Source organism: Janthinobacterium sp. GL_088 (genome assembly GCF_057837845.1).
This window is the reverse complement of record NZ_CM174453.1, coordinates 6,328,302-6,385,735: the sequence shown is the minus strand read 5'-3', so window position 1 is coordinate 6,385,735 and position 57,434 is coordinate 6,328,302. Positions and strand designations below refer to the sequence as shown.

47 protein-coding genes (1 of these 47 only partly in view) are annotated in these 57,434 nt (G+C 62.6%); 29 read left to right on the top strand and 18 right to left on the bottom strand.

The window, feature by feature from the left end:
- The 9 genes from astC to AC3IQ7_RS28560 form a co-directional block, all read left to right on the top strand.
- Positions 1-286, top strand: the final stretch of a protein-coding gene (astC, locus tag AC3IQ7_RS28600) for an acetylornithine/succinylornithine family transaminase (protein ID WP_099376230.1). Its footprint begins 956 nt before the window's first position; only the last 286 of its 1,242 coding nucleotides appear in the window; its start codon lies off the left edge, out of view; its stop codon occupies positions 284-286.
- A gap of 95 nt (positions 287-381) precedes the next feature.
- Positions 382-1,413, top strand: coding sequence for an arginine N-succinyltransferase (locus AC3IQ7_RS28595; protein WP_099376231.1), 1,032 nt, complete (start codon positions 382-384; stop codon positions 1,411-1,413).
- 13 nt (positions 1,414-1,426) lie between these two features.
- Positions 1,427-2,491, top strand: coding sequence for an arginine N-succinyltransferase (gene astA / locus AC3IQ7_RS28590; protein WP_099376232.1), 1,065 nt, complete (start codon positions 1,427-1,429; stop codon positions 2,489-2,491).
- Positions 2,484-3,980: a succinylglutamate-semialdehyde dehydrogenase gene (gene astD / locus AC3IQ7_RS28585; protein WP_489207995.1), complete on the top strand. Its 1,497-nt coding sequence runs from the start codon at positions 2,484-2,486 to the stop codon at positions 3,978-3,980. Before astA ends, astD begins: the two co-directional genes overlap by 8 nt.
- Before the next feature lie 20 nt (positions 3,981-4,000).
- Complete coding sequence (gene astB, locus AC3IQ7_RS28580) at positions 4,001-5,341, top strand: N-succinylarginine dihydrolase (protein WP_489207994.1); 1,341 nt, start codon at positions 4,001-4,003, stop codon at positions 5,339-5,341.
- 151 nt (positions 5,342-5,492) lie between these two features.
- On the top strand, positions 5,493-10,220 hold the full coding sequence (locus AC3IQ7_RS28575; protein ID WP_489207993.1) for an NAD-glutamate dehydrogenase domain-containing protein: 4,728 nt from the start codon (positions 5,493-5,495) through the stop codon (positions 10,218-10,220).
- A complete protein-coding gene (locus AC3IQ7_RS28570) occupies positions 10,220-11,245 on the top strand; it encodes a succinylglutamate desuccinylase (RefSeq protein WP_489207992.1) in 1,026 nt (341 codons plus the stop codon). Before AC3IQ7_RS28575 ends, AC3IQ7_RS28570 begins: the two co-directional genes overlap by 1 nt.
- 147 nt (positions 11,246-11,392) lie before the next feature.
- On the top strand, positions 11,393-12,355 hold the full coding sequence (locus AC3IQ7_RS28565; protein WP_233515963.1) for a DUF2167 domain-containing protein: 963 nt from the start codon (positions 11,393-11,395) through the stop codon (positions 12,353-12,355).
- A 68-nt stretch (positions 12,356-12,423) separates the two neighbouring features.
- A complete protein-coding gene (locus tag AC3IQ7_RS28560; protein ID WP_070254768.1) occupies positions 12,424-12,933 on the top strand; it encodes a DUF1993 domain-containing protein in 510 nt (169 codons plus the stop codon).
- On the opposite strand, the gene AC3IQ7_RS28555 is transcribed toward AC3IQ7_RS28560, so the two are convergent.
- Positions 12,930-13,490 carry a glycine zipper 2TM domain-containing protein gene (locus tag AC3IQ7_RS28555; protein WP_489207991.1) on the bottom strand — a complete coding sequence of 187 codons (561 nt, stop codon included), beginning with the start codon at positions 13,488-13,490 and terminating at the stop codon, positions 12,930-12,932. The two genes, AC3IQ7_RS28560 and AC3IQ7_RS28555, sit on opposite strands and share 4 nt — an antisense overlap.
- Before the next feature lie 163 nt (positions 13,491-13,653).
- On the opposite strand from AC3IQ7_RS28555, the gene AC3IQ7_RS28550 reads away from it, so the two are divergent.
- From AC3IQ7_RS28550 to AC3IQ7_RS28525, 6 genes are all read left to right on the top strand, one after another.
- Positions 13,654-14,766: an NADH:flavin oxidoreductase/NADH oxidase gene (locus AC3IQ7_RS28550; protein ID WP_489207990.1), complete on the top strand. Its 1,113-nt coding sequence runs from the start codon at positions 13,654-13,656 to the stop codon at positions 14,764-14,766.
- Positions 14,767-14,917: 151 nt separating this feature from the next.
- Positions 14,918-16,501: an ATP-binding cassette domain-containing protein gene (locus AC3IQ7_RS28545; protein ID WP_489207989.1), complete on the top strand. Its 1,584-nt coding sequence runs from the start codon at positions 14,918-14,920 to the stop codon at positions 16,499-16,501.
- A gap of 254 nt (positions 16,502-16,755) precedes the next feature.
- A complete protein-coding gene (locus AC3IQ7_RS28540) occupies positions 16,756-17,214 on the top strand; it encodes a RidA family protein (protein ID WP_034745569.1) in 459 nt (152 codons plus the stop codon).
- A 130-nt stretch (positions 17,215-17,344) separates the two neighbouring features.
- Positions 17,345-18,775, top strand: coding sequence for an amino acid permease (locus tag AC3IQ7_RS28535; RefSeq protein ID WP_099376242.1), 1,431 nt, complete (start codon positions 17,345-17,347; stop codon positions 18,773-18,775).
- A gap of 413 nt (positions 18,776-19,188) precedes the next feature.
- Positions 19,189-20,661, top strand: coding sequence for an amino acid permease (locus AC3IQ7_RS28530; protein ID WP_081922617.1), 1,473 nt, complete (start codon positions 19,189-19,191; stop codon positions 20,659-20,661).
- Between the two features lie 67 nt (positions 20,662-20,728).
- Positions 20,729-22,678, top strand: a complete 1,950-nt coding sequence (locus AC3IQ7_RS28525) for a S9 family peptidase (RefSeq protein ID WP_489207988.1) — start codon at positions 20,729-20,731, stop codon at positions 22,676-22,678.
- Positions 22,679-22,689: 11 nt separating this feature from the next.
- Here the strand turns inward: AC3IQ7_RS28525 and AC3IQ7_RS28520 are convergent, their stop codons facing one another.
- Both AC3IQ7_RS28520 and AC3IQ7_RS28515 read right to left on the bottom strand, forming a co-directional pair.
- Entirely contained in the window at positions 22,690-24,840 is a 2,151-nt protein-coding gene (locus tag AC3IQ7_RS28520) for an FUSC family protein (protein WP_489207987.1), read from the bottom strand.
- A 90-nt stretch (positions 24,841-24,930) separates the two neighbouring features.
- Entirely contained in the window at positions 24,931-26,619 is a 1,689-nt protein-coding gene (locus AC3IQ7_RS28515) for a M14 family zinc carboxypeptidase (RefSeq protein ID WP_489207986.1), read from the bottom strand.
- A gap of 149 nt (positions 26,620-26,768) precedes the next feature.
- On the opposite strand from AC3IQ7_RS28515, the gene AC3IQ7_RS28510 reads away from it, so the two are divergent.
- Positions 26,769-27,350, top strand: a complete 582-nt coding sequence (locus AC3IQ7_RS28510; protein WP_489207985.1) for a hypothetical protein — start codon at positions 26,769-26,771, stop codon at positions 27,348-27,350.
- Positions 27,351-27,418: 68 nt separating this feature from the next.
- Here AC3IQ7_RS28510 and AC3IQ7_RS28505 read toward each other — a convergent pair whose 3' ends face one another.
- The 6 genes from AC3IQ7_RS28505 to purB all read right to left on the bottom strand — a co-directional run bounded on the left by AC3IQ7_RS28505 (position 27,419) and on the right by purB (position 33,725).
- Positions 27,419-29,572: a S46 family peptidase gene (locus AC3IQ7_RS28505; protein ID WP_489207984.1), complete on the bottom strand. Its 2,154-nt coding sequence runs from the start codon at positions 29,570-29,572 to the stop codon at positions 27,419-27,421.
- 307 nt (positions 29,573-29,879) lie between these two features.
- The gene (locus tag AC3IQ7_RS28500; RefSeq protein WP_071075198.1) at positions 29,880-30,149 is read right to left on the bottom strand and encodes a GlsB/YeaQ/YmgE family stress response membrane protein; all 270 of its coding nucleotides are present in this window, start codon (positions 30,147-30,149) and stop codon (positions 29,880-29,882) included.
- A 173-nt stretch (positions 30,150-30,322) separates the two neighbouring features.
- On the bottom strand, positions 30,323-30,898 hold the full coding sequence (locus tag AC3IQ7_RS28495) for a YceI family protein (RefSeq protein WP_099376248.1): 576 nt from the start codon (positions 30,896-30,898) through the stop codon (positions 30,323-30,325).
- 139 nt (positions 30,899-31,037) lie between these two features.
- Positions 31,038-31,592: a YceI family protein gene (locus AC3IQ7_RS28490; RefSeq protein ID WP_034778891.1), complete on the bottom strand. Its 555-nt coding sequence runs from the start codon at positions 31,590-31,592 to the stop codon at positions 31,038-31,040.
- A gap of 43 nt (positions 31,593-31,635) precedes the next feature.
- On the bottom strand, positions 31,636-32,160 hold the full coding sequence (locus AC3IQ7_RS28485) for a cytochrome b (protein WP_322425874.1): 525 nt from the start codon (positions 32,158-32,160) through the stop codon (positions 31,636-31,638).
- A gap of 185 nt (positions 32,161-32,345) precedes the next feature.
- A complete protein-coding gene (gene purB, locus AC3IQ7_RS28480; RefSeq protein WP_099376249.1) occupies positions 32,346-33,725 on the bottom strand; it encodes an adenylosuccinate lyase in 1,380 nt (459 codons plus the stop codon).
- Between the two features lie 277 nt (positions 33,726-34,002).
- Here purB and AC3IQ7_RS28475 point away from each other — a divergent pair, with 277 nt between their 5' ends.
- The 5 genes from AC3IQ7_RS28475 to AC3IQ7_RS28455 all read left to right on the top strand — a co-directional run bounded on the left by AC3IQ7_RS28475 (position 34,003) and on the right by AC3IQ7_RS28455 (position 41,462).
- Positions 34,003-34,617 carry a glutathione S-transferase N-terminal domain-containing protein gene (locus AC3IQ7_RS28475; protein WP_070290828.1) on the top strand — a complete coding sequence of 205 codons (615 nt, stop codon included), beginning with the start codon at positions 34,003-34,005 and terminating at the stop codon, positions 34,615-34,617.
- Between the two features lie 7 nt (positions 34,618-34,624).
- Entirely contained in the window at positions 34,625-35,653 is a 1,029-nt protein-coding gene (locus AC3IQ7_RS28470) for a LacI family DNA-binding transcriptional regulator (RefSeq protein WP_233515965.1), read from the top strand.
- Positions 35,654-35,965: 312 nt separating this feature from the next.
- The gene (locus AC3IQ7_RS28465; RefSeq protein ID WP_489207982.1) at positions 35,966-38,260 is read left to right on the top strand and encodes a TonB-dependent receptor; all 2,295 of its coding nucleotides are present in this window, start codon (positions 35,966-35,968) and stop codon (positions 38,258-38,260) included.
- A 14-nt stretch (positions 38,261-38,274) separates the two neighbouring features.
- A complete protein-coding gene (locus AC3IQ7_RS28460; protein WP_489207981.1) occupies positions 38,275-40,137 on the top strand; it encodes an alpha-amylase family glycosyl hydrolase in 1,863 nt (620 codons plus the stop codon).
- Positions 40,134-41,462 (top strand): MFS transporter, encoded by a 1,329-nt coding sequence (locus AC3IQ7_RS28455; RefSeq protein WP_489207980.1) that lies wholly within the window; start codon positions 40,134-40,136, stop codon positions 41,460-41,462. The genes AC3IQ7_RS28460 and AC3IQ7_RS28455 overlap by 4 nt, the downstream gene beginning before the upstream one ends.
- Positions 41,463-41,643: 181 nt before the next feature.
- On the opposite strand, the gene bfr is transcribed toward AC3IQ7_RS28455, so the two are convergent.
- A complete protein-coding gene (gene bfr, locus AC3IQ7_RS28450; protein WP_034745609.1) occupies positions 41,644-42,120 on the bottom strand; it encodes a bacterioferritin in 477 nt (158 codons plus the stop codon).
- A 421-nt stretch (positions 42,121-42,541) separates the two neighbouring features.
- Here bfr and AC3IQ7_RS28445 point away from each other — a divergent pair, with 421 nt between their 5' ends.
- A complete protein-coding gene (locus AC3IQ7_RS28445) occupies positions 42,542-43,222 on the top strand; it encodes a Fe2+-dependent dioxygenase (RefSeq protein WP_489207979.1) in 681 nt (226 codons plus the stop codon).
- 219 nt (positions 43,223-43,441) lie between these two features.
- Here AC3IQ7_RS28445 and AC3IQ7_RS28440 read toward each other — a convergent pair whose 3' ends face one another.
- Together AC3IQ7_RS28440 and AC3IQ7_RS28435 are read right to left on the bottom strand one after the other, a co-directional pair.
- Positions 43,442-44,143 (bottom strand): energy transducer TonB, encoded by a 702-nt coding sequence (locus tag AC3IQ7_RS28440; RefSeq protein WP_077409313.1) that lies wholly within the window; start codon positions 44,141-44,143, stop codon positions 43,442-43,444.
- A gap of 17 nt (positions 44,144-44,160) precedes the next feature.
- Positions 44,161-44,376, bottom strand: a complete 216-nt coding sequence (locus AC3IQ7_RS28435) for a (2Fe-2S)-binding protein (RefSeq protein WP_034745611.1) — start codon at positions 44,374-44,376, stop codon at positions 44,161-44,163.
- Positions 44,377-44,788: 412 nt separating this feature from the next.
- On the opposite strand from AC3IQ7_RS28435, the gene AC3IQ7_RS28430 reads away from it, so the two are divergent.
- From AC3IQ7_RS28430 to AC3IQ7_RS28415, 4 genes are all read left to right on the top strand, one after another.
- Positions 44,789-45,073: a FeoA family protein gene (locus AC3IQ7_RS28430; protein WP_077408814.1), complete on the top strand. Its 285-nt coding sequence runs from the start codon at positions 44,789-44,791 to the stop codon at positions 45,071-45,073.
- 2 nt (positions 45,074-45,075) lie between these two features.
- Positions 45,076-46,977, top strand: a complete 1,902-nt coding sequence (feoB, locus tag AC3IQ7_RS28425; RefSeq protein ID WP_099376662.1) for a ferrous iron transporter B — start codon at positions 45,076-45,078, stop codon at positions 46,975-46,977.
- A gap of 9 nt (positions 46,978-46,986) precedes the next feature.
- Positions 46,987-47,262 carry a DUF6587 family protein gene (locus AC3IQ7_RS28420; protein WP_489207978.1) on the top strand — a complete coding sequence of 92 codons (276 nt, stop codon included), beginning with the start codon at positions 46,987-46,989 and terminating at the stop codon, positions 47,260-47,262.
- 71 nt (positions 47,263-47,333) lie between these two features.
- Complete coding sequence (locus AC3IQ7_RS28415) at positions 47,334-47,495, top strand: hypothetical protein (RefSeq protein ID WP_322425881.1); 162 nt, start codon at positions 47,334-47,336, stop codon at positions 47,493-47,495.
- 49 nt (positions 47,496-47,544) lie between these two features.
- Here the strand turns inward: AC3IQ7_RS28415 and nagZ are convergent, their stop codons facing one another.
- From nagZ to AC3IQ7_RS28395, 4 genes are all read right to left on the bottom strand, one after another.
- The gene (gene nagZ / locus AC3IQ7_RS28410; RefSeq protein ID WP_489207977.1) at positions 47,545-49,086 is read right to left on the bottom strand and encodes a beta-N-acetylhexosaminidase; all 1,542 of its coding nucleotides are present in this window, start codon (positions 49,084-49,086) and stop codon (positions 47,545-47,547) included.
- A gap of 170 nt (positions 49,087-49,256) precedes the next feature.
- Positions 49,257-50,867: an FMN-binding glutamate synthase family protein gene (locus AC3IQ7_RS28405; protein WP_489207976.1), complete on the bottom strand. Its 1,611-nt coding sequence runs from the start codon at positions 50,865-50,867 to the stop codon at positions 49,257-49,259.
- 223 nt (positions 50,868-51,090) lie between these two features.
- Entirely contained in the window at positions 51,091-52,104 is a 1,014-nt protein-coding gene (locus AC3IQ7_RS28400; RefSeq protein ID WP_489207975.1) for a M48 family metallopeptidase, read from the bottom strand.
- Position 52,105: 1 nt separating this feature from the next.
- Positions 52,106-53,158 (bottom strand): YjgN family protein, encoded by a 1,053-nt coding sequence (locus tag AC3IQ7_RS28395; protein ID WP_233515967.1) that lies wholly within the window; start codon positions 53,156-53,158, stop codon positions 52,106-52,108.
- Between the two features lie 163 nt (positions 53,159-53,321).
- Between AC3IQ7_RS28395 and AC3IQ7_RS28390 the strand changes: the two genes are divergently transcribed.
- The 3 genes from AC3IQ7_RS28390 (at position 53,322) to AC3IQ7_RS28380 (ending at position 55,432) form a co-directional block, all read left to right on the top strand.
- Positions 53,322-53,993, top strand: a complete 672-nt coding sequence (locus AC3IQ7_RS28390; RefSeq protein ID WP_489207974.1) for a glutathione S-transferase — start codon at positions 53,322-53,324, stop codon at positions 53,991-53,993.
- Positions 53,994-54,209: 216 nt separating this feature from the next.
- On the top strand, positions 54,210-54,983 hold the full coding sequence (locus AC3IQ7_RS28385) for a 5'-3' exonuclease (RefSeq protein WP_489207973.1): 774 nt from the start codon (positions 54,210-54,212) through the stop codon (positions 54,981-54,983).
- A 41-nt stretch (positions 54,984-55,024) separates the two neighbouring features.
- Positions 55,025-55,432: a response regulator gene (locus tag AC3IQ7_RS28380; protein WP_152250886.1), complete on the top strand. Its 408-nt coding sequence runs from the start codon at positions 55,025-55,027 to the stop codon at positions 55,430-55,432.
- 150 nt (positions 55,433-55,582) lie between these two features.
- Here AC3IQ7_RS28380 and mnmA read toward each other — a convergent pair whose 3' ends face one another.
- Together mnmA and AC3IQ7_RS28370 are read right to left on the bottom strand one after the other, a co-directional pair.
- Positions 55,583-56,698, bottom strand: a complete 1,116-nt coding sequence (gene mnmA / locus AC3IQ7_RS28375) for a tRNA 2-thiouridine(34) synthase MnmA (protein WP_322425887.1) — start codon at positions 56,696-56,698, stop codon at positions 55,583-55,585.
- Between the two features lie 41 nt (positions 56,699-56,739).
- Positions 56,740-57,219, bottom strand: coding sequence for an NUDIX hydrolase (locus tag AC3IQ7_RS28370; protein WP_034745637.1), 480 nt, complete (start codon positions 57,217-57,219; stop codon positions 56,740-56,742).
- Between the last annotated feature and the right edge of the window lie 215 nt (positions 57,220-57,434).

Sequence of the window (57,434 nt, the reverse complement as noted above, 5' to 3'; positions counted from 1 at the left end):
AGCGAGCGTCAACACCATCGCCATGCTGCAAAGCTTGATCACGGATTACCCGCAAGTGTTCTCCATCGTGCGCGGCAGCGGTTTGCTGCTGGGCCTGGTAGTCAGCGATGCCTGGAAAGGCCGCGCGAAAGACATCCAGAAGGCGGCCGAAGCGCAAGGCTTGATGGTGCTGATCGCCGGCATGGACGTGGTGCGCCTGGCGCCGGCCCTGATCGTCTCGGACGAGCAGATCGCCGAAGCAGGCCGTCTGTTGCGCGTGGCCATCGACGGCATGCTGAAAGCCTGAGGCTAGCCGCACTCCCTGTTTGATCACCGGCCCGCCGCTTTGCTGCGGGCCGGCTTGGTTCTACCCCCAGCATCGTCAGCATTGAAGGAGTACCCATGTATGTTGTCCGTCCGGTAGAAATTGCGGATATCGCAGCCCTCGAAGCGCTGGCCGCGGTAACCATGCCGGGTGTCCATACCCTGCCGAAGACGCGCGAAAAAATCGCCGCCTCCGTCGAGCGCTCCATCGCCTCGTTTGCCGCCCATGTCGACATCCCCAGCGAAGAGTCGTATCTCTTCGTGCTTGAATCCCTGCTCGACAAGAGCATTGCCGGCACGGCTGCCATCTTCGCCTCGGCCGGCTCGAACGGCACCTATTTTTCCTTTCGCAATGACGTCATCCAGCAAGTCTCGCGTGACCTGAACATCAGCCACAGCGTGCATGCGCTGACCCTGTGCTCGGAGTTGACGGCATACTCGCAGCTGTCCGGTTTCTATGTGCGCAACATGGAGCAGGCGGGCCTGGAAGCGGCCCTGTTGTCGCGCGCGCGGCTGCTGTTCGCCGTACTGGCGCCTCACCGCTTCGGCGACCGCTTCTTCGTGCCGCTGGCCGGCATCACGGACGCCAACGGCCAGTCGCCGTTCTGGGATGCGCTGGGCCGCAAGTTCTTCCAGATGGATTTCCTCGATGCCGAAAAAGTCATCGGCGGCGCGCGCAACCGCACCCTGATCGTCGAACTGATGCCGCATTACCCCGTGTACGTGCCGCTGCTGCCCGGCGACGCGCAGGCGGCCATGGGCCAGATCCATCCGAGCGGCGAACTGGCATTCAATTTGCTGACGGAAGAAGGCTTTGAAGCCGACGATTACATCGACATCTTCGATGGCGGTCCGATCCTGCAGGCACACAAGCATGCGCTGCGCTCGTTTACGGGCTCGCTCACGCGCCGCGTCGTCGCAGGCGTCACGCCCAGCCGCACGGGCCTGAAAGTGCATTACGCGGTCGCATCGGGCGCGGAACGCAACTTCCGCGCCGTCACCTTTACCTGCGATGCGCTCGAAGCGCAGGACACCGTCGGCTTGCCGCCCGAGCTGCTTGAAGCGCTGGCCGTGGCCGAAGGCGACAGCGTCATTTGCGTGCGCATTTAACCGAGAGAACATTATGCTAGTAGTACGCGCCATCAACGCTTCTGACCTGGACGCCCTGTACGGCTTGGCCAGCCAGGTCGGCACCGGCATGACCACCCTCAAGCCGGACATGAAAATGCTGGGCGACCGCCTGGCCATCGCCTGCGCGTCGTTCGCCGAAACCATCCCGCCCGAAAAGCGCGACTACATGTTCGTCATGGAGGATACGGATACGGGCCGCCTGGCCGGCGTGTGCGCCATCAAGGGCGCCGTGGGCCTGGAAGAGCCGTTCTATAACTACCGCATCGGCACCCTGGTCCATTCCAGCCGCGAACTCGATGTGTTTACGCGCATGGAAACGCTGTACCTGTCGAACGATCTGACGGGCAGCACGGAACTGTGCTCGCTGTTTCTGCACCCTGATTACCGCAGCGGCAACAACGGCAAGCTGCTGTCGAAAAGCCGCTTCCTGTTCATCGCCCAGTTCCCGCACCTGTTCACGGAAAAGCTGATCGCCGAAATGCGCGGCTACCAGGCGCCGGACGGCAGCTCGCCGTTCTATGAAGGCCTGGGGCGCCACTTCTTCAAGATGGATTTCCACCACGTCGACGACTTGACGAGCCTGGGCAAGAAATCCTTCATCGCCGAACTGATGCCGCGCCAACCGATGTACGTGGCCTACCTGCCCGACGAGGCGCAGGAAGTCATTGGCAAGGTGCATCTGAGCACGGCGCCCGCGCGCCGCCTGCTGGAACAGGAAGGCTTGCACTTCGAAGGCTATGTCGATATTTTCGACGCCGGTCCCGTGCTGCAGGCGCGCGTGTCCGAGTTGCGCGCCATGCGCGACAGCATGCCGGCCGTGCTCGACGCCGCGACTGTGCCAGTGCCTGTGCCGGAAGTGTGCGGCGACACGGCCCTGGCCGAACCTTACCTGGTGTCGAACACCGACCTGAAAGATTTCCGCATGATCGTCACCGGCGCCAATCCGCACAGCGGCAAGATCGCGCTGGACGACGATGAACTGCATCTGCTGCGCTGCCATCACGGCGACACCGTGCGCACCTTGTCACTCAACCCGAGGAAGCATCCCCATGTCTAAATCGTCCAACCTTAATTCATCTACCGCAGCATCGAACTTCATCAACGGCGCCTGGCTGCCGGGCACGGGCCGCGAACTGCTCACCATCGACCCGTCGACCGGCAAGCAGACCTGGGCCAGCCTGGAAGCGACAGAGAATGAAGTCGAACAGGCTTGTCAGGCCGCCCGCGCCGCCTTTGAAGCGTGGGCAGAGACGCCCGTCGAAGAGCGTATCGCCATCTGCGTGCGTTTTCGCGAACTGCTGAAGGAACATGCGGAAGCGCTGGCGCTGCTGATCTCGGAAGAAGTGGGCAAGCCACTGTGGGAGTCGCGCACGGAAGTGGCCACCATGGCCAACAAGATCGATATCTCGGTGCAGTCGTACAACGCGCGCACGGGCATCACGCAAAGCAAGATCGCCGATGGCGACGCCGTGCTGCGCCACCGTCCGCATGGCGTGTTCGGCGTGTTCGGCCCGTATAACTTCCCTGGCCACCTGCCGAACGGCCATATCGTGCCGGCCCTGATCGCCGGTAACACCATCGTTTTCAAACCCAGCGAATATGCGCCGCGCACGGCCATCAAGACCGTGCAACTGTGGCAGCAGGCCGGCTTGCCGGATGGCGTCGTCAACCTCGTCAACGGCGGGCGCGACACAGGTGTCGCCCTGAGCGCCAATGCGCACCTCGACGGCGTTCTGTTTACGGGTTCCTGCCAGACGGGCATCAGCCTGCACCGCCAGTTCGGCGGCCAGCCGGGCAAGATGCTGGCGCTGGAAATGGGCGGCAACAACGCCCTCGTCGTGTGGGACGTGAAGGATGTCGACGCGGCCGTGCACCACGCGATCTTCTCCGCCTTTGTCTCCGCCGGCCAGCGCTGCACGTGCGCGCGCCGCCTGGTGGTGCAGGACAATGCTGCGGGGGCTGCCTTCGTTGCGCGACTGGTCGACGTGGCGGCGAAACTGGGCATCGGCGCGTCCGACGCGCAGCCGCAACCGTTCATGGGCCCTGTGGTCTCAAGCGCCGTAGCCGCGCGCCTGGTGCAGGCGCAGGCCGACATGGTCGCCAAGGGCGGCACCACTCTGCTGCAGATGCGCCAGCTCAATCCCGAGGCGGGCTTTGTCACGGCCGGTATCGTCGACGTGACCGCTGCCACCGGGATCCCTGACGAAGAATGGTTCGGTCCGTTGCTGCAAGTGATCCGCGTGGCCGATTTCAATACCGCCCTGAAGGTCGCCAACGCCACGGAATTCGGCCTGGCCGCGGCGCTGTTGTCCGATGATCCGGCCCTGTGGCAAACCTTCCAGGTACGCGCGCGCGCCGGCATCATTAACTGGAACCGTCCGACCACGGGCGCGGCCAGCACGGCGCCATTCGGTGGCATCGGCAAATCGGGCAATCACCGTCCGAGCGCGTATTACGCGGCTGACTATTGCGCCTACCCGGTCGCTTCGATCGAGAATGGCGTATTGGAACTGCCGGCCAAGCTGTCGCCCGGCCTGAATTTTTAAATTTTAAGGACATGCCCCTCATGCACAGCACGCGCGAATACAATTTTGACGGCCTGGTCGGACCATCGCATAACTATGCCGGACTGTCGTTCGGCAACGTGGCCTCGTTCAGCAATGTGAAAAGCGCCTCCAATCCGAAGCAGGCCGCCTTGCAGGGCCTGGCCAAGATGCGTGCCCTGGCCGCGCGCGGCTTTGCGCAAGCCTTGCTGCCGCCACAGGACCGGCCGAATTTCCGCCTGCTGCGCTCCATCGGTTTCACTGGCACGGATGCCGACGTGCTGGCGCGCGCCTACAAGGAATCCCCTGTGATTCTGGCCTGCGCGTATTCCGCCTCGCCCATGTGGACGGCGAACGCCGCCACGGTCAGCCCGTCGGCCGATACGCAGGATGGCCGTGTGCATTTCACGGCCGCCAACCTGAATAACAAGCTGCACCGCGCCTTCGAGCACGCGCAGTCGGCGCGCAGCCTGCGCGCCATTTTCAGCGACGACAAGCACTTCGCCGTGCACGAGGCGCTGCCGTCGACGCCCGCCTTTGGCGACGAGGGCGCGGCCAACCACACGCGTTTGGGTGCCAGCCACGGCGCGCCATCCGTTGAATTGTTCGTGTATGGTCGGGTGGAGTTCGACCCTTCCGCGCCATCGCCGAAGCGCTATCCGGCGCGCCAGACCCTGGAAGCGTCGCAAGCCGTGGCGCGCCTGCATGGCCTGGACGCGAAGCGCACCGTGTACGTGCAGCAGAATCCGGACGTGATCGACCAGGGCGTGTTCCATAACGACGTCATCGCCGTCGGCAATGGCAATGTGCTGTTCTACCATGAGCAGGCGTTTGCCGATGAAGAAGCGAGCCTGTCGCAGCTGCGCCGCGCCGTCGCCGCCACGGGCGCGCAACTGGACGCGCTGCGCGTGGACACGGGCCAGGTGCCGATCCAGGATGCGGTGACCAGCTATCTGTTCAACAGCCAGTTGCTGACGAAAGAGGGCGGCAAGATGGCGCTGGTGATCCCGCAGGAGTGCCAGGAAAACCGCGCCGTGTCGCGCTACCTGGAAGGCCTGGTGGCCAGCGGTTGTCCCATCGATGAACTGATTCATTTCGATCTGCGCCAGAGCATGCGCAACGGCGGCGGGCCTGCCTGCCTGCGTTTGCGCGTGGCGTTGACGGAAACCGAGGCACGCGCCATGCATCAGGGCGTGATCATGACGGAAACGCTGTACCATCGGCTGGTGCAGTGGGTGGAAAAACACTACCGCGACCATCTGGAGCCGGGCGACCTGGCCGATCCGCAGCTGGCGCTGGAAGTGCATGCGGCGCTTGAAGAATTGACGATCATCCTCAACTTACCGGGATTGTACGACTTGTAGGCGATAGAAAAACACACAGAAAATCCGAGACAACTATCCGTAGCACAGACAGAATTGGACGGGCGACCCCCGTCTCTTGACACCGCTGCCGCCCAGCCACAAGCCCGAACGACAGCGTTGGACATTCACATTACCGTAATGGAGATGCAAGATGAATCACACGCCACAAGATTTGCGTACACAAACGCTGGAGTTGATTAACGCGGCTGGCAATGCAGGCAAGGCGGCAGCGCCTGTCGTGCAGCTGGTGCAGGCATGGCTCGATTCGCTCGACGCCGAAGACCTGGCCGACATCGCGCCCGACAGCCTGGCACCCGTGCTGGTGGACGGCTTCACGCAAGCGGCCAAGCGCACCGGCAACGGCTGCCAGATTGCCACCCTGCGTTATGCGGATGGCCGTGGCGGCATGGCGAGCGCCTTGCTGATCCTGAACGAAGACATGCCTTACCTGGTCGACTCCATCGTCATGACCATGCGCCGCCAGCACCTGGCCGTGCGCGGCGTGATGAACACCGTGCTGCCCGTGCGCCGTGCCGCTGACGGTAGCGTCGAAGCGGTGCGCCAGCCGGGCGACCCGCTCGAATCGTATGTGCTGGTGCTGCTCGACGAAGAGCTGGCGCCGGAAGCCCTGGCCGCGCTGGTCACTGCCATCGACATGGTGGCGCGTGACGCCGCCATCGTGCGCCGCGATGCCGCCGCCATGAGCGAGCGCCTGGCCACCGTGGCCACGGCCGCAGCGCAGCATGGCGAAGAAGGCGCGGAAGTGGCCGCCTTCCTGGAATGGGTCCGCAGCGGCGGCTTTGAAGTCTTCGGCTACGCCTATTACCGCGTCAAGCCGGGCGTGCGCGAACTCGAACGCGACATTCCCAGCCGCGTCGGCGTGCTGCAGGATACGGCGCATCCGGTCTACGGCACCTGCCTGGCGAATATCCCGGGCGACTTCGACACCCTGGCCAAGCGCGACTCGGCGCTGTCCATCGTCAAGGCCGACGTGGCGGGTACTTTGCACCGCGACCAGCAGCTGGACTTCATCGGCGTGCGCGACATGGATGCGCAAGGCGCGATCCTGGGCGAGCATTGCTTCGTCGGCCTGTTCACCCGCGCCGGCAATTCCACCCCGCTGGCCGCGCTGCCGTTTGCGCGCGGCCGCGTGGCCAAGGTACTGAGCCTGGCCGGCGTGCGCCAGCAAGGCTTCCGCGCCGAGAAATTCCGCGAAATCCTCGAATCGCTGCCGCGTACGGAAGCGCTGGAAGCGGACCTCGACTGGCTGGCGCAAGTGTGCGGTTCCGTCGTCTCGCTGTACAAGCAGCCGCGCACCAAGGTCTTTGCGCGTCGCGACGTGTATGCGCGCCACCTGAACGTGCTGGTCTACCTGCCGCGCGAGCGCTACAGCGCCAGCGTCGCATCGAGCCTGGCAAAAGCCCTGCAAGCCAGTTCCGGCGCCACGCATGTGAGCACGCAGACCCTGGTGGCAGACGGTCCCCTGGCGCGCGTCTACCTGATCGCCCACGCCGCGCGCTACCCGCTGGACCTGGAAACGGATATCGAACAGCCGCTGCTGAGCGTGCTCGATGGCTGGCATAACGGCTTTGCCGCCGTGGCCGACGCCGTGCCCGACGTGGCCCTGCGCACCAGCCTGCGCAAACTGTGCGCGACTTTGCCGCTCGATTACGTGGCCGCCACCGCGCCGGCCATCGCCTTCCGCGACCTCGACACCATCCTGCGCAACACCGATCCGGCGCACGTGGCCGTGCGCATCGAGACGGGTGCCGTTACCACCATCCGTTTGTACTCGGCCAACAAGGTGCCGCCGCTGTCGACCATCCTGCCGGCCCTGCACAATGCGGGCGTGGCCATCGACCGCGAACAGGCGTATTCGGTTTCGCTGTCCGACGGCACGCGCTATTTCGTCACCAGCCTGACGGTCGATGCCGCCAGCGCGGCGAAACTGGCGCAACCATCTGTTGTCGCCGTGGCGCAGGAATTGTTTGCTTCCCTGTTCAACGACACGGCCGAAGATGGTCGCCTGAATGGCCTGGTCATTGAAGGCGGCTTGTCGACGCGCGAAGTGCAGCTGGTGCGCGCCTATACCAGCTACTGGCGCCAGACGGGCAGCCGCTTCTCGGTACGCTATATCGCCGAAAGCCTGCGCAAACAACCGGCCCAGGTCAAAGCCCTGGTCGAAGCCTTCCTGCAGCGCTTCGATCCTTCGCTGTCCGACGCGCAGCATGCGGCAGCCCTGGAAAGCATCGCCGCCATCAAGGCCGGCCTGCCGTCCGTGAACCATGCCGATACCGAGGAAATCCTCGGCGCGCTGGCCGACCTGATGGCCGCCACCCTGCGCACCAGCTACTTCCAGAACAATCAAGCCGGCGACAAGATCATCTTCAAGTTCGACACCAGCAGCCTGGCGCTGGTGCCGGAACCGCGTCCTTACCGCGAGATTTTCGTCTTCTCGCGCCGCTTCGAAGGCGTGCATCTGCGCGGCGGCCCGGTCGCCCGTGGCGGCTTGCGCTGGTCGGACCGCATGGAAGACTACCGCACCGAAGTCCTGGGCTTGGTGAAAGCGCAGATGGTGAAAAACGCCGTCATCGTGCCGGCTGGCGCGAAGGGTGGTTTTGTCTGCAAGATGATGCCGAAGGATGCCGTGCGTGAAACCATCGCGGCAGAAGGCGAAGCCGTCTACCGCCTGTTCATTTCCAGCCTGCTGGAAGTGACGGACAACCGTTCGCTGGGCAATATCGTCCCGCCAGTCGACACCGTGTGCTTCGATGAGGCCGATCCTTACCTGGTGGTCGCTGCCGACAAGGGCACGGCCACGTTCTCGGACATCGCCAACGGCATCGCCGTGCAGCGCGGTTTCTGGCTCGGCGACGCGTTTGCCTCGGGCGGCTCGAACGGTTACGACCACAAGAAACTGGGCATCACCGCCAAGGGTGCGTTCGAAGCCGTGAAGCGCCACTTCTATGAAATGGACCACGACCTCAATACCACCCCGATCACGATGGTCGGCGTGGGCGACATGTCGGGCGACGTGTTCGGCAATGGCGTATTGCTGTCGCGCCAGCTGAAACTGGTGGCCGCATTCGACCACCGTCACATCTTCCTCGACCCGACACCGGACGTCGCCGTCTCGTTCGACGAGCGCGCGCGCCTGTTTGCCTTGCCGCGTTCCTCGTGGGACGACTACAACAAGGACTTGATCTCGGCAGGCGGCGGCGTGTATCCGCGCTCCGCACGCACCATCGAACTGTCGCCGCAGATCCGCGCCGCGCTCGATATCGCGGAAACTTCGCTGGCGCCGGAAGAACTGATGCATCGCATCCTGAAGTCGCCCGTGGACCTGTTCTACAACGGCGGTATCGGCACTTACATCAAGGCGTCGACGGAAACGCACGCACAGGTGAAGGACCGCGCGAATGACCATATCCGCGTCAGCGGCAATGAGCTGCGCGTGAAAGTCGTGGCCGAAGGGGGGAATCTGGGTGCGACGCAGGCCGGTCGTATCGAATTCGCGCTGGCGGGCGGACGCATATTCACCGATGCGATCGACAATTCGGCCGGCGTGGATTGCTCGGACCATGAAGTGAACGTAAAAATCTGGCTGGACGTGGAAGTCAATGCGGGCAAGCTGACGGAAGCCGAACGCAATCGCGAGCTGTATGCGATGACGGACGACGTCGAGCGCCTGGTCTTGCGCGACAACACGCAGCAGACGCATTTGCTGGTGCGCGAATTGCAGGCACAAAGCGAAAGCGCCGTGCAGGATGGCTATGCCGCGCTGATCGCCAGCCTGGAAGAAGAGGGCGCCCTGTCGCGCGAGCTGGAACAATTGCCGTCGGTGGCCGAACTGGCGCGTCGCAAGCTCGATAACCGTGGCCTGACCACGCCGGAACTGGCCGTGGTGATCGCCAACGTGAAGAACCGCTTCAAGCGCATCCTGTCCGCCTTGCCGTTGACGGGCGAAACATGGGCCGAGCCGGTGCTGAAACCGTACTTCCCGTCCTTGCTGGTGGAAACCCGTTCGGCGCTCGACCACCCGCTGGCCAACGCCATCCTGGCGACCGTGCTGGCCAATGAAGTGATCAATCGCTGCGGCCCGCTGATGATCCGCAACCTGGCGGCGGAACATGGCGTGGACGAATCGGCCGTGATCCTGGCCTGGGGCCAGGCATGGGTGGCGCTGAACCTGGCGCCCGTGTTCGACGCGCTCGATGCGGATGCCTTGACGATTCCACGCGAGGTGTCGATCAAGGTCGACGCGCAAACGCGCGTGCTGCAGCAAACCATGATCGCCGGTGTCCTGTCGGTGCCGGCCGAGCAATTGCGTGGCGCCGGCCTGGCCGAACTCACGCGCCTGTTTGGCGCGGAATCGAAGCGCGACCTGCTGAAAGCTGTCGGCATCAAGTCGGAAGCGGCGCTGGTGCCGGGTCTGACGCCCGCCTTCGTGCAGGCGTGGGATGCGGTCGATGCGCTGGAAGTCGTCGCCGGCTTCCTGTTCCCGGCCCTGTCCGTGCCGCGTCCTGCCTCGATGGACCTGGCCGCCTTCCTGCAAGTGGGTCTGGCCCTGCGCAGCCAGGCGGGCATCGGCACCCTGGAGCGTGGCCTGAAGCTGGCCGCGCAAGGCAAGTCGCAGGAACAGTTGCGCAACTATGCACAGCAAGCGCTGCGCCGCACGCAACAGCGTCTGCTGACGCAGGTGCTGGCGCGCGCCGAGCAAGGCAATGCGGGCCAGGCCGTCGATGCCGTGACGGGCGCGCTGGGCCTGTCGGCCTATGTGGCGGCGACGGAACTGGAGCAAGCCATGCTGGACGTGTGGACCTTGTCGGAAGCCGTGAATAAAATCACGGCGAAACCCACAGCGGAAGCGGCGGTGTAATGACGCAAGAAGCAACGCAAGCAATATCCCGGGTAGTACCGGGCGCTGGCGGCTTGCCGCCAGCCGTGCAGGCGCTGGCGCAGGCCGATTTCAGCGGCGTGGCGCAGTTGTTCGTCAACGCCGGTTTCACGGTGGCCTTGCCGGCGCCCGGCATGCTGCAAGTCGTCAAGCCGGGAGAGGCGCGCGCCAGCGTGGCCGTCTCGGTGGGCGTGCATGGCGACGAAACGGGACCGATCGAAGTGCTGGCGCATCTGCTCGACGCGCTGTCGCGCGATGCGTCGAAGCTGGCCGTCGACCTGCTCGTTTGCGTGGGCAATGTCGATGCGATCCGGGCCGGCAAGCGTTTCATCGACGCCGACCTGAATCGCATGTTCCGCCCCGTGCGGGGGAGCCTGGCGCAAGCGGCGGAAAGCGCACGCGCCGATGAAATGATCGTTGCAACAAAAGCGTTCTTTGCAGCGGCGGGTCCCGTGCGCTGGCACCTGGATTTGCACACGGCCATCCGGCCCTCCGTGTATCCCACGTTTGCCATCGTGCCGGACCTGGTGGCTGACGACGCCAAGGCGCAGCTGATCGATTGGCTGGGCCAGGCGGCCATCGGCGCCATCATCATGAACCCGCAGTCGGCCGGCACCTACAGCTATTATTCGGCCGAGCATTTCGGCGCGGCCGCCAGCACGGTGGAGCTGGGCCGCGTGGGCACCCTGGGGCAGAACGATTTGTCCCTGTTCGACGACGTGTCGCGGGCGCTGGACGGCTTGCTGCGCGGCTTGCCTGGGCAGCCCGTCAAGGCGCAACCGCACGTGTTCAAGGTGGCGCAGGAAATCATCAAGCACAGCGATGAGTTCCGCATGGCTTTTGATCGCAGCACGCAGAATTTCACGTCCCTGCCGCAGCACGCCGTGATCGCCAGCGATGGCGACCATGTCTACACGGTGCAGCACGCGGAAGAGCTGGTGGTGTTTCCGAACCCGGACGTGCGCGTGGGCTTGCGTGCGGGCTTGATGGTGGTGCGTACCTCCTGATCGCCCAGCCGTCACACAGCATCAGGCGCCAGCCGGGGAAACCCGCCTGGCGCTTTTTTCATGAAAAAGATGCCGCACAGAAATAATTATCCATTAAGCAATCAATTGATTTAAAATATTTACCCTTTGCAATTTTTTGGACCGATCATGTTGAAACGCCTGCTGACAGCCCTGCTGTGCCTGACCCTCTCCGGCCTGACGGCTGCCGCCCCTGCCGAAGACAAGGCCGCCGCACCGGAAATGACGGCCGAGCAATTCCTCGCCCAGTTGCACCTGCAGCGCGGCAAGATCACTTTGCCCGGTGGCATCGCCACCCTGGATTTGCCCGCCAACTTCCGTTATTTGTCGCCGACGGACGCCGAGCGCGTGCTGGTCGATGCCTGGGGCAACCCACCGGGGATGGAATCGCTGGGCATGATCGTGCCCGCCAAGACCAGCGTGCTTGAGCGCGACAGCTGGGGTGTCATCGTCACGTATGAAAAGGAAGGGCATATCAAGGATGACGATGCGGACAGCATCAAGTACGACGAATTGCTCAAGGATATGCAGGCGTCCGTGCTGGAAAACAATGCGGAGCGCAAGAAGCAGGGCTATCCCGGCATCCATTTGATGGGCTGGGCGGAAAAACCCAGCTATGCCAAGGATACGCACAAGCTGTACTGGGCCAAGGACCTGATGGTCGATGGCGGCGAGCACTCGCTGAACTACAACGTGCGCGTGCTGGGCCGCGAAGGCGTGCTGAACCTGAACGCGATCGCCAGCATGCAGCAGATCGAGGCGATCAAGAAAGAGATGCAGCAAGTAACGGCGTTCACGGAATTTACCGAGGGTAACCGCTACACGGATTTCGACAGCAAGACGGACAAGGTGGCCGAATATGGCCTGGCGGCGCTGGTGGCCGGTGGCGTGGCCAGCAAGCTGGGCCTGTTTGGCAAATTGCTGGCGCTGCTGTTGGCCTTCAAGAAAGTGCTGCTCCTGGCCGTGGTGGGCGGCGGCGCGGCCATCGTCAAGTTTTTCAGCGGCAAGCGCAAGGAAAAGCAGGCGCCGCAGGCCGCACCGCCTGAACAGCCCTCCCATGCGCCCGATGGCAAGGTGAATCTGGACAAGTAAGCCTGTGTGCGCACCCGCAGGCGGCGCCTCGGGTACACTGGCTCATCGTTCACTATCAGGAGTCCGCCATGTCCGTGTCCATGTATCAGGCAACCATTCCCGTCTTCATCCGCGGCTTGCGGGTCGTTTCCGCCCTGCTGGAAAAAGCGCAAGCCCATGTGGAAGAAGATGGCATCGTGCCCGAGATTTTACTGGGCGCGCAGCTGGCGCCCGACATGCTGGATTTGACGGCGCAGGTGCAGCGTGCCAGCGATACGTCGAAGATGTCGGTCGAGCGCCTGAGCGGCGTGCCGGCGCCGAAATTCGAGGATAACGAAGCGTCGTTCGAGCAGCTGCAAGAGCGCATCGCCAACACCATCGCCTACATCGACAGCGTGAATGCGGGCCAGATGGCGGGCAGCGCGCAGAAAGAAGTCGTGCTGAACTGGACTGACGAGGGGACGACATTCTCGGGCGACAATTACCTGCTCAGCTTTGCCTTGCCGAACTTCTATTTCCACGTCTCCATGGTCCACGCCATCCTGAGAAACAATGGCGTGGCCGTGGGCAAGCTCGATTATCTTGGTCCTTACGATTAACGTTGCGGTTGCTGCTGGACCTGGTTCTGCACCGCATTACCCAGCATGCCGCCGCCGATGACGCCGGCCACCGTCGCCAGTGCCTTGCCGCGGCCGCCACCGACCTGATTGCCGATCAAGCCGCCGATGACGGCACCTGTGCCGATGCCCACGTAGTTGGGTTGTGCCGGTGCCGGGGCAGGCACTGGCTGCTGGCGCACGGGTTCGCGGTAGGCGGTGTCGCGGTAGCCATCATTGCTGTCATTGTAGGCAGGGCGCGATTGCGCCACTTGCGTGTGGTGCACGACGCGCTTGTGCACGACGGGCGCCGGGGCTGGTGCCGGGGCCGCTTGCGCGACGACAGGCGCGGCCACCGGTGCAGTCACGGGAGCGGCCAGGGCAGCGGCGCCGGCCGGCGTCATGGCGGCTACGTCGGCCGGCACGGTTGGCACGTTTGCCCGCGAATTGGGCAGGATGCCGGCGATGGACGCTGCGCCCACCAGGCACAGGACCGTCACGGAAATGGCGGCGCCTGCCATCAAAGGGTGGATGCGGCTGGCGGTAGTCGTCGTGTTCATGTGCTCTCCTGGGTGGCAAGGTATTGCCGTGTTGTTGATGTGTCCAGATTAACGGTGTGCTGCCCACAAGGCTAGATGGTGCGCTGTATCAAACGTAAGCAGGTGTAAGCCGCGTTTTCCAAAGCACAGTAGAATCGGTGCTTCCCCTTTTCCGGAGTCCGCCATGAGCCAGCTATTCACGCCATATGCCCTTGGCCCCTTGCAGGTGGCCAACCGGATCGCCATCGCGCCCATGTGCCAGTATTCGGCCGACAACGGCAACGCCACCGACTGGCACATGATCCACCTGGGTCACCTGGCCCTGTCCGGCGCGGGCTTGCTGATGACGGAAGCGACGGCCGTCTCGCCCGAGGGACGCATCTCGGCCGATGACCTGGGCCTGTGGTCGGACGAGAATCAAGCTGCGCTGGCCAAGGTGATGCAGGCGATCCGCCGCCACTCTCCGATTCCCTTGGTGGTGCAGCTGGGCCATGCGGGACGCAAGGCGTCGAGCCGCGCGCCCTGGCAGGGCGGCGCCTGCGTGCACCTGGCCGACGGTGGCTGGCAAACGGTGGCGCCATCGGCCATCGCCCATGCGCCTGGCGAAACCGTGCCGATCGCCCTCGATGAAATGGGTTTGCTGCAGATCAAGGGCGCCTTTGTGGCGGCTGCGCAGCGCGTGCATGCGCTCGGTATCGAGGGCATCGAATTGCACGCGGCGCACGGTTATCTGCTGCACCAGTTCCTGTCGCCCCTGTCCAATCACCGCACGGATACGTATGGCGGCAGCCTGGAAAACCGCATGCGTTTCCCGCTGGAAGTCTATGAAGCCGTGCGCGCGGCCGTGCCAGCCAGCGTGGCCGTGGGTGTGCGCATTTCCGCCACCGACTGGGTCGAAGGTGGCTGGGAAATCGAACAAAGCGTGCGTTTCGCGCAGGAACTCAAGCAGCTGGGCGCCGACTTCATCCACGTTTCCAGTGGCGGAATTTCTCCGCAGCAGCAAATCCCTGTGGGCCCAGGCTACCAGGTGGCGTTTGCCGAACGCATCAAGCGCGACAGCGGCTTGCCCACCATCAGCGTGGGCTTGATCACGGAGGCGCAGCAGGCGGAAGACATCATCGTCAATGGCCAGTCCGACATGGTGGCGCTGGCGCGCGCCATCCTGTTCGATCCGCGCTGGCCCTGGCATGCGGCGGCCGAGCTGGGCGCGCAAGTGCAGGCGCCACCGCAGTACTGGCGCTCGCAGCCGCGCGAATACAAGAACCTGTTCGGCGACACGACCCTGGGGCAGCGTTAAGGCTTACTCTGCTACACTGACGCTTCTTTCCCCATTTCTCCAGGACGCTTCGACATGCGCCATTGATACTGCCGTGCTGTGCACGGCCTCGCCCATCCCGCCACAGCGCCTTGCGCCGCGCGGGTTCGCCAGCCTTGCTCAAGGAGTATCCATGCCCGCATTCCTGCAACTCGACCGTCTTTCCTTTGTGCTGCCCGATGGCCGGGTATTATTTTCCGATTTGCAATTTAGCTTTGCCCCGCAACGTATCGGCCTCGTCGGCGATAACGGCGTGGGCAAGAGCGTGTTGGCGCGCCTGCTGGCGGGCCAGGCGCAGCCGTCTTCTGGCGCCGTACGCTGCGACGGCGCCGTGCATTACGTGGCGCAGGAACTCGATCCGCAGCACTATCCCACCGTGGCGGCCCTCGCTGGCGTGACCAGCTTGCTGGCCGCGCTGGCGCGCATCGCCGAAGGCAGCATCGATGAAGCCGATTACGCTCTCGTGGGAGATCGCTGGGATGCCCACGCCCGTCTGCGCCAGGCGCTCGATGCGCTCGATTTGCGGCACGTCAATGCCGACACGCCAACGGCCAGCCTGAGCGGCGGCGAACGCCAGCGCATCGCCCTGCAGGGCGCCTGGTTGTCGCAGGCCGACTGGCTGGTGCTCGATGAGCCGAGCAACCATCTCGATGCGCAGCAGCGCGCTCGTCTGGTGGCGCAGATGGCGCGCTGGCCGGGCGGCTTACTGCTGGTCAGCCATGACCGCGGCTTGCTCGAGCACGTCGATGACATCGCCGAGCTGTCGCCGCAGGGCTTGCGCAGCTATGGCGGCAATTACGCGATGTATGCGCAGCAGCGCGCGCTGGAACAGGCCGGCTACGCCGCTGTCCTGCAAGCGGAAAAGGCGGGCGCCAGACGCGAACAGCGCGAGGCGCAGCAGCAGATGGAGCGCCAGCAAAAGCGCGTGGCGCGCGGCGAACGTGATGGACGCGAAGGCAATCAAAGCAAGCTCTTGCTCGATGCCCGCAAGGAGAGCAGCCAGGATAGCCAGGGCAAGCTGCGCCTGCGCGCGCAAGAGGCGCAGCAGGCGCGCCAGCAAAGGGTGATGGAGGCCAGCGCCCGCTGCGCACCCGAGGCGGAACGGCTGCTGCTGGCGCCCGAGAGTGCCGTGCCGAACGGCAAGCTGATCCTGGAGCTGCGCGACGTGGTCTTGCCGCATGGCCAGGCACACGCCATCAACCTGGTCATCAGTGGCCCGCGCCGCCTGGCCGTGACCGGTAATAATGGCAGTGGCAAGTCGACCTTGCTGCGCGTGATCGCCGGACAGCTGGCGCCCGCCAGCGGCGCGCTGCGCTGCCATGCGCGGGTGGCCTGGCTGGACCAGCATGCGGGGCTGCAAGATGGCGAGTGGAGCGCCGTGCAGCGCTTGCAGGCACGCAACAGCATTCTGCCTGAAGGCGAGTTGCGCACGCGGCTGGCGCTGCTGGGCATTGCCGGCGCGCGCGCCACCATGCCCAGCCGTTTGCTGAGCGGCGGCGAGCGCATGAAGGTGGCGCTGGCGGCCGACCTGTATGCGCTGGCGCCGCCGCAACTGCTGCTGCTCGATGAACCCGACAATCATCTGGACCTGGCCAGTCTGCAGGCGCTGGAGCAGATGCTGCTGCAATATCGGGGCGCGCTACTTGTGGTTTCGCACGACCAGGTATTTCTGGAAGCGATAAACCTTGACCCGGAGGGCTTGACATTGCACAAGTGACAATTTAATGAAAAAAGTCACGCTCGATGCCTGTAGAGCATGCTTCATGAACCGATGCTGAATTTTGTTTGATTGTCGGTATAATCCACTGAATAACCGGGCCTATTTGTGAACTAAAACTGCTGGTTCACCAATATGATGACGTTTAATCTGGCACTGTTGTCGGTCACTGCCGCGCTGCCAGGGCGTCATCCTCCGTGCCCTGCCGTGCATGAATTTTGGTTTCGCTTATATTGTTTTCTTGGAGAAATAGCATGTCGTTTTACGAAAAACTCAAAGCCCTCAACATCGAACTGCCAGTCGTTGCCGCGCCAGCTGCCGCCTACGTGATGCATGCCCGCACGGGCAACACCGTCTTCCTGTCCGGCCACCTGGCCAAGAAGGATGGCAAGGTCTGGGTTGGTCAGCTGGGCAAGGATGTCACCACGGAAGAAGGCAAGATCGCTGCGCGCGGCATCGCCATCGAACTGATCGCCACCCTGCAAGACGCGTGCGGCGGCGACTTGAACAAGGTCAAGCGCATCGTCAAGGTCATGAGCCTGGTCAATTCCACCTCCGAATTCACGGAACAGCACCTGGTGACCAATGGCGCCTCGGAACTGTTCGTCGAAGTCTTCGGCGACAGCGGCAAGCACGCCCGCTCCGCCTTCGGCGTGGCGCAAATCCCGCTGGGCGCTTGCGTCGAGATCGAGCTGATCGCCGAACTGGCCTGACACAGTAGCCTGACCACATGAGCATGCCGGCGCTCAGCCGCCGGCCAGCCTTTTCCTCCTTTCCAGCAAGAGCGGAACCGCCATTGGGGTGGAGGGATCGGTGTATTCAAGAAAAAAACGGAGACACGTAATGAAAACGAGTGAACAAGGCTTGCACCGCGGCCTGGGTGAGCGGCAGATCCGCCTGATGGCGCTGGGCGCCGCGATTGGCGTGGGCCTGTTTTTGGGTTCCGGCAACGCGATCAAGATGGCCGGTCCCGGCATCATGCTGTCGTACATCATCGGTGGCGCGGTCATCTTCATGATCATGCGCGCGCTGGGCGAAATGGCCGTGCACAATCCCGTGGCCGGCTCCTTCAGCCGCTATGCCCAGGATTACCTGGGCCCCCTGCAAGGCTATCTGACGGGCTGGAACTACTGGTTCCTGTGGCTGGTCACGTGCGTGGCGGAAATTACCGCCGTCGCCATCTACATGGGCATCTGGTTCCCCGACGTGCCGCGCTGGATCTGGGCCCTGGCGGCCCTCGGTTCCATGGGCGCCATCAACCTGCTGGCCGTGAAAGCCTACGGCGAGTTCGAATTCTGGTTTGCCCTGATCAAGGTGGTCACCATCATCCTGATGATCATCGGCGGCACGGGTATGATCATCTTCGGCCTCGGCAACGACGGCGTGGCCATCGGTATCTCGAACCTGTGGACGCATGGCGGCTTCTTCCCTAACGGTGCGCAGGGCGTGCTGATGTCGCTGCAGATGGTGATGTTTGCCTATCTGGGCGTGGAAATGATCGGCCTGACGGCGGGCGAAGCGGCGAACCCGAAGAAATCGATTCCTGACGCCATCAATTCCGTGTTCTGGCGCATCCTGATTTTCTATGTCGGCGCATTGTTCGTCATCCTGTCGATCTACCCATGGAATGAAATCGGCACCACCGGCAGCCCCTTCGTCATGACGTTCGAACGCCTGGGCATCAAGACGGCCGCCGGCATCATCAACTTCGTCGTGCTGACGGCAGCCTTGTCGTCGTGCAATGGCGGCATCTTCAGCACGGGCCGTATGCTGTACAACCTGGCGCTGCAAGGCCAGGCGCCAAAGGCATTCGCGGAAACCACGGCCGCCGGCGTGCCGCGCCGCGCCATCCTCGTGTCCGTCTTCGCGCTGCTGCTGGGCGTGCTGCTGAACTACCTGGTGCCGGAAAAAGTGTTTATCTGGGTCACCTCGATTTCCACCTTCGGCGCCGTCTGGACCTGGGGCGTGATCCTGGTCACGCAGATCCAGTTCCGCAAGACCTTGACGCCGCTGGAAATCAAGAACCTGGCCTTCCGCATGCCGTTCGCACCGTACGGTTCCTGGATTTCGCTGGCGTTCCTGGCGCTGGTGATCGGCCTGATGGCGTATTTCCCCGATACGCGCATCGCCCTGATGGTGGGACCTGCCTGGCTGATCCTGCTGACGGTGCTGTACTACGCGTTGGGCCTGGCGCCGAAAGAGCGCCGCGACGATGTGCCGCAAGGCTACGAAGCGGGCTGGCCACCGGCTGACGCGCCGCAGGGCAAGAAGTAATCCGGCTCGGCTGAGCTGAACCGAAAGCGCGCCCCTGCTCCTGCAGCGGCGCGCTTTTTGTTTCATATTGGCAATTCCATGTTCCCCTAGCGCCAGTGCGCGTTTTGCGGCGCACGCCTGGCGTTGTTTCCTTGCATCAAACTTCTGTTTAGCTGGGCCGATGAAAGCCCTATAATCGCTTAGTTTTGAAAATGGACGCGATCTTTCCGGTTTTTTGCCAGGTAGGGCCGGAGCGCTATTTGTTTTTACCCGTCATGTTGCGAACAACACCTGACAAAACCGTAGCGAACGGATGCGAATCGTGGCTAAGAAGCGCAGCTGTGCGAATGCACAGTGAGCATCGCAGGCCGCGAATCGCGACGCGCAGTAGGTTTTTGCAGGTGTTCAAGTGCATGCCTCATAAAGGAATGTTAGTGAGCCAAACCCTGGTCCAGAAACTTTGCCGCACCAAGCCGATCGATACCACGGTCGAATATGGTGAAGGCCTCAGCAGCAGTGGCTTGAGCCGGTCCATCGGCCTGTTTTCCCTCACCATGATCGGCGTCGGCGCCACCATTGGCACGGGCATTTTCTTTACCATGGTCGAAGCCGTCCCCAAGGCGGGCCCCTCAGTCGTCCTGTCTTTCCTGATCGCCGCCATCACGGCCGGCCTGACGGCCTTGTGCTATGCGGAATTGTCGTTCCGCATACCCGCCTCCGGCTCCTCGTATTCGTTTGCCTACGCCACCGTGGGCGAGTTTCTTGCCTTCATCATGGCCGCCTGCTTGCTGCTCGAATACGGCTTGGCGGGCAGTGCCGTGGCCATCGGCTGGTCGTCCTATCTGAATAATTTCCTGGAAAATGCCTTCGGCTGGCACATTCCCGAGATGCTGCGCACGCCGATGATCGTTTCCGGCCCGCATGGGATGGAGTTTCATGCCGGCCACATCAACCTGCCGCCAATCTTTTTGATCTGCATGTGCGGCTTTCTGCTGCTGCGCGGCGCCAAGGAATCGGCCCTGATGAATGCCATCATGGTCATCATCAAGCTGGCGATCCTCGTGTTTTTCATCGTCATCGCGTTTTCCGGTTTCAATGCCGACAATTTCTTCCCCTTTTTCAATACCGACAATAGCAAGGGCTTTGCCGGCATGACGGGCGTCACGGCCGCGGCCGGCACCGTCTTCTTCTCCTTCATCGGCCTCGATACGGTGGCGACGGCGGGTGACGAAGTGAAAAATCCCACGCGCAATGTGCCGCGCGGCATCCTCGGCGCCTTGCTCATCGTTACCGTGTTTTATCTGCTGGTGGCCGTGGCGGCCCTCGGCGCGCAGCAAGCGAAATTGTTTGAAGGCCAGGAAGCGGGCCTGGCGGTGATCCTGCAAAACGTCACAGGCAAGACCTGGCCCGCACTGGTGCTGTCGGCCGGCGCCGTCATTTCCGTCTTCAGCGTGACCCTGGTGACGATCTACGGCCAGACGCGCATCCTGTTTGCCGTCAGCCGCGACGGCCTGATCCCGAAATCGTTCCAGAAGATCCACCCGCGCACTCTGGTGCCGGTCAGCAATACCATCATCGTCTGCCTCGTCGTGGCCGTGGTGGCCGGTTCCGTCGATGCGACTTACCTGTGGGATATGGTCAGCATCGGTACCCTGACGGCCTTCATGGTGGTCTCGATCGCCGTGCCCGTGCTGCGCCACAAGCAGGGCGCGAACCGCATCGAAGGCTTCAGCGTGCCGTTCGGCCCGTACGTGATTCCGGGCCTGAGCATCCTGGCTTGCCTGTACATCATGCGCGATTTGCCGCATACGACGTTTGTCGTGTTCAGCGTGTGGATGGCGGTGACGGTGGCTATTTATTTCTTGTACAGCATGCGGCATTCGCATCTGGGCAAGAAGGCCCGCTAATGCAGTCTGTTCCATCCGAAACCGCCGCGCTTGCCGGCGGTTTTTTTTATTTCTAACCGGAATTTACATGATGAAAATAACTGATCTGGCCGCTTGCGGCTTGCTGGCAAGCAGCCTTCTGGGCACCCTGGCACACGCCGCCCCTGCAACCGAGCCGGCCTTGCGCGATTACCGCGCCGTGGCCCTGTCGGCCAACGGCCAGCGCATCGCCGCCATCGAGTCGAGCCGAGCGGGTGAACAGACGCAGCGCCCGCATGCGGCCATCGTCGTGCGCGACGCCGCCAACGGCGCCATCGTGCAGCAATTCGATCCGTGTGCCGTGTGTTCCTACGACAAGCCCAGCTGGTCGCCGGACGGCAAACAGCTGGCCTTTGTCGGCTACGACGCCAAGGCGGGCACGGCGCAGCTGTACCTGGCCACCCTGTCGCAGGCGCCGGTGCGGATGTTGACCAGTATCAAGGGCGTGGCCAGCACGGCGCGCTGGTCGCCGGACGGCAAGCAGCTGGCCCTGCTGGCGACGGTGGGCGCACGCAAGCTGGCCGGCGCCGTCGAAGCGGGCGCGCGCCAGGTGGGCGAAGTGGGTAGCGAAGACGATGCCCAGCGCATCGCCGTCGTGCCGGCCAGCGGCGGCGAACCGCGTCTGCTGTCACCAGGCGACACCTATGTGTATGAATACAGCTGGACGCCCGATGGCCGCGGCTTTGTTGCCACCAGCGCGCAAGGCAATGGCGACAGCAACTGGTGGGTCGCCAAGCTCAGCCATATCGATGCTGCCACTGGCACCCTGCGCGTGATCGCCTCACCGGCCATGCAGCTGAACTTTCCATCGGTTTCGCCGGACGGCAAGACAGTGGTCTTCATCGGCGGTCTGATGAGCGATTTCGGCTCCATCGGCGGCGACATTTATACCGTACCGCTGGCAGGCGGCACGCCGCGCAATCTCACGCCTGATTACCGCGGCACCTTCAATGGCGTCGTCTGGCGCGGCGCCGGCTTGCTGGCAACGGCTCTGATCGATTCGCAGCTGGCGCTGGTGCCCGTCGATGCGCAAAGCGGCCCGGCCCAGCCGCTGCTGCTCGGTGAACTCAGCAGCAGCGGCAGCGATGGCCGCTTGTCGTTCAGCGCCGATGGCCGTCAAGTCGCTGCCGCGCAGGAAGATTTTACGCACGCCAGCTACCTGGTGGCGGGACCGGTGGGCCAGCTGAAAAAGATCACGCGCGACAATGACGGCTTTGCGCCGCAACTGGCGGTGCAGAACGTGGGCTGGAACAACGAGCAATACAAGGTGCAAGGCTGGCTGCTGGGGCCGTTGAAGACGGACGCAGGCAAGCGCTATCCGATGATCGTCAACGTGCATGGCGGCCCAGGCGCGGCCGCCTCGCCCCGTTACGTGGGAGCGAGCACCCTGATCCACGAATTGACGCAAAAAGGCTATTTCGTCTTCCTGCCCAATCCGCGCGGCAGCTTTGGCCAGGGCCAGGCATTTACGCGCGCCAACATGGCCGACTTTGGCGGCGGCGACTGGCGCGACATCCTGGCCGGCATCGATGCGGTGGAAAAAGTGGCGCCCGTCGATGGCCAGCGCCTGGGCCTGATCGGCCATTCATATGGCGGCTTCATGACCATGTGGGGCGTCACGCACAGCGACCGCTTCAAGGCGGCCGTGGCGGGCGCGGGCGTGTCGAACTGGATCAGTTATTACGGCCAGAACGGCATCAACCAGTGGATGATCCCGTTCTTTGGCGCCTCCGCCTATGACAATCCGGCTGTCTACCGCAAGGCGTCGCCCATCGAATCGATCAAGGCGGCCAAGACGCCAACCCTGATCTACGTGGGCGAGCGCGACGTGGAAACGCCTGCCGCCCAGTCGCTGGAATTCTGGCACGGCCTGCGCGCTATGGGCGTGCCGTCCAGCCTGTTCATCTACGATGGCGAAGGCCATTCCTTCCGCAAGCCCGAGCACCAGCGCGACTTGCAGAAGCGCACTATCGGCTGGTTTGAACAATACCTGAAGTAAGCTGAGCAGGCTTAGCGCGGTGCCACAATATGCACGATCGCCGCGCTATGTATCACAATCTTGTCCGCATCTGCCTGTAACAGGCGGATGCGCCGCTGCACCAGCGGCCATCCCGACCAGGCCACGTCGCTGACGGGCGGCGCGGGCAGGGTAGCCAGCGGGGCGCTGATGGCAGCCTTGTCGTCGAGCTGTTCCAGCGCGCGTGACAGGGTCAGACACACTTGCGTATGGCTGTGGCCAAGCAAGGCATTGACGGGGGCGACGGGAAGCTGGCTGGCATGGCGCCCGAGGATGGAGCGCAGCGCCGCCACGTGGGCGACCAATAAATAATTTTGCACGATGAACAGGTTGATGTCTTCCACGGCCCGCTGCTTGCTGGCCGGTTCGTCGAGCATGCGCACCAGCGCCGAGCTGAGCGCGGCCAGGCTGTCCATCAAGCGCTTGCGCTCGATACGGTAGGCGAAATCATCAAAACATTTGCCTTGCAGCAGCGCGAAGCTGGCCTGCATATAACTCACATTCACATTCAACACCTGGCGCACGAGGCGTGGCAGGCTCTGGTATTCCCAGTTGGCCAGTACAAAGCTGAACACGGTGGCCACCGCCGCGCCGATCAGGGTATCGATCAGGCGTTCGCTGACGAGGTTCGGGTTGCTGGGCGCCACCAAATGCATTTGCAGCAAGATCATCAGGCTGACGGCGATGGCCGTGTAGCGGTAGCGCAAATAGATGAAGGTGGGCGTGGCCACGATGGAGAGGAACAGGATGGCCATCAGCACGATATTGCTGTGCACGTAGCGGATCACGATGGCCGTGACCACGCAGCCGATGATGGTGCCGATGATGCGGTCGGCGCGGCGCTGGCGCGTCATGCTGAACGTGGGGCGCAGGATGATGACGATGGTGAGCACGATCCAGTAGCTGTGGGCCGCGTACGGCAGCCAGTGGCCGATCAGCAATCCCACCGAGATGGCCATCGAGACGCGCAGGGCGAAGCGGAACACGGGCGAATCCAGGCGCAGATTCGACAGCAGGGTTGTCAGCTCATATTTCTGCTGCGACAAGAAGGGGGCCATGTCCGCGCCGCTCCAGAATGGCACGTCGGCATAGACTTTTTGCGTGGCCAGGTGCAGCTCGGCGATCATTTTCAGAATGGCGCGGATCTTGTTGCGCTGCGCGCGCAGGGTGGCCAGCGCTTCCTGCGCGTTGTCTCCCTTCGCCTGCAGGCGGACGATCTCTGCTTCGATATCGGCCCATTCCTTGTCATAGCTGATCTGCGCATACGAGGCGCGCTTGCGCGTGACGGCATAGGCGACGGCTTCGATGTCGCGTGCCGCCTTGTAGGCCAGGTCGTGCAAGGATTTCAGGACGTCGGAGTCGGCTAGGTGCTGGCGCAGCAGCGCGTAATCCGTGTGCGTGGAAAGGATCAGTTCATACAGATCGAGCATGCACACGTGCACTTGCACGACGATGGCATCCTTGCTGTTCTTGTGGCTGCGCAAGATCAAATCGCGTGACGCTTGCTGGCGGTCGGCCAAAATGCTTTGGTGGCGCACCAGCTTGTTGAACTGTTCCGTCAAATTAAAACGCGTGTCGTAGAAATCGGCCTTGATATCGATGTAGGCCGCCAGTTCGAACAGGGCTTCGGCCAGCACTTGCTGTTTGATGCGGTGGCGCAAGACCCAGGCGATGGCCATGGCGTAAGCCAGATAGATGAGGCCACCGAGCATGAACAGGCCCGCGTGGTGGAACGATTGCTGCCACGTCATCTGGTGCTCCATCGACATGGTCATGATGAACAGGGCGGCCAATTGCAAGGGCATGGATTTCTTGCCGTACACCACCATCATGCTGGCGAGGAAACTGACCAGCACGAGCACCGTCATCAACAGCCACTGCACGGGCCCGCACAGGCTGATCAGGAGTGTCACGGCGCTGCACAGCAGCACGGAAGCGAGCATTTCGTTGAACTTGTGGCGCAGCGGGCTGGGCATGTCCATCAGGGTCGTGCACAGGGCGCCGATGCACACCGTCATGGCGGTGGCGCTGTCACTGATTTCCTGGGTCAGCAAGGCCAGGCCGACGAGACCGATGGCCACGCGCAAGCCCAGATAAAAATAATGGCTGTAAATAAAGGTGCGCAGGTTCAGTGCGTAGTGCATGGGATTACCTTGTGGGCAGGGCACAGAAAGAGGCGCCGCACCGGGGTCTCCGATGCGGCGCCAGGATGTTGCAGTCGCTACAGCCCGGATTTACATCAGGGCGATCACTGGGTAGCGCCGCCATTCCGGCTCGGCAAAGCGCTGGCAGTGTGCAAAGATGAAGTTCAGCACGGCTTCCTGATTGCTCAGCAAGGCGGGATTGGCCGCTTTCCACTCAGCAAACTTGGCCGCCAGCGCCGGTTCATCGCGCAGCAGTTCGGATGCCATGTCTTCGAAGACGTAATCGGAAAACGCTTCCTTCTTCTCCAGCACGCTATTGAAGAAACCCCAGCGGAAGAAGCTGTCGTGCGCCTGCGGTTCCAGGGTTTCCACGGCGTAGCGGGCGTTGTCCTGGTCCAGGCTGATCACATAATCACCCGCTTGCACGGTGAACTGGCCCGTGCGCGCTTCGAGTTCTACATGGTCGTGGAACATGTGGCCTTCGTAGGCCGTGGCGCGCGTGCCGACGGAGGCGATGTGGTAGTAGCGGGCCGTTAAGGTCTGTTCGGCGGTGATGCGGCTCATTTCGACGCCGTTCCAGCGCAGCCGTTCGATCACTTCGCGCCACGCTTGCGGTACCACATAGGCTTTCGGCGCGGCCACGGTGACGTCCGCATCGAAGCGGTTGTAATACTTGATATCGCGTTCCCACGGCTGCGAGCGATCGTAGGACAGGCGCTGGTAGTCACCCAGCAGACTCGGCGTGTATTGCGCCGCATAGCCCATGAAGGGGAAGGTCGACGGCTGCTCTTCGTTCATGGCCCAGTGGATCGGCCACTCGGCTTGCGTGCGGCCCGCCGCCTTGGCTTGCGCGCGCAATTGGCGGATTTTCTCGCCGTGTTCCACCGTGAACGCCATCGTGATGTCGAGCAGGGCGCGCATGGAGGCGTAGCGGTCGGCAAACGGTTTCAGCATGTGCGTTTCCGGCATGAAACCGATGACGTGATGCAGGGCCGCAAAACCGGTCGAGAAACGGGGCACTTCGAGGAATTCGGCGATGCCGTGGTCGGGGCTATCCTTGACGGGATTCACATACGGGCACGTGGGCCAGCCAGCGCTTTCCATGTGCGCAAAGATGTGCGGCAGCATGGTGTCTTGCAGGAAGGGCCCCAGGCCATTGCCCAGCTTATCCGTCTGCGTGTGGATCAGGGTCATCGTGTACGGGTAGTCGGCGCCGTTCGATGTATGCGTGTCGACCATCACATCCGGATCCCAATTCGTCAGCAGGCGGTTGAACACTTGCGCGTTCAGGCTGTCGCACTTGATAAAGTCGCGGTTCAAGTCCAGGTGGCGACTATTGCCGCGGAAACCGAATTGCTCCGGACCATCCTGGTTCACGCGCGACGTGTTGGCGCGGTTCAGGCTGCCATCGACGTTGTAGATGGGAATGAACAGCAGCACGGTGCTGCCCAGCGCGGCCAGGCGCTCCGGCTGCGTGCAGAGGTCGCGCACGATGGCCATGCAGGCGTCGATGCCTTCCGGTTCACCCGGATGGATGCCGTTGTTGTTGAAGAACACGGTGCGGCCTGCGCGCTTGATTTGCTCGCGGTCAAACACGCCGTCCGCGCTGACGACGCCAGCGTGGATGGGCACGCCCGAGTCGGACAGGCCGATCTGTTCGAAGTGCAGCACCTGCGGATAGCGTGCGGCGAGATCTTGATAGAAGGTGATGCATTCCAGCCAGGTCGTGGTCTGGTTGTGGTTACCGAGTTCGTAGGTCGTGCGCAAGTCTGGTGGCATAGCGGTCTGAGTCTGGGAGGGGGAAGGCGCGCTGGGTAAGTACGCCCGCTAAGGGCCAATTGTAGCACCGGCGCTGCCGCCTTGAGGCGCCGCAGGGGCTTGTCGCGGTACTTGTGTTATGAATACGTTTCACGCACGAGGGAGGCGGCATGGTGAAGATGGCGACTGCGATGGCGATGGCGGTGCTGGTGTGGTGGGCTTGCCTGGCGGCGCAGGCGGCGCCGTTGCGCTTGCCGGCGGGCAAGGGAGCGGTGGCGCAGGGTGGGTCTGTCACGGCTAGCGCGCAGGGCGCGCTGATACGCTACCGGGGTTGGCTGCTGGCCATCGATGGCGCCGTGCCGGAAGAGCGGCCTGACATCGTGTTGACGTCGGCGGATGCGGGCCACGCGCCACAGTTGCAGATTGGCCCCATGCGGCGCGGCTTGCCCCTGTGGTCAGCCTTCGAGCTCGTCAAGGGAAGCGCGCGCCTGCGCATCACGGCGCTGCCGGGCTCCGATGCGCTTCCCGCGCTGCTGCTGGACTTTGGCGATAGCGACTACCGCATCGTGATTCCCGCCGCCCCTATCGAACGGCAAGCCTATCCGCTGCTGGCGCAGCGCTTTCCCGGCGCCGACCTGGCCTTGCTGCTGCACGAGGGGCGGCGAGTCATGCTGCCGCTGGGCCATGGCAGCGCGCAAGTGTTTGGCGCGGAGCAAGCCGTACCTTACCGCTTTAGCAAGGTAAAACGCTAGGCGAAAAAAAGCCACTCCCGCAGGAGTGGCTCAGGCTAAAGCGCCCGTTGCCGGGTTATTGCTTTTTGTTACTCAGCGCCCATTTCTTTCAGCAGGTTGTCTGCGTGGTCGATGTGTTTCATGTTCCACAGCATGTAGCGCAGGTCGACCTGGATCGAACGGGTGTTGGCCTTGTTGTAGTCCCAATCGGAAATGATCGAGTCCAGCGTACCGTCGAAGGCCAGGCCGATGAATTCGCCTTTGGAATTCAGGGCAGCCGAACCGGAGTTGCCGCCGGTGATGTCCAGGGTGGCCAGGTAGTCGACCGGCACGGTTTTCAGCTTCGGATCGACGAATTTACCGAAGTCCTTGGCTTTGATCGCGGCCAGTTGATTGGCTGGTGCATTGAACTCGCCCTGGCCCGTGGCTTTGGCAACGACGCCATTGACGGTGGTGAAGGCAGTCCAGGTGGTGCCATCGGCGCCATGGTCGCGGCCGGCCACTTTGCCGAACGTGACGCGCAGGGTGCTGTTGGCGTCAGGATAGACGGCTTGGCCTTTGCTCTTCATGAAGGCAATTTTTGCTTTCATGTAGTTGGCGTAGGCTTGCTGGATCTTGCCTGCCAATTCTTCGTCTTCCGCTTCGTTTTTCAGCGAATCCGGATACATGGCGACGGCTGCCTGGATGAAGCTGTCCTTGCTGGCCTGGAATTCGGCTGGCGTGCGTTTCAGCCATGCTGCGCGTTCTTCTTTGTCGGCCAGCTTGCTGCCCGCATACAGTTTGTCCAGGGCGGCGGACAGGTCGGCTTGCGACATGCCGTCCTTGATGCCGATGGCGGCGTCAAAGCTGGCGCGGCGTTGTGCTGCCGGTTGCGCGGCGTACTTGGTCAGGCTGTTCAGTACCAGCGCCTTGTCGACTTTTTCATCGTAGGTGCGTTCGACCGATGTGATGCCCGACGTCAGGCGCGGCAAATCGCGCGTCTGGTAGCCGGACTTGCGTTCCGTGTCGGCCTTGGTGCCTTCGTTCGACAGACGGTACAGGCTGCGTGCCGTGTTCAGCAGGCGTGGCTGTGCGTAGCTGAGGAAGAAATCGCGCTTGGTGTCGGCATCGCGCTCGGCGATCAGCTTTTCCACTTGCTCGATATCGCCGGCAAATTCGGCCTTGCGTGCTGGCGTGGCGTTGACCCACGCTTTCAGGGCGTCGTGTTCCGTTGTCTTGCGTGCCAGGAAGTCGCTGCCGGCGTAGGAATCGAGCATGCCTTGGCGGTTCTTGTAGTAATTGTTCACGCCAGCAACTTGACCCGCATACTTCAGGGCAACGTCCTTGTTGTCCTTGGTTTCACGCGCGATGATGGCCAGGGTTTCGCCCGACGCTTTCACGAAGGCCGGATAGTTCCAGTCAAACGTGTACGCCACTTCCGATGGCAGGCGGTGACGGTTGGTGCGGCCAGGGTAACCCAGGACCATCACGAAATCGCCTTCTTTCAAGCCATCCTTGGCCAGTTTCAGCACGTGTTTTGGCTGGTAAGGCACGTTGTCCTTGCTGAAGTCGGCAGCTTTGCCGTCTTTGCTGACATAGGCGCGGTAGAAACCGTAGTCGCCCGTGTGGCGAGGCCACATCCAGTTGTCGGTATCGCCGCCGAACTTGCCCACGCCTGCCGGAGGCGCGTGCACCAGGCGCACGTCGCGGATTTCCAGTTGCTTGATCAGGTAGAACTCCAGGCCGCCGTAGTAGGCGGACACGGTGCAGCGGAAACCGGCTTCTTTTTCGCATTCGGCGACCAGTTTTTTCTGGTTTTTCTCGATCGCGTCGATGCGTGCCTTGCCTTGCAGCTTGGCCACGTCGGCGGTGATGATCTTGTCGCTGACATTGGTCACGGCCGAGGTGACGAAGATGCGGCTGCCTGGGGCGGCCGGCAATTCTTCAGCGAACGTCTTGGCCAGGAAACCGTTGGCCAGCAAATCGCGCTCTTTGGTCGAATTGACCGCCACGCTGTTGTAGACACAATGGTGGTTGGTGGCAACCAGGCCTTGCGGCGAGACGAACGAGGCCGAGCAGCCGCCCAGGCTGACGATGGCGCCCATCGGGAATTCCGTCAGTTTGGTCAGGGTGGTCGGATCGAGTTTCAGTCCGGCCGCTTTCAATTCCTTGGCTACTTGTGGCAGCTGTTGGGGCATCCACATGCCTTCGTCGGCGTGTGCGAAGTTGCTCAGGATAGCGAGCGCGATTAAAGATTTTTTCATTCGAGTTCTAGTCTTTTACATGAAGGGAAGTCGGAACCAACGTGTACCCAGTGTTTTTTCTCAGCGGGCGACCTAGAGTATCCGTATCGAACTCGCACTAGTCAATCACATTTTCCCGACGGCATGTTTGTAGTTGCTTATGAAAATTACACTATTTTTGATATTGCAGGGGCAGAAGCGGGCTGTGAACGGGCATTTTCTCGTGCCGCGGCTGTGGTATTGTCCATACAATTGTCTTGCCGGCAATAAAAAGTGGCCGGGCGCTTGCGCGGCCCGGCCACTTGCTGATGCGCTGCTATGTGTCTGCTTAACGTATTTTGCCGCGGCGCAAAAGATTCACGATGCCCAGCAGGATCACGGCGCCCAGGAACGAAACGAGCAGCGAAGACAGGCTGAAATTGTCGCTATTGATGGTGCCCGTGCCGAACAGGGGCGCCAGCAGCCAGCCGCCCAGGAAGGCGCCGACGATACCGACGACGATATTGAGGAAGATGCCCTGTTGCGCATCCGTTTTCATGACCATGCTGGCCAGCCAGCCGATGACACCGCCAATAACGATCCAGATAATGAAATTCATGTAATCCTCCGCGCGATGGATGAGTGGTTGTGCCAGAGCGGTGCGGCCTGCACGTCATGGCAAATTGATACTGATGCCGCACGATAGAAAAGTCCAGCGGATTCGCATGGCGCATGCAAAAGCCCGCCTGGCTGCGGGCAGCGAGGCGGGCTTGTCATGCGACAAGGTCGTGTTTAATCGGCCTTGATGGCTTCCACCTGGATGGCCAGCTTGACTTCCGGCGAAAACGCCGGCATGCCGTAGTTCAGGCCAAAGTCGCTGCGCTTGAAGTCCGCCGTGGCATCGGCGCCGCAGACTTCACGCTTGTAGCGCGGGTGCATGATGCACTTGAACTTGCTCACGTTCAGCTTGACGGGCTTGGTCACGCCCAGCAGCGTCAGTTCGCCATCGACTTCCACCAGCTGCTCGCCGTTGAACTTGAGCGATGTGCTCTTGTAGGTGATCTGCGGGAATTTCTCGACATTGAACATGTCCGCTTTTTTCGCGTGCGTGTTCATGGCGTCCAGGCCGAAGTCGATCGAATCGGCATCGATGACGAGGTCCAGGCTGCCCGTCTTGGCGGCGCGGTCCAGGGTCACGGTTCCCTTGGTCTTGTTGAACTTGCCGCGCCACACGGACATGCCCATGTGATCGGCTTCAAAGCTGGGGAAAGTGTGCGTCGGGTCGAGGTTGTAGGTGTCGGTCGCGGCCATGGCCGAACCCGCGCCGGCCGCTGCCAGCACGGCGATCATCAAGTGCGAAAATTTCATGCAGATCCTATAGTTGAACAGGTGGTTGGGTTGTTTTTTGTAACGCCTGAAAAACGTTCAGGGCAAGGCGCCTTGCCGAAGGCAGTGCGAATAGCACGACGAGGCAAGAGCAACGCAGCCATGGACGTTTTCTCAGGTGTTACTGGGCTGCTACGTGGAATTTGATGGTAACCTCGTCGGCAACCATGCTCGTGTCTTTCCACTCGCCTTCGCCGATGTTATAGGTCAGGCGCTTGATCGGCAGGGCGCCGTCGAACGCATATTTGCCACCATCGGCTTTGACCGTCAGGGGGAAGGTCACGTCGGTAGTCTTGCCTTTGATGCTCAGCTTGCCGCTGACCGTCAGCTTGCCCGCGCCGGCGGCTTTGATGCTGCTCGAGACGAAGGTGGCTTTCGGGAACTGGGCCGCGTTAAACCATTCTTTCTTGGCCACTTCCTTGTTGTATTCCGGATCGCCGATATCGATGCTGGCCGTCTCGATTTCCACCGATGCTTTCGACGCGTCCGGCGTGGCCGGATTGTAATCGATGGCGATATTGAATTTCTTAAACTTCGCCTCCACAGGCACGTTCATTTGCTTGAACACGGCCGACACGCTGGTCTTGGCGGGATCGACTTTCAGCAAGGTGGCGGCGGTGGCGGCCACGGACAGGCCCAGCAGGGAAGCGAGGACGATGCGTTGGGTGGTTTTCATCTTGTTTTTTTCCTGTAGTTTCAGTGAGCAAGGGAAGTCGGTGTTACGGCAACATGCGCTTGAGGACGCCATCGCGGTCGATGAACTGGTGCTTCAGTGCCGCCAGCACATGGGAGGCCACGGCGGCGGCCATCGTCATGTTCAGAACATAATGAATCTCTTTTAAAAGCGGCTTAAGTTCCGGGTTCGGCGCCATGATGACGGGCAGCTGGAACAGGCCCAGGTAAACCACGGGAACGCCGGCGGCCAGCGTGTACAGGTAGCCGGAGACGGGCACGGCGAAGATCAGGATATACAGCAGCACATGCATGGCGTCGGCCGCCTTCTTTTGCCAGGCCACCATGCTGGCAGGGTGCGGCGGCGGCACGTTGGCCTTACGCCACAGCAGGCGGATGGCGGCGATGGCCAGCACGGTCACACCCAGCCATTTATGCCAGGAGAAATATTTGAGCTTGGTGGGCGTCAGGCCGGGAATGTCGACCATGACCAGGCCCATGATGAAGGCGCTGATGATCAGCAGGGCGGTCAGCCAGTGCAGGATGATGGCGGTGGTGGTGTAGCGTTGCATCGACGGCTTTCTTGAAAGTAGTACGTATTAGGACTAATTCGGCCTAATATACCAAAGAAAAGCAAATTGCGCTGCGTGCTGCAGATTCTACAAGAAAGATTGCTGGAAAAACTGCGGGGCGGGCAGCATTTGTGTGCTGGCCGCCCCGCAGGAGTGGGATAGCAGGATCCCCATGTGGAAACTGCTTAGATGGCTTTGGCCAATTGCGCGGCGATACCGATGTAGTTGCCCGGCGTCATGGTCAACAGCACGTCCTTGGCATCCTGCGGAATGGCCAGGCCATTGACGAAGGTTTGCAGCGCTTCTTTCGAGATGCCCTTGCCGCGCGTCAGCTCTTTCAGCTGTTCGTACGGGTTTTCGATGCCATAGCGGCGCATCACGGTTTGTACGGGCTCGGCCAGAACTTCCCACGTCGCGTCCAGGTCTTGCGCCAGGCGCGCGTGGTTCACTTCCAGCTTGTTCAGGCCGCGCAGGCAGCTGTCATAGGCCAGCAGGGTGTAACCGAGGCCCACGCCGATATTGCGCAGCACGGTCGAATCGGTCAGGTCGCGCTGCATGCGCGAGACGGGCAGTTTTTCCGACAGGTGTTTCAGGACAGCATTGGCCAGGCCCAGGTTGCCTTCCGAGTTCTCGAAGTCGATCGGGTTGACCTTGTGCGGCATGGTCGAGGAACCGATTTCGCCCGCTTTCAGTTTTTGCTTGAAGTAGCCCAGCGAGACGTACGTCCAGATGTCGCGGTTCAGGTCCAGCAGGATCGTGTTGGCGCGCGCGAAGGCGTCGAACAGTTCAGCCATGTAGTCGTGCGGCTCGATCTGGATGGTGTACGGGTTGAAGACCAGGCCCAGGCGCTGTTCGATGACGGCCTGCGAGAATGCCGGCCAGTCGAAGCCGGGGTAGGCGGACAGGTGGGCGTTGTAGTTGCCGACGGCGCCATTCATCTTGCCGAGGATTTCCACTTGCTCGATGCGTTTCACTGCGCGCTGCAGACGGGCCACGACGTTGGCGAACTCCTTGCCCAGGGTGGTCGGGCTGGCCGTCTGGCCGTGCGTGCGCGACAGCATCGGCACGTCGGCGTTGTCGTGCGCGATCTGCGTCAGCTTGGCCACCAGGCCGTTCAAGGCCGGCAGCATCACGCCATCGCGCGCGGCTTTCAGCATCATGCCGTGCGAGGTGTTGTTGATGTCTTCCGAGGTGCAGGCGAAATGGATGAATTCCGACGCCGCCACCAGTTCCGGCACGTCCGCCACTTGTTCCTTCAGCCAGTACTCGACAGCCTTGACGTCATGGTTGGTGACCGCTTCGATGGCCTTGATGCGGGCCGCGTCGGCTTCCGAGAAATCGGACGCCATCTTGTCAAGCAGGGCGCTCGCTTCTGCCGAGAAAGGCTTGATCTCGGCGAAACCGGCTTGCGACAGCGCTTGCAGCCAGGAGATTTCCACTTTCACGCGGTGGTGCATGAAACCGGCTTCGGACAGGATCGGGCGCAGCAGATCGGTCTTGCTGGCGTAGCGGCCATCGAGCGGAGACAGGGCCGACAGCGTGGAATACGGAGTAGTAGAAGTCATGAGAGCGGACGCAAGTTAAAGAAACGGTTGGCGTGTGGCGCGCGGGGAGGGCAGGGCTATTGCAATACAGCAACACTGACGGCGCCACAGTAAAGGGCGATTTTACCACCGCTGGCCGCTGGCCAGCCGTCCGTTGGCCGCCGGCGCACCGCAATTTGGCCGAATTTGGCCCCGATGCGGCGTGCCTGCCACACCCGAGCGACCGTCGGGCGCGTGCTGCCAAACACCGCTGCCGCCGATGCTATACTGCTTGCTGCTCCCTTACCTCAAAGTACCTATGAAACTGATCGGTTCCCTCGCCAGCCCGTATGTCCGCAAAGCCCGTATCGTGCTGGCGGAAAAAAAGCTCGACTATGTCTTCGAGCTGGAAAACGTGTGGGTGCCGGAAACCCGCATCGCCCAGGCCAATCCCCTCGGTAAAGTGCCTTGCCTGGTGATGGAGGATGGCAGCACGCTGATCGATTCGAAAGTCATCGTCGAATACCTCGACACGCTCACGCCCGTGTGCAAGCTGCTGCCGGCCGGCGGCAATGGCCGCGAGCGGGCCGATATCAAGAACTGGGAAGCGCTGGCCGACGGCATCCTCGACGCGGGCGTGCTGGTGCGCCTGGAGCGCACGCAGCGCCCGCCCGAGCAGCAAAGCGCGGCCTGGATCGCGCGCCAGCTGGACAAAGTCACGCTGGGTCTGGCGGCGCTGGAAGCACGCCTGGGCGAGAGCGCCTATTGCGCCGGCAAGAACTACACCCTGGCCGACGTGGCCGTGGGCTGCACCCTGGGCTGGCTCAGCTTCCGCTTCCCGGAAATCGACTGGCGCGCTGATCACCCGGCGCTGGCGCGCCTGTTCGACAAACTGTCCGAGCGGCAGTCGTTCAAGGACACCGTGCCGCAGTGAGCGCACGATGACCGGTTCCGATACGAAGGCACAGCAACGCCTGCAGATGGCCGATATCGCGCGCCTGGCCGGCGTGTCCACGTCCACCGTGTCGCGCGCCCTGAGCGGCAGCTCGCTGGTCAATGAAGAGACGCGCGCGCGCGTCATCGCGCTGGCCCGTTCGCTCAAGTATTCCATCAATATCGGCGCGCAAAACCTGCGCCTGAAACAGAACCGCACGGTCGGCGTGGTGGTGCCGTACGACGCGGCCACGCGCCAGCACCTGTCCGATCCTTTCTTTTTGAGCATGCTGGGCAGCCTGGCCGATGCGCTGACGGAGCAGGGTTTCGACATGCTCATCTCGCGCGTGGATGCCGAAACGCTCGATGCGGCCGCCCAGTCCTTCGATAGCGGCCGCGTGATCGGCATCATCCTGATTGGCCAGTGGCGCCACCATGAACAACTGAACCAGCTGGCCGCGCGCCAGGTGCCCATTGTCGTGTGGGGCGCGCAATTGCCGCAGCAGCTGTATTGCACCGTCGGCGGCGACAACATCGCCGGCGGCCGGCTGGCCACGGAACACTTGCTGGCGGCGGGGCGCAGGCGCATCGCCTTCTTTGGCGACGCCAAGCTGCCCGAAGTGGCGCAGCGCCACCAGGGCTATGCGCAGGCGCTGGCCGCGCAGGGACTGACGCCCGACCCGCAACTGTACGTGGCCGGCTCCTTCCTGCCGCAGGGCGGCGCGACGGATGTGCAGGAACTGCTGGACCGCCAGTTGCCGTTCGACGCCATCTTTGCCTGCAGCGACTTGCTGGCCATGAGCGCCATCAGCGCCCTGCGCGCGCGTGGCGTGGCCGTGCCGGAACAGGTGGCCGTGGTCGGCTACGACGATATCGAACTGGCCGCGTACTTCCACCCACCGCTGACCACCGTGCGCCAGCCGATCCGCGCCGCCGGGCGGGCGCTGGTGGCTTCGTTGCTGGCGCTGGTCGACGGCGCGCCTGCGCCATCGCAGCAATTGCCAACCGAGCTAATAGTACGCGCCTCGGGCCGCTGAAGAGCGTGTTGCTTCTCTGCTGCAACCGATTGCAATAAATTCCAATTTATCCGTATATTTTCATGCTGCGCCGCAGCATGAAAACCCTCATATTCGCCTCAGATCCCGCATATCTGGCTCTGTGACACCCGTAAAATTCTCTTGAAAACAACATAAAATCCATGTTGCAGTGCTCGATTGCAATCGATTGCAATAAATTCTTATTCGTTGAATAATGACGTACCGGCTCAGCCAGCGCGCCACGGCATGCGGCGGCCAGGACTCATAACAAGCGGATACCTCGATGTATCGGCATACAACACTGGAGACAAGATGAAGACACGTACTGCTCAACGCGGCTGCATGGCCGCCGCCGTCGCCCTGGCCCTGCTGCAATGGGGCGCCGCTCAGGCGCAAACGACCGCCAATACCGCCAGCGCCGCCCCCGCCGATGGCCTGAACCTGGAACGCATTGTCGTCACGGGCACCACCGGCGGCACATCCAAAATGAAGTCGAGCAATTCCGTCAGCAGCATGGAACTCGACACCATCCTGCACAATGCGCCGACCAGCGCCGCCGAAGTCCTGCGCTCGGTACCGGGCTTGCGGGCCGAATCCTCGGGTGGCGAAGGCAATGCCAACATCACCGTGCGCGGCTTGCCCATTTCCGCCGGCGGCGCGCGTTATGTGCAGATCCAGGAAGACGGCTTGCCGGTGCTGCAGTTCGGTGATTTCAACTTCACCACGCCCGACAGCTTCGTCAAGATCGATTCCACGCTCGACCACCTGGAAGTGGTGCGCGGCGGTTCGGCTTCCACCCTGGCCACCAATTCGCCGGGCGGCATCATCAATTTCATCAGCAAGAATGGCAAGGAGAAGGGCGGCAGCGTGGCCCTCAGCCGTGGCCTGGGCTATGACCAGACGCGCGTGGACTTTGACTACGGTGCGCCGATTTCGGAGCGCACGCGCTTCTTCATCGGCGGCTCCTGGCGCACGGGCGAAGGCATCCGCCACAGTGGCGTCAACAGCGAAAAGGGGGGCCAGATCCGCGGCAATCTTACGCATGAATTCGACAGCGGCTTCGTGCGCCTGTCGTTCAAGCATCTCGACGACCAGTCACCCACGGCCCTGCCGGTGCCGGTCAGCGTGCGCAATGGCCGCATCGGGGAAATCGCCGGCATCGACCCGCGCAAGGCCAGTTTTTATTCGCCGTACTGGGTGTCCGACATGGTGCTGAACAAGGATAACCAGCGCGTGGCCACCCGCGTCAACGACGGTTTGCACGTCAAGAGCGACACCGTGGGTCTGGAAGCGTCGTTCAAGCTGGGGCAGGGCTGGAGCGTGAGCGAAAACTTCCGCTACGCCGACAATTCGGGCCGCTTCACGGGCGTGTTCCCGTCGAATAACGGCAGCGACGGCAGCTACGTGTTTGCCAGCGGCCCGAATCGGGGCCAGCCCTACACGGGCCGCGCGTTTTCCGCCGTGGTGTTCAACACCTCCATCGACGACGCCAGCAATACCCTGAGCGACACCAAGCTGGCCAAGACGTTTGTGCTCGACAGCGGCAAGCTGACCACCACGGCCGGCTTGTACCTGTCGCAGCAAAAGCTGGGCCTGACCTGGAACTTCAATGAATACCTGATGCAGGCCACGGGCGACCAGCCCGCGCTGCTGCAAACGGCCAGCGGCACACCCGGCTACATCGGCCCGGCCTTCGGCGCCTGCTGCTCGCGCGCCGTCGACATGGAATACCGCACGACGTCGCCCTACGTAAACCTGGCCTGGGAAAGCGGCGCGCTGAACCTCGACGGCGGCCTGCGGCGCGACCGCCAGCATGCCAGCGGCACGGCCAACCAGGCCACGGGAGCGCAAGCCTATCTGCCGTCGACGGTGCAGCAGGTCGATTACACCCTGGGTCATACCTCGTACTCGCTGGGCGCGAACTACAAGCTGCAGGCGAATCTGGCCGTGTTTGCCCGCGTCAGCGAAGGCGTGGCCTTCAATGCGGACCGCATCCTGTTCGGCACGCCCCTGGATGGCAGCGTGCCCGTGGCGATCAACACCGTGCGCCAGCTCGAAGGCGGCGTGAAATGGCGGCGGGGACCCCTGAGCACTTTTGTGACCGTGTTCCAGGCCAAGACCAAGGAAAGCAATTACGAAGCGACCACCCAGCTGCGTACGGCCAACAGCTATGAAGCGAAGGGCGTGGAACTGGAAGCGGCCTACAGCGCCGGCGACTTCCGCATCAATGGCGGCCTGACGTTCACGGATGCCGAGATCACGGGCACGGCGGCGGCCGACGTGGCGCTGATCGGCAATACGCCGCGGCGCCAGGCGCGCGTCGTGTACCAGATCGCGCCGACCTATGAGTGGGGGCAGGCCACCCTGGGCGCCAGTCTGGTCGGCACGGGCAAGTCGTGGGGCGACGATGCGCACACGATCACCTTGCCCGCCTACCAAGTGCTCAATGCCTTCGTCAATTACCAGCTCACGCCGCAGATGCAGGTGGCGCTGACGGCGAACAATCTGTTCAACAAGATCGGCTATACGGAAGTCGAGGGCGATGGCCATGCGGCCCGCTCGATCACGGGGCGCGCCGTCAAGGTCAGCCTGAAATACGCATTTTAAGCAAGGATAGATTCATGATGTCGATACGCAGCCCCCTGGCGCGCCTGCTGGCGCCGCTCCCCACGCACTTGCGCGACGATGCGGCGCGCCGCTATGCGCGCCAGGAGGCGGTCTTGCTCGATCGCCTGGGCAGCCTGTATGGCCAGCGGCCGGACTTCCTGCCCTGGCTGGGCGACCTGATGGAAAGCGTGGGGCGGCTGTATGCGGCACGCGCCCCCGAACTGCTGCGCCAGGATGCGCAGCGCGTAGCGCAGCCGGACTGGTTTGCCAGCCAGTCCATGCTCGGCTACAGCGCCTATGTGCAGCGCTTCGGCGGCAACCTGCAGGGCGTGACGGCGCGCATTGCCCACCTGCGCGAACTGGGCGTGACGTATCTGCACCTGCTGCCGTTCCTGCGTGCACGCGCCGGTGAAAGCGATGGCGGCTTTGCCGTCGCCAGCTTCGAGGAAGTCGACCCTGCGCTAGGCAGCAATGCCGACTTGCTGGCGTTGACGGCGCAGTTGCGCGCAGCCGGCATCAGCCTGTGCTCGGACCTGATTCTCAACCATGTGGCCGACGACCATGCGTGGGCGCTGGGCGCCAAGGCCGGCGATCCGTTGCTGCGCGATTTTTTCCACACCTATCCCGACCGTGTGCAGCCGGACCGCTACGAGCAGACCGTGGGCCAGGTCTTCCCGCAGGCGGCGCCCGGTAATTTCACCTTCGTGCCGGAGCTCGAGCGCTGGGTCTGGACCACGTTCTATCCCTACCAGTGGGATTTGAACTACGCCAATCCAGCCGTCTTCGCGGCCATGGCCGGCGCCATGCTGGGACTGGCCAACAAGGGCGTCGAGGTGTTCCGCCTCGATTCGACGGCCTTCCTGTGGAAGCGCGAAGGCACGGACTGCATGAACCAGCCCGAAGCCCACAGCCTGCTGCAGGCGTTGCGCGCGATTGCCGCCATCGTCGCGCCGGGCGTGCTGCTCAAGGCCGAAGCCATCGTGCCCACGCCCAAGCTGCCCGCCTACTTTGGCAGCGATGCGGCGCCCGAATGCCATATCGCCTATCACAGCAGCCTGATGGCCGCCGGCTGGGGCGCGCTGGCCGAGGAAAGCACAGACTTACTGCAGCAGGTGATCGCCGCCACGCCGCCGCTGCCGCCGGCCGCAAGCTGGCTCAGTTATGTGCGCTGCCACGACGACATCGGCTGGAACGTGCTGCTCAATGAAGCGGGCACGGACGGGCCGGCGCGCCTGGCGCGCATCGCGCGATTCTTTGCGGGGGCACCGGGCAGCTATGCGCGCGGCGCCGCCTTCCAGAGCAGCAGCGCCGACAAGGCGCATGGCAGCAACGGCATGGCCGCCTCGCTGGCCGGCCTGCAAAGCGCCACTACGGTGCAGGAGCAGGAATACGCGTTGCGGCGCCTGCTGCTGCTGCATGGCCTGGCCTTGAGCTTTGGCGCCTTGCCGGTGCTGTACATGGGCGATGAACTGGGCATGACCAACGACGACAGCTACACGCAGCACGCCGACCGGGCCATGGACAGCCGCTGGCTGCAGCGTCCCGCGTTCGACGACAGCCTGCTGGCATGGCGCCACGATGGCGTGAGCGCCAGCGGCCGGCTGTACCTGGCGCTGCGCCAGCTGGTCGATGCGCGCAGGCGCTTGCCGGCCCTGGCCGCCGCTGCGCCGCGCAGCGTGCTGCCCGCCGACACGCCGGCCGTGCTGGCGCTGCTGCGCGGCGACGCGTTTCTCAACCTGAGCAACTTCAGCGGCGCCAGCCAGCGTTTCACCTTGCCCGCAGGCGAATGGCGCAACAGCCTCGATGGCAGCGTGCTGGCCGGCACGGTGGGCTTGCAGCCATGGCATATGCTGTGGCTGGAAAGGGAACAGTCATGAGCGACGCCACCGCGCACCGTCCGCATCTGTCGTTCTGGCAGATCGTCAACATGAATGTCGGCTTTTTCGGCATTCAGTTCAGCTTTGGGCTGCAGCAAAGCAGCATGAGCCCCATCTACACATACCTGGGCGCCGACGAAGCGAGCCTGCCGTACCTGTGGCTGGCCGGTCCCATGACGGGGCTGCTCGTGCAACCGCTGATCGGCGCCATGAGCGACCGCACGGTAACGCGCTGGGGCCGCCGCACGCCGTATTTTCTGATCGGCGCCATCCTGTGCAGCCTGGGCCTGCTGGCCATGCCGTTCAGTCCCACCCTGTGGATGGCCGCCAGCCTGCTGTGGATACTCGACGCGGCCAACAATGTGACGATGGAACCGTACCGCGCCTTTGTCAGCGACAAGCTCGACAAGAAGCAGCACTCGCTGGGTTTTCTCACGCAGAGCGCGTTTACGGGGCTGGGACAAACGCTGGCCTATCTGACGCCATCGCTGCTCGTCATGCTGGGCATGAACAAGGATGCCGTCAATGGCAGCCATATCCCGCACATCGTCATCGCCGCCTTCCTGATCGGCGCCGTGTTCTCGCTCGCCTCGGTGTTGTGGACCCTGAAGACGACGCCGGAAAACCCGCTCACGGCCAGCGAGCTGGCGGCGATCCGCAGCCGGCCGCCCGGCTGGCGCCACACGCTGACCGACATCGGCGCGGCCATGCGCGACATGCCGCCGACGATGAAACAGCTGGCCATCGTCAACCTGTTCCAGTGGTACGCGTTGTTCTGCTACTGGCAGTACATTGCGCTGTCGCTGGCGGCCACCCTGTTTCACACGACGGACCCCGCGTCGCAAGGTTTTCGCGACGCGGGCCTGCTGAACGGGCAGGTGGGCGCCTTCTACAATTTCGTCGCCTTTGTCGCCGCCTTTGCGCTGGTGCCGTTCACGCGCCGCTTCGGTCCCAAGCGCATGCACAGCCTGTGCCTGTGCGCGGCCGGCGTGGGCATGCTGAGCATTCCGCTGATCCATAGCCCGGCGCTGCTGTTGCTGCCCATGCTGGGTGTGGGCCTGGCGTGGGCCAGCATCATGGGCAATCCCTACATCATGCTGGCCGGCTGCATTCCGCCCGAGCGCACGGGTGTCTACATGGGCATCTTCAACATGTTCATCGTCATCCCGATGATCATCCAGATATTCACCTTGCCGCTGTATTACCGCAGCTGGCTGGGCGGCAATCCGGAAAACGTCATCCGGCTGGCCGGCGCCCTGTTGCTGTGCGCAGCGGTGGCGGTGCTGTTCGTCAAGCTGCGACCGCCGCAGGCCACAAAGACTTGAGGACACACGTAAAAAAACCGGCTCTGCCGGTTTTTCTTGTTCCACCAATGATGTTACGACACCTGACAAAACCGTAGCGAGCGGAAGGAAGAGGTGGCCGAGAAGCGCAACCGTACTCTAGTACGGTGAGCATCGCAGGCCGCCTATGCCGACGCGCAGTAGGTTTTGGCAGGTGTCCTCATTACTCTTCGATCGCCATCTGGCTTTGCAGGTAGTTCTGGATGCCGACTTTGGCGATCAGGTCGATCTGCGTTTCCAGCCAGTCGATATGTTCTTCCGTGTCTTCCAGGATCATCAGGAACAGGTCGCGCGACACATAATCGCCCGCTTTTTCGCTGATGGCGATGCCTTCCTTGACGGTGGCATGCGCGGCGCGTTCCAGCTTCAAGTCGCATTCCAGCATTTCCGGCGTGTTCTCGCCGATCAGCAGCTTGTGCAGCGCTTGCAGGTTAGGCAGGCCGTCGAGCATCAGGATGCGGTCGATCAGCTTGTCGGCGTGTTTCATTTCGCCGATCGATTCTTCGTATTCCTTCTTGCCCAGCTTTTCCAGGCCCCAGTGCTTGTACATGCGCGCATGCAGGAAGTACTGGTTGATGGCCGACAGTTCGTTGGTGAGCTGTGCGTTGAGCATGCGGATGACTTCTTTATCGCCCTTCATGGGATTTCCTTTGTTCTGTATTGCGTTCGATGATGAAACCGGAGGCTGCTGGCGTTCACTGCCGGGTGGCGCTGGCTGCCTGGTGGCGCGCAGGTTGCCGGTTTCGCTATGCCCGCATGATAGCGCAAAATATGGGCGATTTCGGGCGCTAAACGGCATTTTTCCGTCTTTTTAACGTAAATATCGTGCGAATAAAACCCATTCTCAAATGGATTGCCACATTTTTCCGTTTTTTATTTGTTAAGGAAAATGAAGGCCATTCTCATTCGCGTTCCCGCCGCTATTTGGCCGCCGCTGGCGCGCCTGCATGGTCGCGCTGAAAAGGCGGGAAATGTTGTTCCGTTCTTGCTTTTGCGTCTTCTTGGCCGCTGCCGGCGATGCGATAATCAGGCAGCGATATTTATTGAAAAAGGATAGCAAGATGATGCTGCATATACCCGGCGTGCTGACGCCGGAACAGGTCACGCATTTTCGCCAGCGCCTGGCGCAGACGGACTGGGTCGACGGACGCGCCAGCGTCGGGGCGCAAGGCGCGCAAGTCAAGCGCAATCGCCAACTGGCCGAGGGTTCGCCGCTGGCGCTGGAGCTGGGCGAGATCGTTAGCCGCGCGCTGATGGTCAATCCGCTGTTCTTCTCGGCCGTGCTGCCGCTGCGCATCCTGCCGCCCTTCTTCAACAGCTATGCGGGCGGCGAGCACTATGGCCTGCATATCGACGGCGCCATCCGCACGCCGAAAAACGGCATGCAGTCGATGCGCGCCGACGTTTCGTCGACCGTCTTCCTGAGCGAGCCGGACGAGTACGAAGGCGGCGAGCTGGTGGTGGTCGATTCTTACGGCACGCATGAAGTGAAACTGCCGGCCGGCGACGTGATTGTGTATCCGTCGAGCAGCGTGCATCAGGTGCTGCCCGTCACCAGCGGCGAGCGTATCTGCTCCTTCCTGTGGACGCAAAGCATGGTGCGCGAAGACTGGAAACGCAGCATGCTGTTCGAGCTCGATCAAAACATCCAGAGCGTGCGCGGCGAGCACGGCGATTCACCGGCGACCGTGGGCTTGACGGGGCATTATCACAACCTGCTCAGGATGTGGGCGGAGATGTGATCGTGGCGGTGTCGGATTACGTGTGGCCTGTGGCCGCGCTAATCCGACCTACGATACTGCGTGAAGCACCGGCAAAAAAAAGTCTGCCGGGCCCGGGGATGTAGGCTGGCAGACTGAAACAAGCAAATCGCTTGACTAAAAAAACAGGGCGCAAAAAAGCAAGCAGGGCACATGGTGCGATGCTTGCGGGCTGGCAGCGGCGCCGTGGCCGCCGGAAGGCTAGCTCAGTTGGAAGGTCAGGGGCACGAGCACGTACACGGGGACGGGCTTGCCGTTTTCGATCATCGGCTTGAACAGCGCGCGCTGGGCGGCCTGGCGGCCCGCTTCATCGAGGTTGCCGTAGCCGGTCGATTTATGGATCAGGATTTGCTCGGGCAAGCCCTTTTCATTGATCAGGATGCGCAACACCACGGTGCCGCTTTCGCCCAGACGGCGCGACAGGTTCGGGTAGATCAGTTGCGGCGCCTTGATGTATTCGACGCTGCTGACGGTGCGCGGCGTCGACGGCGCAGGCGGCGTCGGCGACGGTGTCGATGGTGCTGTCGGCGCGGCGGTGGCAACCGGTGCCGCTTCGGCGCGCGTCGGCTGCGGCGGCGTGATCGTCGGTTCGCTTGGCGCCACGGCAATCAGCGGCAGCGGCGGGATCACGGCGCGCGGCACGGGGGCACTCAATTCCACGGTTTTCGGTACGGAGGGTGCCGGCGGCTTGGGCGGCGCTGGCGGGGCAATGATGCTGATGGTGGTGATGGTCGGCATGGCCGCCGTGACCACGCGGCTCAGCAGGCCGCTCTGGATGGCGTAAAAGCCGGCGATATGCAGGACGACGATGGCCATCAGCGGCGCGAATTTGTTGCGCTTCTTGTCGAAGTCGGCAAATTGCTGCACGGCCTGCACCGTTACGGGCGGGGGCATCATCGTCATGGCGTTCATCGCTTTCTTTAGTTTGTCAGTACAGCTCGCATCAATACGGTTTCTTGCAGCGCCACGGTGGCGTTCAGGTGATCGTTCAGCACTTCCCGTGCGCAGGTGTGGCATTTGCCGCAGCAGGTGGCCACGCCCAGGTCGCGGCGCAGTTCGGCCATGCTGGACAGGCCAAGATCGACGGCTTGACGGATTTCACGATCAGATATGTTGTTGCAGACACATACAATCATTGATACACCTTCTGGCTGGAGGATGAACAGACACTAGTGCTGGAAAGCATTGTTGCTAGTGTTTTAATGAGAATCATTATCATTACGTTTCATTGTCGCGCAAAGTGCAGGACAATGCAAGCGATTTTGATCAAGTGTGCGGCAGTTGGCGGCCTGGCGCCGCAGCTTGACAGGCCATGTTCCCGTATGACGCAGCCCTTGATGGGGGCGGCTCTCCGGGCTAAATAAAAACTATTCGCATTCATGTTTATAATGCTGGTATTGTCTCGGACGGTCGCCGTCTGGACAGATTGAATGGCCGCTTGTCGGTAATGCGCAACAGTTGCGTTTTACCTCACAAACCTCGAACCGGTGCAAGGCGCCTTGCGCCGTCGCCGGTATCAGGTGTTCTTAATTTGAACGGAATTTGCTCATGACTCTAGTTCCACCCATGATGACGCTCGATGCGCTGGCAGTCGGCCAGAGCGGCACGGTGTTGCATATCACGCCCCACACGGCAGGACAGACGGAGGACGGCGTCGACCTGGCCCGCCGTTTGATGGAGCTGGGATTCGTTCCCGGCGAACGTATCCGCATGCTCAAGCGCGGCATTCCCGGTGGCGATCCGCTGGCCATCAAGGTCGGCAATGCCACGTTCGCGCTGCGCCGCTTCGAAGCGGCGCTGATCACGATTCAACCGCTGCTTCAACCGGAATGACCATGGGTGCTGTCGAAACTATCGTCGATGCGGGCGTGCACAAGCCGCCGCATCAGCCACAAATTGCCTTGCTGGGCAATCCCAACTGCGGCAAGACCGCCCTGTTCAACCGTTTGACGGGCGCGCGCCAGAAAGTGGCGAACTACGCCGGCGTGACCATCGAGCGCAAGGAAGGCCATTTCACTTCGCCCGCCGGCAAGCCCGTGCGCCTGCTCGACCTGCCGGGCGCCTACAGCCTGTCGGCCACCACGCCCGATGAAGCCATCACGCGCGACGTGGTGGGCGGCCTGCGCCGCGGCGACCCGCGTCCGGACGCCATCATCTGCGTCGTCGACGCCACCAATTTGCGCCTGAATCTGCGCCTGGTGCTGGAAGTCAAGCGCCTGGGCTTGCCCATGCTGCTGGCGCTGAACATGACGGACGTGGCGCGCAAGCGCGGCATGCTCATCGACACGGCCAGACTGTCGGCTGAACTGGGCATGCCCGTGGTGGAAACCGTGGCGGTGCAGCACGACGGCGAAAAAGCCTTGCTGAACGCCATCGACGCCATGCTGCCGCTGCCGGTCGTGGAAGCGAAACCGCTGGCGGCCATCGATGCCGTCACCGTCGAAGAAACCCAGCGCGAAGTGCGCCGCATCCTGGCCGCCGTCAGCAATGACACGAGCGACAAGGGCAACCTGACGGAAAAGATCGACGACGTGGTGCTGCACCCCGTATTCGGTCCCATCATCCTGGCCGTGCTGATGTTCCTGATCTTCCAGGCCGTGTTTGCCTGGGCCGCCACGCCGATGGAAATGATCACCGATGGCGTGGGCCACCTGGGCGCCGTGCTGACGGCGAACATGCCCGACGGTCACCTGAAAAGCTTGCTGGTGGAAGGCATCATCGGCGGCGTCGGCAGCGTGCTGGTGTTCCTGCCGCAGATCCTGATTTTGTTCTTCTTCATTCTGAGCCTGGAAGACTGCGGCTACCTGCCGCGCGCGGCATTTTTGCTGGACCGCCTGATGGGCGGCGTGGGCCTGTCCGGCCGCGCCTTCATCCCGTTGCTGTCGAGCTTTGCCTGCGCCATTCCCGGCGTGATGGCGGCGCGCACCATCCAGAACCCGCGCGACCGCCTGGTCACCATCATGATCGCGCCGCTGATGACGTGTTCGGCGCGTTTGCCCGTGTATGCGCTGATCATCGCCGCCTTCATCCCCGAGCGCCAGGTATGGGGCTATCTGAGCCTGCAAGGCCTGGTGCTGTTCGTGCTGTACTTCGCCGGCATCATCTCGGCCATGGCCGTGGCCTGGGTCATGAAGCGCGGCATGGGCGTGCGCGGCAACCAGCCGCTGATGCTGGAACTGCCGGCGTATCACTGGCCGCATCTGCGCAACCTGGCCGTCAGCCTGTGGGAGCGCGCGAAGATCTTCCTCACGCGCGTCGGTACCATCATCCTGAGCCTGATGATCATCCTGTGGTTCCTCAGCACCTTCCCCGGCCCGCCGGACAATGCGATCCATCCGCCGATCTACTACAGCCTGGCCGGCATCCTGGGCCGCGGCCTGGAAGTGATCTTCGCGCCGATCGGCTTCAACTGGCAGATCTGCATCGCGCTGGTGCCGGGCATGGCGGCGCGCGAAGTGGCCGTCGGCGCCCTGGGCACCGTGTACGCGCTGTCGCAAACGGGCGACGCGCTGGCCACCACGCTGGAACCTCTGATTGCCCATTCGTGGTCGATGGCCACCGCGCTGTCCCTGCTGGCCTGGTATGTGTTTGCGCCGCAGTGCCTGTCGACCCTCTCCGTGGTGAAGCGCGAGACGGGAGGCTGGCGCTATCCGCTGCTGATGGCCGGCTACATGTTCGCCCTGGCCTACGCCGCCTCGTTCATCACGTACCGCGTCGCCCTGATGCTGGGCGCTTAGGAGAAAAGCATGTGGCAAACCCTGATCGTCGCTCTGATCGTCGCAGCCGCGCTGCTGCATTTTTCGACCAAGTACCTGCCGGCGGGCGTGCGCCGCGCCATCGTGCGCGGCCTCGTGCGCTGCGGCCTCGATGAGGCGAAGCTGTCGGCCTTCTTCAAGGTGGCGCCGGGCTGCGGCAGCGGTTGCGGTTCCTGCGGTTCCTGCGACAGTCCGCCACCGCCGTCAAACACGCCGCCGGCCGACGGCAGCAGCAAGCGCGTGATCCTGATGCAGGTACAGCGTTAGGGCTTGATGTAGGTCTGGTCATGGGCGCGCCAGTGGGCTACATTGGGATTTCCGCATGGCAAGGAGTGGCAATGGCGATACTGTTGATCTTCATGTTTCTGTTTGCGATCGCCACCTGGCTGCTGGCCAGCCGGCGCGGCCGCCACGGGGGACTCTGGTTCGGCATCGGCCTGTTCCTCGGGCCGTTTGCCTTGCTGGCGGTGGCGGCTCTGCCGCCCGTCGCAGCAACCTGAATGAAAAAAACCCGCGCATGCGGGTTTTTTTACGTCTGCAGTACGGCGCTTACGCTTTGCCGGCCAGCTTGTCGACGACCGGCACCAGCGCGGCCGGGCGGCAGCCGAAGGCGGCCAGGCGGCCTTGCGCGTTGGGCGCCAGGTCCAGGTCATACGGTAAACGGCCCGCCACCAGCCACAGTTTATCGTGCGGCAGGGCGTCGACGAGGCGGCGCTGGCCGCCGACGAACATGGCGTTATACGTTTGCAGCACGACCTGCTGCGCGCCTTGCGCAAAGGCGATGGCCTCGTTGACTTCGTCGTCCAGCGCCTCGGCCGACAAGGCGTACTCGCGCACGTCCAGGCCCGCTTCCAGCAGCGCCGGCAGCATCGAACTGCGCGCTTCCTTGTTGCGGCCCAGCGCCACTTCGTCGATTTCGCTGCGCGAGCGCACTTCCACCGTCAGCAGGGTCACGGGAAGGCTGGCGTCGAGCGGGCGGTAGTCGCCCTGCACGCGCAAGGCGGCTTTTTGCAGCAGCTGCGACAGGGCCATGGCGGCCGGCTGCATCAGCGCCGGTGGCGTGACGGGGCGCGCACGCCAGTCGCGCACGGCGCGGTTGCGCTTGAGTTCAGCCACGCGCGCACAAGCCGCGTCGATGCGGGAGATCGCAATGTCACCGCGCTCCACGGCGGCGATGACGGCATCGATGGCGGCCGTCTGCTGCGCTTCGCGGTGCGAGATGAGGACGATGTCGGCGCCTGCCTGCAGGGTGGCGATGGCGCCTTGGGCGATGCCGATGCCGTCGGCAATCGCCGCCATTTCCAGGCAATCGGTAATGACGACGCCCTGGTATTTCAACTCGCCGCGCAGCAGGTCCGTCAGCACGCCTTTCGACAGGGTGGCCGGCACGCTGGTGTCGGCCTCGAAGGCGGGGAAGACCACGTGCGCCGTCATGATGGCGTCCACGCCGCCGGCAATGGCTGCGCGGAAGGGTGCCAGTTCCACGGCGCGCAGGCGTTCCTTGTCGTGCGGGACCAGGGCCATGGCGTAGTGCGTATCGATGGCCGTGTCGCCGTGGCCGGGGAAATGCTTGGCTGTCACGGCCACGCCGCTGGCGCGCTGGCCGCGCATGGCCGCCATGCCGTAGTCAATGACGGTGGCGGCATCCTCGCCATACGCGCGCACGCCGATGACGGGATTGTTGCGGTTGTTGTTCACGTCCAGCACGGGGGCGAGCAGCAGGTTGATGCCCACCTGGCGCATTTCATCGCCGCTGATCTGGTTCATGCGTTCGCAGTCCTCGATGGAGCCGGCCGCCTGGAAGGCCATCGCGGCGGGAAGTGGCGTCACGCCCTGCTCGATGCGCATCACCATGCCGCCTTCCTGGTCGATGGAAATCAAGAGCGGGGTGTCGGACACTTCCGCGTTGATTTCCTGCAGCTCGCGGCACAGGGCCGACACTTGCGCGGGCGTGTGCACGTTGCGGCGGAACAGGATCACGCCGCCCACCTTTTTTTCGCGTATCAAGGTCTTGATATGCTCGTCCGCCTGCAGGGCGTCGAAGCCCACCATGAATAGCTGTCCTACTTTCTCGCGCAAACCCTGCTCCATGCTGCAACTCCTCCGGTATTCATTCTGATGACGACAAGTCCGTATTCTGGCCCCTGGTGACGCATCTGGACAATCACCGGAAAAGCTGCCTTTTTTTGGTATTGTATTGGATTCAGATAATTGCGCAAGTGGTTATTAAGTGGTATTGCTCCACTTGCGCAAAGGCCGTATCAATCGAGGCGCTGGAACGATGCCGATTGTGCCTTGGGCCAGTACAGGCCGAACACGGGCGGCAGTTGCGGCAGCTGGCTCGGGTCGAGCAGCTGGCCCGCTTCCAGGAAGGGCAGCAGGGCCGAGGCCAGTTTCACCTGGTTCGGCGAGATGCGGCGCACCAGGTGGTGCGGACGCAGTTCCTGCGGGTGCGCCAGGCCGGCGGCGGCGATCAGTTCGGCCAGCGCCTTCATGGTGTTCTGATGGAAGTGCGCCACGCGGGCGATTTTGTCGGATACCACCAGCGCGCGCTGGCGCTGCGGGTCTTGCGTGGCCACGCCGGTCGGGCAGCGGTCCGTGTGGCAGCTTTGCGACTGGATGCAGCCCAGCGCGAACATGAAGCCGCGCGCCGAATTGCACCAGTCGGCGCCCAGCGCCAGCAGGCGGGCGATGTCGAAGGCCGTGATGATCTTGCCCGAGCAGCCGATCTTGATGCGTTCGCGCAGATTGGCGCCCACAAGGGTGTTATGCACGAGCACCAGCGCTTCCTGCAGCGGCGTACCGACATGGTCCGTGAATTCCAGGGGCGCGGCGCCCGTGCCGCCTTCGCTGCCGTCGACAACGATGAAGTCGGGCGTGATGCCCGTTTCCAGCATGGCTTTGACGATGGCGAAAAACTCCCACGGATGGCCGATGGCCAGTTTGAAGCCCGTCGGCTTGCCGCCGGAGAGCGTGCGCAGGCGGTCGATGAAGTGCAGCATTTCCAGTGGCGTGGAAAAGGCGCTGTGCGCGGCCGGCGAGATGCAATCCTCGCCCACCATCACGCCGCGCGTGGTGGCGATCTCGATCGTCACTTTCGGGCCGGGCAGCACGCCGCCGTGGCCCGGCTTGGCGCCCTGCGACATTTTCAGCTCGATCATTTTGACCTGCTCGGAGCTGGCGTTGGCGATGAAGCGCTCTTCCGAAAACGTGCCGTCCTGGTTGCGGCAGCCGAAATAGCCGGAGCCGATTTCCCACACCAGGTCGCCGCCGTTTTCGCGGTGATAAGGACTGATGCTGCCTTCGCCCGTATCGTGCATGAAGCCGCCGCTGCGCGCGCCGCCGTTCAGGGCCAGGATGGCGTTGGCCGACAGGGCGCCAAAGCTCATTGCCGAGATATTGAAGACGCTGGCCGAATACGGCTTTTCACGCGGGCAGTCCGGATGGTTGCCGATCTCGATGCGGAAATCGTGACCCGTCACCTTGGCGGGAGCGATGGAATGGTTAATCCATTCGTAGCCCGCTTCATACACGTCGAGCTGGGTGCCGAACGGACGCTTGTCCGTCTGCTCCTTGGCGCGCTGGTAGACGATGCTGCGCTGGCTGCGCGAGAACGGCGTCGCTTCGCTGTCGCTTTCCAGGAAATACTGGCGGATTTCGGGGCGGATGCTCTCGAAGAAGAAACGGAAATGCGCGAGGATGGGGTAGTTGCGGCGCAGGGCGCGCTTCGTTTGCAGCAGATCGCTGATGCCGACCAGGGTCAGCGCGCCGGCCAGCACGGGCAGCCAGTAATGATCGTAGTAAAACAGGGACAGGACAAAGATGGCTGCCGTCGCAATGAAGGTCAGGTAGCGAAATGGTACTAGGTGCATGGGCACTCCGGTGAAGTCAGGCTGATATTGCTGAGTGTACCGGTGATTTGTAGATCTTGCTGACTGGGAAAGTGTACTGTTAGAGCGACGCTGTCCATACGTGCGACACCTGACAAAACCGTAGCGAGCGGCAGTGATTTGTGGCCGAGAAGCGCAACCGTACTTTAGTACGGTGAGCATCGCCGGCCGCAAAGCGCGACGCGCAGTAGGTTTGGTCAGGTGTTCACCGTTGTGCGGCGCGGATGCGTTCGATGCGTTCAGTACTGGCCGGATGGCTCGACAGGTACGGCGTACTCTCGTCCAGCTTGCCCAGGGCGACAAACACTTGCGCCAGGTGTTCCAGCGGGATGCCGTTCTGGCGCAGCATGGCGATGGCGTAGTCGTCCGCGTCGCGTTCGACGTCGCGCGAATACTTCAAGTCCAGCAGCAGCGGCGGCAGGGTCGCCACCACCGTCGACACGTCGCCGAACAGCAGCGCAGCGCCGGCGCCGACGGCCGAAGTCTGGATGATGCGCCGCGTCAGGTGGCGCTGCTGCAAATGCCCCAGCTCATGCGCCAGCACGCCCATGATGGCCAGGTCGTCCGGCAGCAGTTCGATCATTTCGTCCGTCAGCACGATGTCGCCGGATGGCAGGGCAAACGCGTTCGGGCCGATCTTGCTCTTGCGGAAAACGATGCGGTGCACGGGCGTGCTGTCGCCTGGCGTGGCCAGGCGCGCGAACTGGGCGCGCAAGGCTTGCTGGCGCGCGCCATCGAGCTGGCTGGGCGCGAACACATGGCGGTCCAGCATGTCGAGCACGCCCTGGCCCAGCTGCCGTTCGACAGACTGCGGCAGGGTGTACGCGATGCCCTTGGCCGCCAGCGGCAGCAGGTACTGGTAGCTGAGCCACAGGGCCAGCACGGTGGCGACCGTGGCCAGCAGGGCGCCGCGCCAGCTTTGCTGCAGCCGCACCACCCAGCCGTCGCGGTGGCCCGTGTCGTGCAGCAGGCTGTTGAAGGCAAGCTGGTCGGCGATTTCCAGGTAGGCGCCATCGGCAAAACTGACCTTGCGCACGGCGTGGCTGCTGCGTTCGGACACGTGCAGCTCGCCCAAGGGGCAGCTGCGCTCGATGTCGCCGGCCAGCACGGCCTGACCATCGCGCACGCTGAGCGTGACGTGGTACAGGCGTGAGGTCTGGCCGTCGAAATAGCGCGCTGGCACGGGGGCCGCGCCCGGCGCGTCGTGATCGGGCGTCATGCTACAGCGACAGGTCGAAGTCCAGCAGGTCGACCATGCCTTCGCCCGTGGCCGACACTTGCTGGCCCGTGGCGGCGACAAATTCGTCCAGGCTGCCGTGCACGAGCATGGAAGTCGCTTCCAGGCGGTACTTCAGCCAGCGCACATGGGCGAATGGCGTAAACAGGCCCAGGGTGACGACGATGCCCAGCAGGTTGCTCAGCATGACGAAGGTGGTGCGGCCCCAGGTCAGCTGCGACTGGAACTGGTGTTGCTGCAGGCGCGTATGGTTCCAGATCAGGTTCTGGATCATGGTCAGGAACAGCGGCAGCACGGTGAACGCCCACAGGTACAAGGCGCCGATGGCAAACAGCAGGCTGCCCACCTTGGTCTTGTCATTCGCATTGGCCGCAAACGAGGCGAACACGCTGCCGAAGACGACGAAAATCAGGACCAGCAATCCACCCAGCAGTAGCGCGAAGAACAGCAGGTAGGTCTTGTAGAAGCTGCCGACCGTGGCGTCAAAGCTGAAATGGGTGGCGCCGAAACGGCTTTGCGTGTGCTGGAAGCGCTTCAGGCGCTGGTGCAGGAAAGGCGTCATCAGGCCACCCGTGAAGGTATTCAGGATGGGCAGCCACAGGAAATATTTGTAGGCTTCCTTGGCGCTGCCGCCAAAGCCGAAGCGGATGCCGCGATAGCTGGTGTTGTACAGCTTGAATTGCAGGCTTTTCCAGACCAGCCAGGGCAGGATGGCGGCCAGCAGCACGAACATCAGCAAGCCGACGACGGGCGAGACCTGGAAGGCGATGTTGTAGCCGGCGATCAGCACCACGGCCGCGATGCGGCCTTTCAGGATGGCGATGGCGTTGCCATGGTATTCGAAGCTGCCGCCCGCCAGGTGGGTGCTCGAATAGAAGTAGCGGTTGCGGCGCACCTTGGCCCAGGCGGAATAAATGCCCAGGGTGACGATGCTCAGCAGCAGGTTGACGATCCAGATACGGAAGTATTCGCTGCCGGTGGCGCTGAAGGTGATGGCTTCTTGCCGGGGAGTAGTGTTGTTTGCGTCGAAATCCACAGGGGTTTCCTTACTGATTGGAAACAAAACAAGATAAGGGATTATTGAAAAGTTATCAATTGAAAATACTGTTTTTCGCAATTTTTTCGTCGATTCGCTTGCGCCGACCCGATCCGGCCGTCCCCGGCTATACTGGAACTCAACCATCGTTACCGGGAAAACCATGATCGTCGTCCACCATCTGAACAACTCGCGCTCGCAGCGCGTGCTCTGGCTGCTCGAGGAACTGGGCCTCGACTACGAGGTCAAGCGCTACCAGCGCGACCAGAAAACCATGCTGGCGCCCGCTTCCTTGAAAGCCGTGCATCCGCTGGGCAAGTCGCCCGTGATCACGGATGGCGCCAACACCATCGCCGAATCGGGCGCCATCATCGACTACCTGGTCGAGCGCTACGGCAATGGCCGCCTGGTCCCGGCGGCGGGCACGCCGGACAAGCTGCGCTGGACTTACTGGCTGCATTTCGCGGAAGGCTCGGCCATGCCGCCGCTGCTGATGAAGCTGGTGTTCGACAAGGTCGAATCGTCGCCGATGCCGTTTTTCGTCAAGCCGATCGCGCGCGGCATCGCCAGCAAGGTCAAGAGCAGCTTCGTCCTGCCCAATATTAATAGCCAGCTGGCCTACATGGAAGCGGAGCTGGAGAAAACCAAATGGTTTGCCGGCAATGAATTCACGGCGGCCGACATCCAGATGAGCTTTCCGCTGGAAGCGGCGGCCATGCGCGGCGGACTCGACGAGCGCCTGCCGAAGCTGACGGCCTTCCTGCAGCGCATCCACGCGCGCCCGGCCTACCAGCGCGCCCTGGAAAAAGGCGGGCCCTACGATTTCGCCAAATGAGAACGCCGAACCAAACCTACTGCGCGTCGCGACTTGCGGCCTGCGATGCTCACCGTACTTGAGTACGGTTGCGCTTCTTAGCCACAATTCACTTCCGCTCGCTACGGTTTTGTTAGGCGTTGTTACGCCGCATAAAACCTGCCAAGCGGAACTCGCGGGGAATAGTGCTTGCTCCATACGGTAAAATGATCAATTCAATCAGTATCCACTTACCGCATGGCCAGACTCCTCGCTATCGACGGCTTGAATATCGTACGCCGCGTCTACGAAGCCAGTCCTGAACCCGATTCCGACCTGAAGGCGGAGATCGCGCTGCGCCATGCGCTGTCGTCATTCCGCACCCTCATCAACGACCATGAGCCGACGCACATCCTGCCGGCCTTCGACTTTGGTGGCCCGACTTGGCGCCACGCCCTGTATGCCGGTTACCGCGAGGGGCGCCAGCCCATGCCGCAGGTGCTGCGCGACGCCTTGCCCGGCTTTTATGACACCCTGGCCAGCTTCGGCATGCATGTGGTCAGCATTCCCGAGGTCGAGGCCGACGACGTGATCGGCACGGCCGTCATGCGCTGGCTGCACGAGGGGCGCGGCGCGGCCGTCATCGCCACCACCGACAAGGACTTGCATGGCCTGATCGCCCACGGCGCGCTCGTCTGGGATCACTTCAAGGGCATCTGGCACGACCACGCCTGGGTCGAGAAAAAGTTCGGCGTGCCGCCGGAACTGCTGCCCGACCTGCTGGCGCTGATGGGCGACGTCACCGACAGCATCCCCGGCGTGTCGAAGATCGGCTTGAAAACAGGCGCGAAACTGTTGCGCGCCTACGGCAATATCGACGCCGTGATGGCCGGCGCGGGCATTTTGCCGGGCACGCTGGGCGAAAGCCTGCGAAAAGAGCGGGAAATACTGTATCTTTCAAGAAAGTTAGTTGCGCTCAAAACGGATGTGACCTTGGGTGTCACCTGGAACAAGCTGGCGTGGGAAAAGTAGAGCGCCAGGCAAGAACAATCAAGCAAGGGAAGTAAATCATGATGTTAAAGACAGTCCTGATCGATAGCAGCGCCGTGGCGCGCGGCCTGCTGAACACGGTCCTGACCGATGGCGGCTACGATGTCTGCGGGCAGACGCATACGAGCGCGCTGGGGTTGGCGCTGCTGGTCAAGCACCATCCGCATTTCGTCTGCATCGCGCGTGAGCAGGTGGAAGATGGCAGCAATGTGGTGCAGACCATCCGCGCCCAGTATCCGAAGACGCTCATTTTCATGGTCTCGGGCGGCATCGACGCCGCCTCGCTGCAGGCGGCCCACGCCATGGGCGTGTCGGGCTTCATCGTGAAACCGTTCATGGCCGACACGGTCCTGAAAACCGTGCGGAATACGGTCATTGCCATGGTGCGCAAGCAGCAGCAGGCGCTGGCCGCTGCTCAGAAGGACGCCTGATTAAATCTACTGCGCGTCGCGATTTGCGGCCGGCGATGCTCACTGTACTAAAGTACAGCTGCGCTTCTCGGGCCAACGGGGGCGCCGAGCCTCACTGCCGCTCGCTACGATTTTCTCAGGCGTTGATACTGAACTTTACGCATACAATTATTACAGCACCCCGGTTGAACTGGCGATAATCCCGCCGCCCAGGCACACGTCGCCGTCGTACAGCACGGCCGACTGGCCCGGCGTGACGGCCCATTGCGCCTGGTCGAAGGCCAGGCTGAAGTGTTCATTCCCCTCCGGCAGCAAGTGGCAAGCCACGTCGGCCTGGCGGTAGCGCGTCTTGGCGCTCAAGGCGCCCGCCTGCGGCGCCACTCCCGCCACCCAGCTGGCCTGGTCGGCCGTCAAGGCCGGTGACAGCAGCCACGGGTGGTCATGGCCCTGCACCACCCACAAGGTGTTGTTGGCGATATCCTTGCGCGCCACATACCAGGCGTCGCTGCTGCCATCGGCGTTCTGGTACGACTTCACGCCGCCGATGCCGATGCCCTTGCGCTGGCCCAGGGTATAAAAACTCAGTCCCACGTGTTCGCCCACGGTCTTGCCGTCGGCCGTTTTCATCGGGCCTGGCTTGTAGGACAGGTAGCGGTTCAAAAATTCGCGGAACGGACGTTCGCCGATAAAGCAGATGCCCGTCGAATCCTTCTTTTGCGCGTTCGGCAGGGCCAGTTTCTCGGCGATCTGGCGCACTTGCGTCTTCGGGATTTCACCGAGCGGGAACAAGGTCTTGGACAACTGCGCCTGGTTCAAACGGTGCAGGAAGTAGCTTTGATCCTTGCTGGCGTCGACGGCTTTCAGCAGCTCATAACGGCCCGCATCAGTGGGCGCCTGGCGCACGCGCGCATAGTGGCCGGTGGCGATCAGGTCGGCGCCCAGCGTCATGGCGTGGTCGAGGAAGGCCTTGAACTTGATTTCGGCGTTGCACAGCACGTCCGGGTTCGGCGTGCGGCCAGCCTGGTATTCGCGCAAGAAATCGGCGAACACGCGGTCCTTGTATTCGGAGGCGAAATTGACGGCTTCGATATCGACGCCGATGACGTCGGCCACGCTGGCCGCATCGATCCAGTCCTGGCGCGTGGAGCAGTATTCCGAATCGTCGTCATCTTCCCAGTTTTTCATGAACAGGCCGATGACTTCATAGCCTTGTTCCTTCAGCATCCATGCCGCGACCGAGGAATCGACCCCGCCCGACATGCCGATAACGACTTTCTTCTTGCTCATCTTGCTTTCCAGTTACTTTAATAATATGGCAATGCGTATTGCTATGCGCTATTGAAAACGGACGCATGCGTGTGCAGCAGGGCCAGCGGCGCGCGCCGGCCGGCCAGGTATTCGTCCACACACTGCAGCACCAGCGGGCTGCGGTGGCGTTCCTGGCATGCCGCCAGCTCGTCGCGCGTCATCCACAGCGTGCGGATGATGCCTTCGTCCAGCGGGCGGTCATGCTCGGCGCCGGCCGTGCCGCAAAAGGTGAAGCGCAAATAGGTCACGTCCTCGCCCGTGCGCAGTGACTGATAGCGCGACATGTACATGCCGACCAGTGCCGTGGGGATGAAATCGTAGGCCGCTTCTTCCAGCGTTTCGCGGATCACCGCCTGTTCCAGCGACTCGAACGGGTCGAGGTGACCGGCCGGTTGATTGATCTTGATGCCTTCGCTGGTCTCTTCTTCAATCAGTAAAAACAGGCCGTCGCGCTCGACGATGGCGGCAACGGTGACAGAGGGTTTCCAGATTCTCGGCATGATTCCATCCTTGAAAGAGCCGACATTTTATCTTGTTCTGCGCGCGCGGTTTGAACCCGGCCTTCTGTTGCGCGGACATATTGATAAATGACAACGTTTTAGCAAATAGCGGTGGGAGGTACTTACGTCTTTCCCGGGGAGCGCACTAGCATGGGGGCTTAGGCGGCAAGATGGCAGGAAACGCCCGCTAATATAGGCTTTACCGGTGGTCAAAA

Excerpts from the sequence above, each read along its gene's own strand:
- AC3IQ7_RS28595 (WP_099376231.1), top strand. The coding sequence starts at position 382 with ATGTATGTTGTCCGTCCGGTAGAAATTGCGGATATCGCAGCCCTCGAA.
- astA (WP_099376232.1), top strand. The coding sequence starts at position 1,427 with ATGCTAGTAGTACGCGCCATCAACGCTTCTGACCTGGACGCCCTGTAC.
- astD (WP_489207995.1), top strand. The coding sequence starts at position 2,484 with ATGTCTAAATCGTCCAACCTTAATTCATCTACCGCAGCATCGAACTTC.
- astB (WP_489207994.1), top strand. The coding sequence starts at position 4,001 with ATGCACAGCACGCGCGAATACAATTTTGACGGCCTGGTCGGACCATCG.
- AC3IQ7_RS28575 (WP_489207993.1), top strand. The coding sequence starts at position 5,493 with ATGAATCACACGCCACAAGATTTGCGTACACAAACGCTGGAGTTGATT.
- AC3IQ7_RS28570 (WP_489207992.1), top strand. The coding sequence starts at position 10,220 with ATGACGCAAGAAGCAACGCAAGCAATATCCCGGGTAGTACCGGGCGCT.
- AC3IQ7_RS28565 (WP_233515963.1), top strand. The coding sequence starts at position 11,393 with ATGTTGAAACGCCTGCTGACAGCCCTGCTGTGCCTGACCCTCTCCGGC.
- AC3IQ7_RS28560 (WP_070254768.1), top strand. The coding sequence starts at position 12,424 with ATGTCCGTGTCCATGTATCAGGCAACCATTCCCGTCTTCATCCGCGGC.
- AC3IQ7_RS28555 (WP_489207991.1), bottom strand. The coding sequence starts at position 13,490 with ATGAACACGACGACTACCGCCAGCCGCATCCACCCTTTGATGGCAGGC.
- AC3IQ7_RS28550 (WP_489207990.1), top strand. The coding sequence starts at position 13,654 with ATGAGCCAGCTATTCACGCCATATGCCCTTGGCCCCTTGCAGGTGGCC.
- AC3IQ7_RS28545 (WP_489207989.1), top strand. The coding sequence starts at position 14,918 with ATGCCCGCATTCCTGCAACTCGACCGTCTTTCCTTTGTGCTGCCCGAT.
- AC3IQ7_RS28540 (WP_034745569.1), top strand. The coding sequence starts at position 16,756 with ATGTCGTTTTACGAAAAACTCAAAGCCCTCAACATCGAACTGCCAGTC.
- AC3IQ7_RS28535 (WP_099376242.1), top strand. The coding sequence starts at position 17,345 with ATGAAAACGAGTGAACAAGGCTTGCACCGCGGCCTGGGTGAGCGGCAG.
- AC3IQ7_RS28525 (WP_489207988.1), top strand. The coding sequence starts at position 20,729 with ATGATGAAAATAACTGATCTGGCCGCTTGCGGCTTGCTGGCAAGCAGC.
- AC3IQ7_RS28520 (WP_489207987.1), bottom strand. The coding sequence starts at position 24,840 with ATGCACTACGCACTGAACCTGCGCACCTTTATTTACAGCCATTATTTT.
- AC3IQ7_RS28515 (WP_489207986.1), bottom strand. The coding sequence starts at position 26,619 with ATGCCACCAGACTTGCGCACGACCTACGAACTCGGTAACCACAACCAG.
- AC3IQ7_RS28510 (WP_489207985.1), top strand. The coding sequence starts at position 26,769 with ATGGTGAAGATGGCGACTGCGATGGCGATGGCGGTGCTGGTGTGGTGG.
- AC3IQ7_RS28505 (WP_489207984.1), bottom strand. The coding sequence starts at position 29,572 with ATGAAAAAATCTTTAATCGCGCTCGCTATCCTGAGCAACTTCGCACAC.
- AC3IQ7_RS28500 (WP_071075198.1), bottom strand. The coding sequence starts at position 30,149 with ATGAATTTCATTATCTGGATCGTTATTGGCGGTGTCATCGGCTGGCTG.
- AC3IQ7_RS28495 (WP_099376248.1), bottom strand. The coding sequence starts at position 30,898 with ATGAAATTTTCGCACTTGATGATCGCCGTGCTGGCAGCGGCCGGCGCG.
- AC3IQ7_RS28490 (WP_034778891.1), bottom strand. The coding sequence starts at position 31,592 with ATGAAAACCACCCAACGCATCGTCCTCGCTTCCCTGCTGGGCCTGTCC.
- AC3IQ7_RS28485 (WP_322425874.1), bottom strand. The coding sequence starts at position 32,160 with ATGCAACGCTACACCACCACCGCCATCATCCTGCACTGGCTGACCGCC.
- purB (WP_099376249.1), bottom strand. The coding sequence starts at position 33,725 with ATGACTTCTACTACTCCGTATTCCACGCTGTCGGCCCTGTCTCCGCTC.
- AC3IQ7_RS28475 (WP_070290828.1), top strand. The coding sequence starts at position 34,003 with ATGAAACTGATCGGTTCCCTCGCCAGCCCGTATGTCCGCAAAGCCCGT.
- AC3IQ7_RS28470 (WP_233515965.1), top strand. The coding sequence starts at position 34,625 with ATGACCGGTTCCGATACGAAGGCACAGCAACGCCTGCAGATGGCCGAT.
- AC3IQ7_RS28465 (WP_489207982.1), top strand. The coding sequence starts at position 35,966 with ATGAAGACACGTACTGCTCAACGCGGCTGCATGGCCGCCGCCGTCGCC.
- AC3IQ7_RS28460 (WP_489207981.1), top strand. The coding sequence starts at position 38,275 with ATGATGTCGATACGCAGCCCCCTGGCGCGCCTGCTGGCGCCGCTCCCC.
- AC3IQ7_RS28455 (WP_489207980.1), top strand. The coding sequence starts at position 40,134 with ATGAGCGACGCCACCGCGCACCGTCCGCATCTGTCGTTCTGGCAGATC.
- bfr (WP_034745609.1), bottom strand. The coding sequence starts at position 42,120 with ATGAAGGGCGATAAAGAAGTCATCCGCATGCTCAACGCACAGCTCACC.
- AC3IQ7_RS28445 (WP_489207979.1), top strand. The coding sequence starts at position 42,542 with ATGATGCTGCATATACCCGGCGTGCTGACGCCGGAACAGGTCACGCAT.
- AC3IQ7_RS28440 (WP_077409313.1), bottom strand. The coding sequence starts at position 44,143 with ATGACGATGATGCCCCCGCCCGTAACGGTGCAGGCCGTGCAGCAATTT.
- AC3IQ7_RS28435 (WP_034745611.1), bottom strand. The coding sequence starts at position 44,376 with ATGATTGTATGTGTCTGCAACAACATATCTGATCGTGAAATCCGTCAA.
- AC3IQ7_RS28430 (WP_077408814.1), top strand. The coding sequence starts at position 44,789 with ATGACTCTAGTTCCACCCATGATGACGCTCGATGCGCTGGCAGTCGGC.
- feoB (WP_099376662.1), top strand. The coding sequence starts at position 45,076 with ATGGGTGCTGTCGAAACTATCGTCGATGCGGGCGTGCACAAGCCGCCG.
- AC3IQ7_RS28420 (WP_489207978.1), top strand. The coding sequence starts at position 46,987 with ATGTGGCAAACCCTGATCGTCGCTCTGATCGTCGCAGCCGCGCTGCTG.
- AC3IQ7_RS28415 (WP_322425881.1), top strand. The coding sequence starts at position 47,334 with ATGGCGATACTGTTGATCTTCATGTTTCTGTTTGCGATCGCCACCTGG.
- nagZ (WP_489207977.1), bottom strand. The coding sequence starts at position 49,086 with ATGGAGCAGGGTTTGCGCGAGAAAGTAGGACAGCTATTCATGGTGGGC.
- AC3IQ7_RS28405 (WP_489207976.1), bottom strand. The coding sequence starts at position 50,867 with ATGCACCTAGTACCATTTCGCTACCTGACCTTCATTGCGACGGCAGCC.
- AC3IQ7_RS28400 (WP_489207975.1), bottom strand. The coding sequence starts at position 52,104 with ATGACGCCCGATCACGACGCGCCGGGCGCGGCCCCCGTGCCAGCGCGC.
- AC3IQ7_RS28390 (WP_489207974.1), top strand. The coding sequence starts at position 53,322 with ATGATCGTCGTCCACCATCTGAACAACTCGCGCTCGCAGCGCGTGCTC.
- AC3IQ7_RS28385 (WP_489207973.1), top strand. The coding sequence starts at position 54,210 with ATGGCCAGACTCCTCGCTATCGACGGCTTGAATATCGTACGCCGCGTC.
- AC3IQ7_RS28380 (WP_152250886.1), top strand. The coding sequence starts at position 55,025 with ATGTTAAAGACAGTCCTGATCGATAGCAGCGCCGTGGCGCGCGGCCTG.
- mnmA (WP_322425887.1), bottom strand. The coding sequence starts at position 56,698 with ATGAGCAAGAAGAAAGTCGTTATCGGCATGTCGGGCGGGGTCGATTCC.
- AC3IQ7_RS28370 (WP_034745637.1), bottom strand. The coding sequence starts at position 57,219 with ATGCCGAGAATCTGGAAACCCTCTGTCACCGTTGCCGCCATCGTCGAG.